Source organism: Pseudomonas sp. PvP001, assembly GCF_040546375.1.
In the GTDB taxonomy this organism is placed as follows: Bacteria; Pseudomonadota; Gammaproteobacteria; order Pseudomonadales; family Pseudomonadaceae; genus Aquipseudomonas; species Aquipseudomonas coleopterorum.
In genome coordinates, this window is the sequence record NZ_JBEPNQ010000001.1 from 3519200 (window position 1) to 3575445 (window position 56246).

General features: G+C 63.5%; 50 protein-coding genes and 4 pseudogenes (2 of these 54 running past the window's edge). 23 read left to right on the top strand and 31 right to left on the bottom strand.

The features are described 5' to 3' along the window. Positions 1 to 320, bottom strand: partial view of a pilin assembly protein gene (locus ABMD26_RS16115; RefSeq protein WP_122742466.1) — the 5' portion only. It extends 31 nt beyond the left edge of the window; the window shows 320 of its 351 coding nt (coding positions 1-320); it begins with the start codon at positions 318 to 320; the stop codon falls past the left edge of the window. Between the two features lie 213 nt (positions 321 to 533). Here ABMD26_RS16115 and ppc point away from each other — a divergent pair. The 6 genes and pseudogenes from ppc (at position 534) to ABMD26_RS16145 (ending at position 6941) form a co-directional block, all read left to right on the top strand. Then, a pseudogene (ppc, locus tag ABMD26_RS16120) lies at positions 534 to 3180 on the top strand (phosphoenolpyruvate carboxylase). Positions 3181 to 3455: 275 nt separating this feature from the next. Beyond that, entirely contained in the window at positions 3456 to 4103 is a 648-nt protein-coding gene (gene adk / locus ABMD26_RS16125; RefSeq protein ID WP_354310671.1) for an adenylate kinase, read from the top strand. A 112-nt stretch (positions 4104 to 4215) separates the two neighbouring features. Next, positions 4216 to 4896: a tRNA (adenosine(37)-N6)-threonylcarbamoyltransferase complex dimerization subunit type 1 TsaB gene (gene tsaB / locus ABMD26_RS16130; protein WP_134723613.1), complete on the top strand. Its 681-nt coding sequence runs from the start codon at positions 4216 to 4218 to the stop codon at positions 4894 to 4896. A gap of 148 nt (positions 4897 to 5044) precedes the next feature. Beyond that, positions 5045 to 5338, top strand: coding sequence for a hypothetical protein (locus ABMD26_RS16135; RefSeq protein ID WP_192001114.1), 294 nt, complete (start codon positions 5045 to 5047; stop codon positions 5336 to 5338). Beyond that, positions 5335 to 6204 carry a DUF72 domain-containing protein gene (locus tag ABMD26_RS16140; RefSeq protein WP_354311836.1) on the top strand — a complete coding sequence of 290 codons (870 nt, stop codon included), beginning with the start codon at positions 5335 to 5337 and terminating at the stop codon, positions 6202 to 6204. The genes ABMD26_RS16135 and ABMD26_RS16140 overlap by 4 nt, the downstream gene beginning before the upstream one ends. A gap of 47 nt (positions 6205 to 6251) precedes the next feature. Further along, positions 6252 to 6941 carry an extensin-like domain-containing protein gene (locus ABMD26_RS16145; RefSeq protein ID WP_134723610.1) on the top strand — a complete coding sequence of 230 codons (690 nt, stop codon included), beginning with the start codon at positions 6252 to 6254 and terminating at the stop codon, positions 6939 to 6941. Positions 6942 to 7213: 272 nt separating this feature from the next. On the opposite strand, the gene ABMD26_RS16150 is transcribed toward ABMD26_RS16145, so the two are convergent. Next, entirely contained in the window at positions 7214 to 7828 is a 615-nt protein-coding gene (locus tag ABMD26_RS16150; RefSeq protein WP_320523033.1) for an energy transducer TonB, read from the bottom strand. Positions 7829 to 7923: 95 nt separating this feature from the next. On the opposite strand from ABMD26_RS16150, the gene ABMD26_RS16155 reads away from it, so the two are divergent. Then, entirely contained in the window at positions 7924 to 8706 is a 783-nt protein-coding gene (locus ABMD26_RS16155; RefSeq protein WP_354310675.1) for a class I SAM-dependent methyltransferase, read from the top strand. Positions 8707 to 8843: 137 nt separating this feature from the next. Beyond that, positions 8844 to 11034, top strand: a pseudogene (locus tag ABMD26_RS16160) (TonB-dependent receptor). Positions 11035 to 11052: 18 nt separating this feature from the next. On the opposite strand, the gene ABMD26_RS16165 reads toward ABMD26_RS16160, so the two are convergent. After that, entirely contained in the window at positions 11053 to 11454 is a 402-nt protein-coding gene (locus ABMD26_RS16165) for a YbaY family lipoprotein (protein WP_354310677.1), read from the bottom strand. Positions 11455 to 11775: 321 nt separating this feature from the next. Here ABMD26_RS16165 and ABMD26_RS16170 point away from each other — a divergent pair, with 321 nt between their 5' ends. Beyond that, the gene (locus ABMD26_RS16170) at positions 11776 to 13917 is read left to right on the top strand and encodes a hypothetical protein (RefSeq protein WP_134723605.1); all 2142 of its coding nucleotides are present in this window, start codon (positions 11776 to 11778) and stop codon (positions 13915 to 13917) included. Between the two features lie 21 nt (positions 13918 to 13938). Here the strand turns inward: ABMD26_RS16170 and plsB are convergent, their stop codons facing one another. From plsB to dapE, 4 genes are all read right to left on the bottom strand, one after another. Next, the gene (plsB, locus tag ABMD26_RS16175) at positions 13939 to 16422 is read right to left on the bottom strand and encodes a glycerol-3-phosphate 1-O-acyltransferase PlsB (RefSeq protein ID WP_354310680.1); all 2484 of its coding nucleotides are present in this window, start codon (positions 16420 to 16422) and stop codon (positions 13939 to 13941) included. A gap of 199 nt (positions 16423 to 16621) precedes the next feature. After that, positions 16622 to 16999, bottom strand: a complete 378-nt coding sequence (locus ABMD26_RS16180; protein ID WP_282349628.1) for a hypothetical protein — start codon at positions 16997 to 16999, stop codon at positions 16622 to 16624. A gap of 12 nt (positions 17000 to 17011) precedes the next feature. Beyond that, positions 17012 to 17824 (bottom strand): putative RNA methyltransferase, encoded by an 813-nt coding sequence (locus ABMD26_RS16185; RefSeq protein ID WP_090360019.1) that lies wholly within the window; start codon positions 17822 to 17824, stop codon positions 17012 to 17014. Beyond that, positions 17824 to 18975, bottom strand: coding sequence for a succinyl-diaminopimelate desuccinylase (dapE, locus tag ABMD26_RS16190; protein WP_134723602.1), 1152 nt, complete (start codon positions 18973 to 18975; stop codon positions 17824 to 17826). Before dapE ends, ABMD26_RS16185 begins: the two co-directional genes overlap by 1 nt. 226 nt (positions 18976 to 19201) lie before the next feature. On the opposite strand from dapE, the gene ABMD26_RS16195 reads away from it, so the two are divergent. Beyond that, positions 19202 to 19858, top strand: coding sequence for a DUF1120 domain-containing protein (locus ABMD26_RS16195; RefSeq protein WP_167649368.1), 657 nt, complete (start codon positions 19202 to 19204; stop codon positions 19856 to 19858). 149 nt (positions 19859 to 20007) lie between these two features. Continuing rightward, positions 20008 to 20658 (top strand): DUF1120 domain-containing protein, encoded by a 651-nt coding sequence (locus tag ABMD26_RS16200; RefSeq protein ID WP_134723600.1) that lies wholly within the window; start codon positions 20008 to 20010, stop codon positions 20656 to 20658. 7 nt (positions 20659 to 20665) lie between these two features. Here ABMD26_RS16200 and ABMD26_RS16205 read toward each other — a convergent pair whose 3' ends face one another. From ABMD26_RS16205 to ABMD26_RS16225, 5 genes are all read right to left on the bottom strand, one after another. Then, positions 20666 to 21790 (bottom strand): DUF1120 domain-containing protein, encoded by a 1125-nt coding sequence (locus ABMD26_RS16205; protein ID WP_134723599.1) that lies wholly within the window; start codon positions 21788 to 21790, stop codon positions 20666 to 20668. Beyond that, positions 21787 to 24159, bottom strand: a complete 2373-nt coding sequence (locus tag ABMD26_RS16210; protein ID WP_134723598.1) for a fimbria/pilus outer membrane usher protein — start codon at positions 24157 to 24159, stop codon at positions 21787 to 21789. Before ABMD26_RS16210 ends, ABMD26_RS16205 begins: the two co-directional genes overlap by 4 nt. Then, positions 24159 to 24881 (bottom strand): fimbria/pilus chaperone family protein, encoded by a 723-nt coding sequence (locus tag ABMD26_RS16215; RefSeq protein WP_134723597.1) that lies wholly within the window; start codon positions 24879 to 24881, stop codon positions 24159 to 24161. The genes ABMD26_RS16210 and ABMD26_RS16215 overlap by 1 nt, the downstream gene beginning before the upstream one ends. A gap of 230 nt (positions 24882 to 25111) precedes the next feature. Continuing rightward, positions 25112 to 25768 (bottom strand): DUF1120 domain-containing protein, encoded by a 657-nt coding sequence (locus ABMD26_RS16220; protein WP_134723596.1) that lies wholly within the window; start codon positions 25766 to 25768, stop codon positions 25112 to 25114. A gap of 250 nt (positions 25769 to 26018) precedes the next feature. Further along, a complete protein-coding gene (locus ABMD26_RS16225; protein ID WP_354310686.1) occupies positions 26019 to 26723 on the bottom strand; it encodes a spermidine synthase in 705 nt (234 codons plus the stop codon). An 84-nt stretch (positions 26724 to 26807) separates the two neighbouring features. On the opposite strand from ABMD26_RS16225, the gene ABMD26_RS16230 reads away from it, so the two are divergent. Next, positions 26808 to 27086, top strand: a complete 279-nt coding sequence (locus tag ABMD26_RS16230) for a hypothetical protein (protein WP_240050160.1) — start codon at positions 26808 to 26810, stop codon at positions 27084 to 27086. 163 nt (positions 27087 to 27249) lie between these two features. On the opposite strand, the gene ABMD26_RS16235 is transcribed toward ABMD26_RS16230, so the two are convergent. Next, complete coding sequence (locus ABMD26_RS16235; protein ID WP_134723594.1) at positions 27250 to 29304, bottom strand: S9 family peptidase; 2055 nt, start codon at positions 29302 to 29304, stop codon at positions 27250 to 27252. Positions 29305 to 29423: 119 nt separating this feature from the next. Here ABMD26_RS16235 and ABMD26_RS16240 point away from each other — a divergent pair, with 119 nt between their 5' ends. The 3 genes from ABMD26_RS16240 (at position 29424) to ABMD26_RS16250 (ending at position 31331) form a co-directional block, all read left to right on the top strand. Continuing rightward, entirely contained in the window at positions 29424 to 29909 is a 486-nt protein-coding gene (locus ABMD26_RS16240; protein ID WP_240050175.1) for an MFS transporter, read from the top strand. A gap of 29 nt (positions 29910 to 29938) precedes the next feature. Beyond that, a complete protein-coding gene (locus tag ABMD26_RS16245; RefSeq protein WP_354310689.1) occupies positions 29939 to 30721 on the top strand; it encodes a class II glutamine amidotransferase in 783 nt (260 codons plus the stop codon). 70 nt (positions 30722 to 30791) lie between these two features. Beyond that, positions 30792 to 31331, top strand: coding sequence for a DUF2937 family protein (locus tag ABMD26_RS16250; protein ID WP_192068843.1), 540 nt, complete (start codon positions 30792 to 30794; stop codon positions 31329 to 31331). Between the two features lie 25 nt (positions 31332 to 31356). Here the strand turns inward: ABMD26_RS16250 and ABMD26_RS16255 are convergent, their stop codons facing one another. The 3 genes from ABMD26_RS16255 to ABMD26_RS16265 form a co-directional block, all read right to left on the bottom strand. After that, positions 31357 to 32535, bottom strand: a complete 1179-nt coding sequence (locus ABMD26_RS16255) for a vWA domain-containing protein (RefSeq protein WP_354310692.1) — start codon at positions 32533 to 32535, stop codon at positions 31357 to 31359. A 31-nt stretch (positions 32536 to 32566) separates the two neighbouring features. Next, a complete protein-coding gene (locus ABMD26_RS16260) occupies positions 32567 to 33412 on the bottom strand; it encodes an AAA family ATPase (RefSeq protein WP_043193133.1) in 846 nt (281 codons plus the stop codon). Between the two features lie 327 nt (positions 33413 to 33739). Next, positions 33740 to 34816, bottom strand: a complete 1077-nt coding sequence (locus ABMD26_RS16265) for a DUF748 domain-containing protein (protein ID WP_122742441.1) — start codon at positions 34814 to 34816, stop codon at positions 33740 to 33742. Between the two features lie 123 nt (positions 34817 to 34939). Between ABMD26_RS16265 and cysK the strand changes: the two genes are divergently transcribed. The 3 genes and pseudogenes from cysK to ABMD26_RS16280 all read left to right on the top strand — a co-directional run bounded on the left by cysK (position 34940) and on the right by ABMD26_RS16280 (position 39234). Continuing rightward, positions 34940 to 35914, top strand: coding sequence for a cysteine synthase A (gene cysK, locus ABMD26_RS16270; protein ID WP_049862474.1), 975 nt, complete (start codon positions 34940 to 34942; stop codon positions 35912 to 35914). 209 nt (positions 35915 to 36123) lie between these two features. Further along, positions 36124 to 37062: an aspartyl/asparaginyl beta-hydroxylase domain-containing protein gene (locus ABMD26_RS16275; protein ID WP_320523022.1), complete on the top strand. Its 939-nt coding sequence runs from the start codon at positions 36124 to 36126 to the stop codon at positions 37060 to 37062. 218 nt (positions 37063 to 37280) lie between these two features. Then, positions 37281 to 39234, top strand: a pseudogene (locus ABMD26_RS16280) (TonB-dependent receptor domain-containing protein). Positions 39235 to 39258: 24 nt separating this feature from the next. On the opposite strand, the gene ABMD26_RS16285 reads toward ABMD26_RS16280, so the two are convergent. The 7 genes from ABMD26_RS16285 to glcD form a co-directional block, all read right to left on the bottom strand. Continuing rightward, on the bottom strand, positions 39259 to 40587 hold the full coding sequence (locus ABMD26_RS16285; protein WP_354311837.1) for an ATP-binding protein: 1329 nt from the start codon (positions 40585 to 40587) through the stop codon (positions 39259 to 39261). Between the two features lie 29 nt (positions 40588 to 40616). Beyond that, entirely contained in the window at positions 40617 to 41351 is a 735-nt protein-coding gene (locus tag ABMD26_RS16290; protein ID WP_354310695.1) for a response regulator transcription factor, read from the bottom strand. A gap of 112 nt (positions 41352 to 41463) precedes the next feature. Next, the gene (locus ABMD26_RS16295; RefSeq protein ID WP_354310697.1) at positions 41464 to 43644 is read right to left on the bottom strand and encodes a malate synthase G; all 2181 of its coding nucleotides are present in this window, start codon (positions 43642 to 43644) and stop codon (positions 41464 to 41466) included. Between the two features lie 29 nt (positions 43645 to 43673). Further along, entirely contained in the window at positions 43674 to 44075 is a 402-nt protein-coding gene (locus ABMD26_RS16300) for a heme-binding protein (protein ID WP_049862480.1), read from the bottom strand. 57 nt (positions 44076 to 44132) lie between these two features. Next, positions 44133 to 45353 (bottom strand): glycolate oxidase subunit GlcF, encoded by a 1221-nt coding sequence (gene glcF, locus ABMD26_RS16305; RefSeq protein ID WP_354310700.1) that lies wholly within the window; start codon positions 45351 to 45353, stop codon positions 44133 to 44135. 17 nt (positions 45354 to 45370) lie between these two features. Further along, positions 45371 to 46432: a glycolate oxidase subunit GlcE gene (gene glcE / locus ABMD26_RS16310; RefSeq protein ID WP_354310702.1), complete on the bottom strand. Its 1062-nt coding sequence runs from the start codon at positions 46430 to 46432 to the stop codon at positions 45371 to 45373. After that, positions 46432 to 47931, bottom strand: coding sequence for a glycolate oxidase subunit GlcD (glcD, locus tag ABMD26_RS16315; protein WP_134723584.1), 1500 nt, complete (start codon positions 47929 to 47931; stop codon positions 46432 to 46434). Before glcD ends, glcE begins: the two co-directional genes overlap by 1 nt. A gap of 198 nt (positions 47932 to 48129) precedes the next feature. Between glcD and glcC the strand changes: the two genes are divergently transcribed. Further along, positions 48130 to 48882 (top strand): transcriptional regulator GlcC, encoded by a 753-nt coding sequence (glcC, locus tag ABMD26_RS16320; protein WP_134723583.1) that lies wholly within the window; start codon positions 48130 to 48132, stop codon positions 48880 to 48882. Positions 48883 to 48891: 9 nt separating this feature from the next. On the opposite strand, the gene ABMD26_RS16325 is transcribed toward glcC, so the two are convergent. The 3 genes from ABMD26_RS16325 to ABMD26_RS16335 all read right to left on the bottom strand — a co-directional run bounded on the left by ABMD26_RS16325 (position 48892) and on the right by ABMD26_RS16335 (position 50915). Then, positions 48892 to 49761, bottom strand: a complete 870-nt coding sequence (locus ABMD26_RS16325) for a DUF6279 family lipoprotein (RefSeq protein WP_420875776.1) — start codon at positions 49759 to 49761, stop codon at positions 48892 to 48894. An 84-nt stretch (positions 49762 to 49845) separates the two neighbouring features. Beyond that, complete coding sequence (locus ABMD26_RS16330) at positions 49846 to 50565, bottom strand: TorF family putative porin (protein WP_049862486.1); 720 nt, start codon at positions 50563 to 50565, stop codon at positions 49846 to 49848. 161 nt (positions 50566 to 50726) lie between these two features. Then, positions 50727 to 50915, bottom strand: a complete 189-nt coding sequence (locus ABMD26_RS16335; protein ID WP_177327984.1) for a PFL_1563 family small protein — start codon at positions 50913 to 50915, stop codon at positions 50727 to 50729. A gap of 220 nt (positions 50916 to 51135) precedes the next feature. Between ABMD26_RS16335 and ABMD26_RS16340 the strand changes: the two genes are divergently transcribed. Next, positions 51136 to 51972, top strand: a complete 837-nt coding sequence (locus tag ABMD26_RS16340) for a CvfB family protein (protein WP_049862487.1) — start codon at positions 51136 to 51138, stop codon at positions 51970 to 51972. Between the two features lie 21 nt (positions 51973 to 51993). Here the strand turns inward: ABMD26_RS16340 and ABMD26_RS16345 are convergent, their stop codons facing one another. Further along, on the bottom strand, positions 51994 to 52374 hold the full coding sequence (locus ABMD26_RS16345; RefSeq protein ID WP_090359966.1) for a hypothetical protein: 381 nt from the start codon (positions 52372 to 52374) through the stop codon (positions 51994 to 51996). Between the two features lie 217 nt (positions 52375 to 52591). Here ABMD26_RS16345 and ABMD26_RS16350 point away from each other — a divergent pair, with 217 nt between their 5' ends. Together ABMD26_RS16350 and ABMD26_RS16355 are read left to right on the top strand one after the other, a co-directional pair. Continuing rightward, positions 52592 to 52783: a CsbD family protein gene (locus ABMD26_RS16350; RefSeq protein ID WP_049862489.1), complete on the top strand. Its 192-nt coding sequence runs from the start codon at positions 52592 to 52594 to the stop codon at positions 52781 to 52783. A gap of 237 nt (positions 52784 to 53020) precedes the next feature. After that, positions 53021 to 53999, top strand: a pseudogene (locus ABMD26_RS16355) (YihY/virulence factor BrkB family protein). Positions 54000 to 54009: 10 nt separating this feature from the next. Here the strand turns inward: ABMD26_RS16355 and ABMD26_RS16360 are convergent. After that, positions 54010 to 54423: a GNAT family N-acetyltransferase gene (locus tag ABMD26_RS16360; RefSeq protein ID WP_354310707.1), complete on the bottom strand. Its 414-nt coding sequence runs from the start codon at positions 54421 to 54423 to the stop codon at positions 54010 to 54012. Positions 54424 to 54541: 118 nt separating this feature from the next. On the opposite strand from ABMD26_RS16360, the gene ABMD26_RS16365 reads away from it, so the two are divergent. Next, positions 54542 to 55177, top strand: a complete 636-nt coding sequence (locus tag ABMD26_RS16365; RefSeq protein WP_134723581.1) for a DUF998 domain-containing protein — start codon at positions 54542 to 54544, stop codon at positions 55175 to 55177. 5 nt (positions 55178 to 55182) lie between these two features. On the opposite strand, the gene ABMD26_RS16370 is transcribed toward ABMD26_RS16365, so the two are convergent. The 3 genes from ABMD26_RS16370 to ABMD26_RS16380 all read right to left on the bottom strand — a co-directional run. Continuing rightward, on the bottom strand, positions 55183 to 55512 hold the full coding sequence (locus ABMD26_RS16370) for a DUF202 domain-containing protein (protein ID WP_354310710.1): 330 nt from the start codon (positions 55510 to 55512) through the stop codon (positions 55183 to 55185). After that, positions 55509 to 55910 (bottom strand): YidH family protein, encoded by a 402-nt coding sequence (locus ABMD26_RS16375; protein WP_049862492.1) that lies wholly within the window; start codon positions 55908 to 55910, stop codon positions 55509 to 55511. The genes ABMD26_RS16370 and ABMD26_RS16375 overlap by 4 nt, the downstream gene beginning before the upstream one ends. A 97-nt stretch (positions 55911 to 56007) precedes the next feature. Then, on the bottom strand, positions 56008 to 56246 hold the end of the coding sequence (locus ABMD26_RS16380) for a GAF domain-containing sensor histidine kinase (RefSeq protein ID WP_320523012.1). It continues 949 nt past the right edge of the window; the window shows 239 of its 1188 coding nt (coding positions 950-1188); its start codon lies beyond the right edge, outside the window — the gene reads right to left on this strand; it ends in the stop codon at positions 56008 to 56010.

Genomic DNA, 56246 nt, shown 5'->3' on the forward strand with positions numbered 1-56246 from the left:
CTTTTCAGGCGTTGCAGGTGTTCACGTGACAGCGCCAGGAATCGCGGTGTCGCGCCGACATCCTCATACAGGGGATCACCCTCCTCGTCGGTGGCGATGACCTTGGTCCCCTTGACGTAGGGAAAGCTGCCCTCGAGCTCTTCGAGTGCCGCCCCGATCAGCTCGCCGAGCAGTTCCTGAGCGTGGTGCTTGGGGTACATCTGGGTCAGCGCCGCCAGGCGCGCTGCCGACTCCATGTCCAGGTGAATGTTGATACCGGTGTCGGTCAGGCGACCCTTGGCGTTCTGTTCCCAATGCTCGGCCAGTTCGTGAATCTTCATAAACACCTCGTGTGCCGGTTATTCACGCCCCTGTCTGTCGCGCTTGTCAGCCTCGTCCAGGCTGGGGCACTCTTTGCGCTATAGAACATTTGTTGCGTAGACCAGTTGTAGAGCCATTTTTCCCGTGCTTGTTCAGTGGCCCAGGCGATCCAATCACACGCCGCGCCGGGCTGGCTGGACGGGCAAACCGTTTCCAAGCCACGGAGAATGCCGATGTCCGATATCGATCTGCGCCTGCGCGAAGACGTGCACCTGCTCGGCGAATTGCTGGGCAATACCATTCGCGAGCAGTACGGCGATGCCTTTCTGGAAAAGATCGAGCGCATTCGTCGTGGCGCCAAGGCGGACCGTCGACGCGATCCGACCGGTGATGCGGTCAGTGCCGAACTGAGGTCCAGTCTGGACGACCTCGGTGAAGAAGAATTGCTACCCGTGGCCCGAGCGTTCAACCAGTTCCTCAACCTGGCCAATATCTGCGAGCAATACCAGCTCATCCGCCGCCGCGACGAGGGCCAGCCCGAACCCTTCGAAAACCTCGCGCTGGGCGAGCTGCTGGAGCGGCTCACGGCCGCCGGCCACCGTCCTGAAGCGCTGGCTCGACAACTGGTGACGCTGGATATCGAACTGGTGTTGACCGCACACCCGACCGAAGTCGCGCGTCGCACCCTGATCCAGAAATACGACGCGATCGCCGCACAACTGGCCTTGCACGACCACCGGGACCTGACCACTGTCGAGCGCAAGGCGGTGCGCGAGCGCCTGCAACGTTTGATCGCCGAGGCCTGGCATACGGAGGAAATCCGCCGCACCCGGCCGACGCCGGTGGATGAGGCCAAGTGGGGCTTTGCGGTCATCGAGAACTCGCTCTGGCAAGCGGTGCCCAATCATCTGCGCCGGGTCGACGCGGCGTTGCACGCCGCCACCGGGCAGCGTCTGCCCCTTGAGGCCGCGCCGATCCGTTTCGCTTCGTGGATGGGCGGCGACCGCGATGGCAATCCCAATGTGACGGCCAAGGTCACCCGCGAAGTGTTGTTGCTGGCGCGCTGGATGGCGGCCGATCTGTTTCTGCGCGATGTCGACCAGCTGGCCGCCGATCTGTCCATGCAGCAGGCCAGTGCGCCGCTCATGGCACAGGCGCCCGACAGCAGCGAGCCTTATCGCGCGGTGCTCAAGCAACTGCGCGAGCGGCTGCGCACTACCCGCAACTGGGCTCAGGCTTCGCTGCCCGGCAATCAGCCGGTCGACGACCAGGTGTTGCAGGACAACCGCGAGCTGATCGAGCCGTTGCAGCTGTGTTTCGACTCGCTGCATGCCTGCGGCATGGGCGTGATCGCCGACGGGCCATTGCTCGATTGCCTGCGCCGCGCCGTGACCTTCGGCCTGTTTCTGGTGCGCCTCGATGTGCGTCAGGATTCGACTCGTCATCGCGGTGCCTTGAGCGAAATCACCGAATACTTCGGGCTGGGTCGCTATGACGACTGGGACGAGGACGCGCGAATCGAATTCCTCGTGCGTGAGCTGGCCAATCGCAGACCGCTGCTGCCCACCTGTTTCGAACCCAGCGAGGACACTGCCGAAGTGCTGGCCACGTGCCGCGAAGTGGCGGCAGCGCCGGCCGCATCGCTGGGCTCCTACGTGATTTCCATGGCCGGCGCCGCTTCCGACGTGCTCGCGGTGCAGCTTCTGCTCAAGGAGTCCGGGCTGCGCCGGGCTATGCGCGTGGTGCCGCTGTTCGAAACCCTGGCCGACCTCGACAATGCCGGGCCGGTGCTCGAACGCTTGCTGCAGCTGCCGGACTACCGCAACCGTCTGCAAGGCCCGCAGGAGGTGATGATCGGCTACTCCGATTCGGCCAAGGACGCCGGGACCACGGCGGCCGCCTGGGCGCAGTACCGGGCGCAGGAAACCCTGGTGAATATCTGCCAGGCCCATGGTGTCGAGCTGTTGCTGTTCCACGGTCGCGGCGGCACCGTGGGCCGGGGCGGCGGCCCGGCGCATGCGGCCATTCTGTCGCAGCCGCCGGGTTCGGTGGCGGGGCGCTTCCGCACCACTGAACAAGGTGAAATGATCCGTTTCAAATTCGGCCTGCCGGACATCGCCGAGCAGAATCTCAACCTCTATGTCGCAGCGGTGCTGGAAGCCACTGTGCTGCCGCCGCCCTTGCCCGAACCTGCCTGGCGCACGGTCATGGACCAGTTGGCGGGGCAGGGCGTCAAGGCGTACCGGCAGGTGGTGCGCGAGCATCCGAATTTCGTCGAGTACTTCCGCCAGGCCACGCCCGAGCAGGAACTGGGCCGGTTGCCCTTGGGCAGCCGCCCGGCCAAGCGTCGGCAGGGCGGGATCGAGAGCCTGCGCGCCATCCCGTGGATCTTCGGCTGGACCCAGACACGGCTGATGCTGCCCGCCTGGCTGGGATGGGAGGCGGCCCTGGGCGCAGCCCTGGAACAGGGTGAAGGCGAACGACTGGCTTCGATGCGCGCGCAGTGGCCGTTCTTCCAGTACACGCATCGACATGCTGGAGATGGTGCTGGCCAAGGCTGACGCCGAAATTGCCGCGTTGTATGACCTGCGTCTGGTCGAGCCTGGCCTGCAGCCACTGGGTGCGGAGCTGCGCGACCTATTGTCGCAGTGTTGCGCGGCAGTACTGGCACTGACTGGCCAGACACACCTGCTCGCCCACAGCCCGATGACGCTGGAGTTCTTCCGTCTGCGCAACACCTATCTGGATCCGCTGCACCTGCTGCAGGCCGAATTGCTGGCGCGTTCGCGCACGCGGGAAGCGGCACTCGACAGCCCTCTGGAACAGGCATTGCTGGTGACCGTGGCCGGTATCGCCGCCGGGTTGCGCAATACCGGCTGAGCCCAGCCGTCGATGGCGTCGGGGTGTCAGGGCCGCGGCAGCTGTCAGCAGGGGTGCAACCGATTGCCGGTGGTACCCGGTGCAACCCCTGCCAGGCAGCGTCCGCAGGGGCGGGTGCCTGCGACTTTCGGTGGCTTGTGTGCCCCGTGCACGCTGTGTATCTTGATCAGCCTTTGGCCGTTCTGCGGCCATCATTTTTTTGGGAAGGGCTTCTGCCGTCAGCGCGGCGGAAGCAGATCTGACGACTATCTATAAAAATCGAGAGGAGCACATCGATGCGCGTGATTCTGCTGGGAGCTCCCGGGGCCGGTAAAGGTACTCAGGCAAAATTCATCACCGAAAAATTCGGTATCCCGCAAATTTCCACCGGCGACATGCTCCGCGCTGCCGTCAAGGCCGGTACCGAACTGGGCGTTCTGGCCAAGAGCGTCATGGACAGCGGCGGCTTGGTTTCCGACGACCTGATCATTGCCCTGGTGAAGGAGCGCATTGCCCAGCCCGATTGCGCCAACGGCTTCCTGTTCGATGGTTTCCCGCGCACCATTCCTCAGGCCGAAGCGCTGGTCACCAACGGTGTGGAGCTCGATCACGTGCTCGAGATCGCCGTCGATGACGAAGAGATCGTCCAGCGTATCGCCGGTCGTCGTGTCCATGAAGCCTCGGGCCGCGTCTACCACACCGTCTACAATCCGCCGCGCGAAGAAGGCAAGGATGACGTCACCGGTGACGCGCTGGTGCAGCGCAAGGACGACACCGAGGAAACCGTGCGCCATCGCCTTTCGGTCTACCACTCGCAGACCAAGCCATTGGTGGCCTTCTACCGCGATCTGTCGGCCGCGCAGGGCAAGCCCAAGTGCAGCCACGTCGAGGGCGTCGGCTCGGTGACCGACATCACCGCCAAGGTGCTTGCGGCACTGAGCTGAATGCTGGGTGTCGACACGACCTGTGTCGGCTACCGTGTTGCCATGAACGGCCCGCTCGCGGGCCGTAGTTGTCTATAATCGCCTCTTTCCTACATTGCCTGGACCCTTTTCGATGACCACCCTGCTGGCCCTGGACACTGCCACTGAAGCCTGCTCCGTCGCCTTGCTGCATGACGGCAAGGTGTCGAGCCACTATGAAGTGATCCCGCGCCTGCACGCGCAGAAGCTGCTGCCCATGATCAAGACCCTGCTGGCTGACGCAGGTGTAGCGCTGACGGCCGTCGATGCAATTGCCTTCGGCCGCGGGCCGGGCGCGTTCACCGGTGTGCGCATTGCGGTAGGGGTGGTCCAGGGCCTGGCGTTCGGCCTGGATCGGCCGGTCCTGCCGGTGTCCAACCTCGCCTTGCTGGCTCAACGCGCCTGGCGCGAGCACGGTGTGAATCAGGTTGCGGCTGCCATCGATGCGCGCATGGACGAGGTGTACTGGGGTTGCTATCAGGAGCACGCTGGGGAAATGCGCCTGCAGGGCGAGGAAGGGGTGTTTGCGCCCGAACGGGCCCAGCTACCGGCCCAGGCCACGGGAGAGTGGTTCGGTGCAGGCACCGGCTGGACCTATGCCGAACGGATCGCCGTTGCCACCGTGGGGCGCGACGCCGACCTGCTGCCCCATGCCCAGGATCTGCTGGAGCTGGCCCGCTTTGCCTGGGCGCGCGGCGAAGGACTGCCTGCCGATGGCGCCCAGCCGGTTTACCTGCGCGACAACGTCGCCACTCCGAAAAAATCGCTTTTGTAGTACGCTTCGTCGGCGTTCACGCCTGTAGTGCGCATTTCATCGGCAGAATCTGCCATAGAGATAAAACTTTGTCGCAATTTGTGGTCTAGTGATCACCTGAGTCGCAGCCTGGCCGGTGCCGGCTTCTTTCGAAGATCGAGTGAACCTGATGCGTATCGATGGTGTTTCCTCCCAGCCTTACCCGATCAAGCGCAAGCCGCTTGCGGATAAAGCGCGGGTGCAGGATGCCGTCGACGATATCGAAGGCGAATTCGAAGCCCCTGCGCAACCCACCCCCCAGCGCTCCCGCGCTCGAGGCGCCAGTGTTCCTGCACGCCAGCAGGACATGATCTTCCCCCGTTCGATGAGTCGCCGCGCCGCTGACGCCTTGGGCATGTACCTGAGCACCCAGGGCTTCGTCGAGTGGGACAATGAGGTGCTGGGTCTGGATGTGCATATCTGACTGTGCCCAGCCTGCCTTATTTCATCGGTTGTCCTTCGTGGAGTGAAAACGCCTGGCGCGGTGATTTCTACCCGCATGATGCGCGTCCGCCCGATTTCCTCTCCCTGTACGCCCAACTGTTCAATGCTGTGGAGGGCAACACCACTTTCTACGCACGCCCTGCGCCCAGTACCGTGGAACGCTGGGCCGCAAGCATGCCATCGGACTTCCGCTTCACCGCAAAACTGCCCCGCGACATCAGCCATGGCGGTGACCTGCGCGAGCAGTTGGGCGCTGCGGAGGATTTCTGCCGCTTGCTCGATCCACTGGGTGAACGAGTGGCGCCGCTGTGGTTGCAATTGCCGGCGTCATTCGCGCCTTGGCGACTGCCGGAGCTGATGGGCTTCATCGACATCCTGCAACGGCCGATTGCCGTGGAAGTGCGCCACGGTGCATTTTTCGCCCGTGGCCACGAGGAGCGTCTGCTCAACAATCTGCTGCGTGAACGCAATGTCGAGCGTATCTGCCTGGACCCGCGGGCCTTGTTCAGCTGCACCTCGGACGCACCCGCAGTGCTTCATGCCCAATCCAAGAAGCCCCGTGTGCCGCCACGTCCGACCGCTTTCAGCAACAGCCCGCAAGTACGCTTCATCGGTCATCCGCAGGTGCAGGCCAACGAGCCATTCCTGACGCCCTGGGTCGAGAAGATCGCCGGCTGGATCGAGGAGGGGCGCACCCCGTACATTTTTCTGCACACGGCCGACAATCTGTTCGCCCCAGCCCTGGCCCGGCGTTTCCACGAGCGTCTGATGGAACGTTTGCCGGGGCTGCCGGCCTTAAGGGAACTGCCTCGGGAGCCCCAGACGGCGCAGCTCGGCCTGCTCTGATCCGGTACTGCGGTGGTTTCCTTCAGCCATGCCGAACCGAGGCCGACGTGTCGAGATTGCTGATCATCCTGTTGCTACTGGCCGCAGCCCCGGTTGCCGTATGGCGAGGCTGGATAGAGGTGCCCGACCGGTGGAATCCGTGGGCGCCGTTGGACATCGCCGAGCCGGTGAATTTTCTGACGCGCTACAAGCTCAGCCGGTTGCAGAGTGATCCCAAGCTTTGTGTGCAGGCCCTGGCCACGTCTACCGTGCGCTACAGCGTGCAGGCCGACAGTCCGGCCGATGCCAGGTGTCCGTTGGTGAATGTGCTGCGCGTGCAGGGCAGCGAGGTCAGGTTGAGCAGCAGCTTTCTGGCGACCTGTCCGGTCGCCGTGGCGTTCGCGATGTTCGAGCGTCAGGCCTTGCAGCCGGCTGCGCAAGCCGCGTTCGGCCAAGCGGTGACCCAGGTGGATCATCTGGGCAGCTTCGCCTGCCGCAATGTCTACGGTCGTAGTGAAGGACGCCTCAGCCAGCATGCCAGCGCCAACGCGCTGGACATCGCCGGTTTTCGCCTGGCCGATGGCCGGCGCATAAACGTCCTCAAGGACTGGCCCGGCGACGACGCCAACGCGCGCTTCCTGCGCGACGTGCGCGATGGGGCCTGCAAGCATTTCAATACCGTCTTGGGTCCCGATTACAACGCCGCCCACCGCAACCATTTCCATTTGGACATGGGGCGCTGGAGCGTGTGTCGCTGATCTGTGTTCATTCCCCGCCACCGCGCTGATCCCGGACGCGGCTCGCGCCGCTGCTACAGGGGGGGGGGACCGCGGGGCGCTTGGACGCGGCAATTTCGGCGCTTTTGTAGCAGCGGCGCGAGCCGCGTCGGCGGTGCATGCGGTGTAACTGGATGAACCCGGCGTCGGTCAAACCGCTTGACGGGTATTGTTCAGCACAACAGTGCTTCTGTAGCAGCGGCGCGAGCCGCGTCGGCGGCGCATGCGGTGTAACTGGATGAACCCGGCGTCGGTCAAACGGCTTGACGCGTGTTGTTCAGCACAACAGGGCGCATCCAACTCAGGTCCAGCGCCAATGCATGGCATTGCTCGTCGAGGGTCGTCTGCGCAAGCGGCTCCGATGTCTGGGCCAACTGCCAATCCAGTTCGGCGATCGGCAGGTGCAGCGCACGTGGGGCGGGTGCCGGGCCTGGGTTGGATGCCTCGGTGCCATGACTCAACACCAGCGGCCGAACCCAACGGCTGTCGAACGCCAGGTGAGCCTGCTGCGCCAGCACGTCTTCTTCGGGCAATGGCTCGGCGGCCTTGTCCAGCAGGGTCAGATCCAGCTCGGCCTTGGGCAGGAACAGCGGCTCGGGCGGCTTGACTTCGGTCTCGCGGACATCGCACAAGCGTTGCATGAGAATGTGCGCCAGAATCTCGCTCCCGGCGCTGGGCTCAGTCGCCGATTCGCTGGCGCCCGCTGCAGGTTCCTGTCCCTGAGCTTGTCCTTCGCCATGCTCGGTCAATGCCTGGGCGAAGAAGTCCTGCCACAGCGCACTCGCAGCACCCAGGGTCTGGATGTTGTGCTGGCTGAAGTCGCCGCTGGGCGAAATGTAACCTGGCGCTGTGGAATTGATGACGGACATGGCACTCGGCACGCTTGGGCTCTGGCAAAATGCCTGGCAAAGTTCTTATCGGCGGCGTGCGCCGATCTTTTAGCCTTCGGATACAGGAATCTTCAGTGGAGCAGCAAGCAGGTGGTCGCATCCAGGTTCAGGCGCAGAACGACGCCTGCGAATCGCAAGCCGAACGATGGGCGCAACGCCTGGATCTGCCTCGCCAGTTGGCCGACGCCGACTTCACTCTGCTGGTCGGCGACAGCGGCCTGCAACTGCAGCAACTGGGTGCGGACGCACCGGGGCCTGTGCGCGTGGATTTCGTCGAAGGCGCCGTGGCCCATCGGCGACTGTACGGCGGCGGCAGTGGCCAGATGATCGCCAAGGCCGTGGGCGTGCAGCCCGGTGTGCGGCCGCGGGTACTGGATGCCACGGCAGGTCTGGGCAAGGATGCATTCGTGCTGGCCAGCCTGGGCTGCGACATGAGCCTGGTGGAGCGCCAGCCGATCATCGCCGCGTTGCTCGAAGACGGTTTGGACCGCGCCCAGAATGACCCGCAGGTGGGCGCCATCGTTGCACGGATGCGGCTGCTCAAGGGTAACTCGATCGAGGTCATGCAACAGTGGCAGGGCGAAGCGCCCCAGGTGATCTACCTGGATCCGATGTTTCCCCATCGGGAAAAAAGCGCGCTGGTAAAGAAGGAAATGCGTCTGTTCCGTCCGCTGGTGGGCGACGACATGGATGCACCGGCCCTGCTGGCCGCCGCCCTCGCGCTGGCCACCCACCGAGTGGTGGTCAAGCGACCGCGCAAGGCACCGTGCATCGAGGGCGTCAAACCCAGCCATGCCCTGGAAGGTAAATCCAGTCGCTACGATATCTACCCGAAGAAAGCCCTCAAGCCGGTGTGAGGAATAGCTCTGCGCTGTAGGCAGCGGCGACCTTCCGTACCCATGGATGCGTAGGAACGGTCCTGATTTTTTCCATGCCGGTTTTAGCCCGGCACGCTCAAATAGAATCAAGTCTCATTTGTAATGAGGCTGTATACATGTACCGTTCTACAGGAGTTTGCACGTTGCCCCGCCGTTCGGCGCTGGGCCTGGCGTTGATCGGTTGCGCTGCGAGCGTCAATGCCCATGAGGGGCATGAAGTGATGGAGCTGGACAAGCTGAGCGTGACGGGCAAGCAGGCCGCGCCGCCCTATCAGGTCCAGCGTTCGGCCTCGGCCAAGTACGCCGTGCCGTTGCTCGACGTGCCGCAAACGGTCACCGTGGTCCCGCGTCAGATCTTGCGCGAACAGAACGCCCTGGGTCTGCGCCGGGCGCTGTCCAACATCTCCGGGATTTCCTTCAACGCGGGCGAGGGCGGGGGTGGCTCGGGCGACAGCATCAATATTCGTGGCTTCAGTGCCAACGCCAATCTGCAGATCGACGGCCTGCGCGACTCTGCCCAGACCAGCCGCAGCGACCTGTTCAACCTGGAACAGGTCGAGGTCATCAAGGGGCCCAGCTCGGTGTTCGGCGGCGCGGGTGCTACCGGTGGCGCCATCAACCTGATCACCAAGCTGCCGCTCGACGACAGCTTCACCGAACTGGGCGCAGGGGTCGGCACCGATCGCTATCGCCGCCTGACTCTCGACACCAACCAGCCACTGCACGACCTCGGCGACGGCACCCTGTTTCGCCTGAACCTCATGGCCCACGAGAACCAGGTGCCGGGCCGCGACCGGATCGAACAGCAACGCTGGGGCCTGGCGCCTTCGCTGACGTTCGGGCACGGCAGCGATACACGCCTGACCCTCAGCTATTTCCACCAGAGCGATGACAACCTGCCCGACTACGGCGTGCCTGCCCGCGATGGCAAGCGCCTGCCCGGGGTCAAGACCAGCCACTACTACGGCTGGCGCAACCTGGATCAGGAACGTGCCGATACCGACAGCCTCACGGTCAAGTACGAACACGACCTGAATCCGGACTGGACCGTGCAGAACCTGGCGCGACTGAGCCAGGTCGACCGCGACACCACCGTATCCGCTTCCCACGTCAAGCAGGCCAAGCTTCCGGCGGGCCGTTATCTGCCGGCCGGCCCGCAGGCCTATCGGCGCGATGTTCACACCCGCCTGGCCATGAACCAGACCAGTCTCACCGGCCATTTCGATACCTTCGGCCTGGGCCATACCCTGGTGGTCGGTGCCGAGCTGTCACACGAAACCTACGACCGCAAGGCGTCGGGTTATGCCGTGGAGTCCTTCTATCCGGCCAACGGCTACGATCTGGCCAACCCGCCTGGCTACTGGAGCGGACCCAAGGTCAAGTCGCCGACCAGCGTGGCGCACAACAGCGTGGCGGATCGCGCCCTGTATGCGTTCGACACCCTGGCCCTGGACGACCAATGGGACCTCAGCCTCGGCCTGCGTTACGACCACATGCGCGCAGAAGCCAACAGCCGCTCGGCGAGCGGGGTCCGGAGCCGGGCAGGCGCTACCGATGGCGTCTTCAGCCAACGCGCCGGGCTGGTCTACAACGCCCACCGAGAACGGTCGCTTCTACGTGGCCTACGGCACTTCGTTCAACCCCTCGGCCGAGAACCTGCTGACCTACGGTGGAGGCCTGTCCGAAAGCACCCAGAGCCTGGAACCCGAGAAGGGCAAGACCTGGGAGCTGGGGACCAAGTGGCAACTGTTCGATGACCGTTTGCAACTCGAAGGCGCGTTGTTTCGGGTGGTCAAGGACAACGTTCGTGAGCGTCTGAGCGACGGTACCAGTCTGCTGGCAGGCAAACAGCGCGTGCAGGGCCTGGAGTTGGCCGCCACGGGCGAGCTGACCGAGCGGTGGCACGTATTTGCCAACTACACTCTGCAGAGCAGCGCGACGCTCGAGTCGGCAGCTTCGCCCAAGCGTGTCGGGCAGGCACTGAGCAACACTGCTCCGCGTTCCTTCAATCTGTGGACCGCTTACCAGCTTCCAGGCGACATCACCCTGGCCTATGGTGTACGCCATGTCGGCAAGCGCAACCTCACTTCTCAGGATCAAGCCAAGCTCGAGGCCTACTGGGTGCACGATGCGATGCTGGGCTACCGGGCCTCGGACAACCTCGAACTGCAGCTGAATCTGAGCAACCTGACCGACAAGAAGTACGTCGAGAGGGTGCGTACGGTTATCGGCAGCGACACCCGCTCTTCGGCCGTGGAGTACGGAGACGGTCGCGCGGCGGTGGTGAGCAGCGTCTATCGATTCTGACCACCGCCGCGTTCCGGATTACCGCGAAGCGGCGTCCATGCGGATGCGCAGCGGCTGTTCATCCTTGCCATCCAGCGTCACACCGTGGTGCTGGGTGCTGATGAACAACAGGTGCCCATCGGCTTCGACGCGGGCACTCACCGCATAACGATGACCCGGTTTGACTTGAGCCGGGTCGTATTCCAGCTTGAACGGCAGCGGCACCTGGCCGGTGATCGGGCCGCTTTGCCGGGCCAGGGCCACGGCAGGTGCATCGGCCAGCGACACATCCTGCAGGCTCACGGTCAAGACCGCCGAAGGCGGCAGGGCGATGCGCTGCAGATAGAACGCTTCCCCTTCGAGCGTGGCTTTGGTAGCAGGCTGCAGGCTGCTGCAGGCGCCGATGAGGGCACTGAGGACGATCAGTGAAAGGCGTTTCATGAGTTTCCATCCTTCTTCGAATACCAGTTTTTCTTAAACGCACATCCCTGGCTGATCGCATCATGCAGCGTTGCGAGGGGGCCGACGTCACCTTAATACTCACTATTCCGCAGGGTCAAGAATAAGGTGTGCGATGATTTGTCCGGGCCACTGGAAGTGTACGTTGCAGAGAATATAAGTTTTCAATTGACGTGTTGTTGAATGCTTTTGTTTTTATGGGTGTTGTTTTTGCGTTTCTTCTGTTGGCTGCTAGTTTGGAATTAGACCTGAAACGCATGGGTCTCTTTTTTGCTATCAGGTGAAGTGAACGAGGTGACGTATATGAACGCGCTTACCAGACTGCTTGAGGTCAACAGCCTTCCCGAACGACCCAAGGCGGTGGCAATTCATAATCCAGCAGCGGCTCAGGATGCGGTGTTAGATGTAGAGGGTGCCTATCATGGCCAAACATTTAGTTTCCGCTTTGGAGAAATCACTGCGAGTCATCTCAAAAGCGGGATCTCTATTATCGTGCCTTCATTGACGGGGCATCCCTCCCTGCCGAACGAGGGAAAGATATTGTTGGCCCTGACCTTTGAAAATGAACAATGGCAGTACTCCACCGATTTTGTGGAGGGTATTTATGAAGGCGAAACGCTATTCATTACTCCCCAGCAGCTTGCTTCTTTCGCAGGGCAGACCATGGCGGTCGACTTGATCGCTTGGCATCCGGATCTGAATGCTCCGGCTGTATGGCTGACCACATTCTTCGAGTTGGCATTTCCCAACCATATGGCCCAGGTGGCGGGCGCTAAAAATGGTGTCATTGACGCAGCGCTTGCTGCGCGTGGAAGCGAATTGCTCATTCCTCCTTATGACGGCATCGAGCACGGTGACGAAGTCGTGATTTATCTGTTGGGGCGACAGTCGGAGGGCAGCCGTATCTTTCGAGTCTCCATTGAAGAGAACGCTGTTGGCCAAGCCATCAGCGTACCTGTGTCTGCGACGCTTTTGCAGCCGAGCGGGAACAGTACCATCACGATCTTCTACAGGGTTGTTACGGGTGGGCAAACTATCAATGGTCCGCTTAGTACGTTTTTTGTAGAGAGCGATAGTGGTGTTCTGGTTGTTGCTGATGCAGTCTTTACTAACCGCCAGTTGCTCAGTGAATTGAGCGAAGAGAGCAAGGTGCTGTTCACAGTACCTCAGGCCGGAGGACAACTGAAGGGCGCCGATCAAACACTGTTTCTCTGGGATGAGTGGGAATCCACACGAAGAGAATACCTGCTGGACACCCGATCTCTCGATGGGCCTTGCAAGTGGAGCTCAACCTTTTTCCCTTCCCCTGTGGGCAGTATGGTGTACACCACAACGTGGATAAGCATGGGCACAGAGGCCGTCTGGGCTGCCGCGATCGAAAAAGTGCTTGTTGCAAGAGTAGCAAATTCGCTTCTGCGTGGATCAACGCCCTGTCCGTCCTCTGCCTCCGTGGAGACGGGTACTCTTGTAGCACCCATTGTGCTGGAAGCCATCGAGGGCGTGGTTTCCGAGGAGGCCATCCATGCAGGCCTCACCGTATCCGCTCCCCGGCCTGCACAAGTGCCGTATGGTAGCTATCTGTCCTTACGGCTGAAGGGCTACACAGCGGCAGCCTTGAGTGTGGGTGCATTGACGACTGACGACACGGTCAGTTGGAAGGTATCGGGAGATACCGCCAGTATGCTGATCAATCAGGTGGTCTCACTTCAGTACTTCGTCGAGGATGGCTCAGGCTTGAGATCCGAACCGACCGTACTTGAGTTCGCAGTTCAACGACCGCCCCTTCAGGTTCTGGAAGCCAGGCAAAACGGCCGTGATATTCCCGTCATTTCGGTAGAGGCGGCCGAGGTTGGCATTTCAGTTTTTCTTCCGCCTGCGCCTGGGCTACGTGCCGGCGACGTCGTCACGGTGTACTGGGGTGGCAGTGCAGGTAAAGGACATTATGTCACTTCCATTCCTTGGACATACGAGCACCAGCAGCATGGCTTGACCCTTCAAATAGCGCCTCAACACGTAAAAGCACACTTTGGGGGTCAAGTTTTCGCCAGTTATACGGTCCTTGCACTAGGTCGAGAAATAGATGGCCCAGTCAGTCGCTTCCAGGTTCAGCCCAAGGTCGAGGCTGTGGATGTGATACCACTGACCCATGTAGGTTCTGCCGTATGGTGGGTTAGAGATCAGGCATCGATCACGCTTTCAAAGCCGTTGGATCTAGGGATTGGCGACAGGGTAATCTGGTACGTCGATACTTCTCCTGAAACGGCTTTGAGCGTTGTGGCATGGCGTCTCGAACAAGTCGTATCCGACCCGTCCCTGCCAATCCGAGCGATGATTCCAGTCAGCTTGGTCAAGTACTGGTATCCGGTCGAGGTACGGGTCTTCGTCGTGAGGGCTGACAATGAAGTGGTCTCGTGTATGTCAACCCATTTGGTCAGACTGGGGTAATGCCAGGCAGGATGCCGCCGATCACAACCCATTGGCGGCTTCCTCGCTGCGATGCAGCGCGACTTGACGGATCGACAAGCGAATCTCCGCCGGCAGCACCCGTTTGGCGGCCCCCTCGGCCAATTCATCGAGCAGCGGGTGGTGGCTCAACTTGCCTTGGGCATCGCGGCGCAACACATCCTGATCGAGCAAGGTCTGGATGAAGTGGCGAAACAGACTCTTGTCGAAAAACTCCGGCGCGTTCAGGCCATGCAGGATCGACAGGCGCTGGGCCATGGTCGTGCACAGGTCTTCCAGCTCCTCGGCGCTGAGGGTGTTCTGGCCGGCGTTGAGCAACAGGGCGATCGCCATGTAGAAGCGTTGCAAGGTCTGGGCGATGGCGCGCGACAACAGGGTCAGCAGCACGAACTGCCGCGAGCTGGGCGCGGGGCGCAGGTACACGCCGTTCTCCAGGCGCAGCAAGCCTTGCTCGACCAGAGCCTGCAGCCATTGGTCGATCACCTCGTCGAGTTGCTCGTCGTTCCAGCGGATGAACAGTTCGGCCTGCAGATAGGGGTACAGCGCATGGGCGTAACGCAGGATCTGTTCGCGGGTCATGCGCGAGGTGCTCTGGAAGAAGCTGGCCAGCAGCGCGGGCAGGGCGAAGATATGCAGCACGTTGTTGCGGTAATAGGTCATCAGCACTGCGTGCTGTTCGTCCAGGTACAGGATCCTGCCCAGGGCATCGCGCTGTTCGGACAGCAGCTTCATGTCCTGGACATGGGCGATCAGGCTGCGGGCGTCGCCTTCGGGCACGGTGGTGTGAGGCGAGTAGGGCACTTTTCGCAGTAGCGTCAGGTACAGGTCGAGCACCCGTTCCATGGCGCCTTCGTCCAGCGCCAGTTTGCTGGTCGAGAGCAGTGCCAGCGCCACCAGGTTCACCGGGTTGATCGCCGCGGCCTCGTTCATGTGACGCGCTACACGGATGCCCAGGCGGTGTGTGGTTTCGTTCAGCCAGTCGGGCTTGAACTGCGGTGCCAGTTCCTGCTCGCGCCAGCCAGGCTGCTGCTCGTCGAGAAAGGCGTGGAGTTTGATCGGCTCGCCGAAGTTGACCGCCACCTGGCCAAAACGCTGCTTGAGCGCGCCGATGACCTTGAACACGTCCAGGATCGATTCTTTTTTCTTGGTCGCGCCACGCAGCTCGCCCAGATAGGTACGACCTTCCAGCACACGCTCGTAGCCGATGTAGACCGGCACGAAAACGATCGGCATGCGCGAGGAGCGCAAGTAGCTGCGCAGGGTGATGGCGAGCATGCCGGTCTTGGGCTGCAGCATGCGCCCGGTGCGCGAGCGGCCGCCCTCGACGAAATACTCCACCGGGAAACCCTTGGTGAACAGGGTGTGCAGGTATTCATTGAACACCGCGCTGTACAGCGGGTTGCCCTTGAAGGTACGGCGCATGAAAAAAGCGCCGCCACGGCGCAGCAGGCTGCCGATCACCGGCATGTTGAGGTTGATGCCGGCAGCGATGTGGGGCGGGGTCAGGCCGTTCTTGAACAGCAGGTAGGAGAGCAGCAGGTAGTCGATGTGGCTGCGGTGACAGGGTACATAGATGACCTCGTTGCCGCGGGCCACGTCCTTCACGCCATCGATGTTGTTGACCTTGATGCCGTCGTAGATCTTGTTCCAGAACCAGCTCAGGACCACTTCCAGAAAACGGATCGCGGTGTAGGTGTAGTCCGAGGCGATTTCATTGCCATAGTGCAGCGCGCGGGCCTCGGCCTTTTCCAGCGTGATGTGTTCGCGCTCGGCTTCCTCGGCGATGGCCTGGCGCACCAGGGGATCGCGTACCAGGCCTTTGACCAGATGACGGCGATGAGAAATGTCGGGACCGATGACGGAGGTCTTCACGTTGCGGAAGTGCACTCGCAGGATGCGCTGGGCCATGCGCACCGTCCGCTCGTGGCCCTTGTTCTGCTGCACCAGTTCGGCCAGATGGATCGGCTCGGAAAACTGCACGCGGGTCTTGCGCCCCAGAATCAGGATGCTGACCAGTTTGCGCAAGCGCCCGGTGACCGCCCAGCTGTCGGCGAACAGCAGCTTCCAGGGGCTGGACTCGCTGGCGGGCGATTGCCCCCAGAACACGCTGACCGGAATGATCTGCGCATCTTCGCCGGCGTTCTGTGCAAGCGCCGTGACCAGCCGGGCCAGGGTGGGCGGGGCGCCGCGTTTGTCCTGGCGACCCAGCCAGTCCGGGTCCGGGGTGAGATAGAACACTGCCGTGGGTTCCATGAGGTCGCCGATGGCCACGGGCAGTACCGGACGGGGCAGGCCGGCCTTGGTGCATTCGCGGTCGACCACGGCAAGGTCGGTCAGCGAGGGCGACTGCAAGGCGTACAGCACTGGCCGGCTGCGATCCAGGTTCAGGGTGAACGAAGACTGGTTGATGGTTTCGGAACGAACCCACAGGTACAGCAAGCGGCGCAAGGTGCCGAACACGAGGCGGTGCAGAGGTGAGCGGGTCATAGGCCAGGGCTTGGGGGAAAACGCTACTTTACCGGGTTTTGCTGAGGTAAGGGATGCAGGGTGGCAGCGAATATCTGCGTATGGCTACTGGCCCTTTCGCGGCCACTGGCCGCTCCTACAAGATTTTGCTTGGCATACCAGCAGCAATTTCGAATGGCTTCGTAGGAGCGGTCAGTGGCCGCGAAAAAGCCACATCGTGTCAGCCGGTACGCCAGGTAATCTCTTCTTCACCGTCTTCGCTGATACGGATCCAGCGGTCGGCGTGCTCTTCGCCTTCTTCTTCCACCCAGCTGCCCGGCGCACAGCGCACCTCGACATTGAGTGCCGCGAAGGCCGCGCGGGCGCAGGCGATGTCGTCGTCCCAAGGGGTCTTGTCGCTTTCCAGGTACAGGCTGTTCCACTTGCCGACCGCCTTGGGCAGCCAGGTCACCGGCACGTTGCCCGCACGGCATTTCCAGGTCTGGCCCTTCTGCTGCCAGTCGCTGCAAGGGCCCAGGGCTTCGCCGAGCCAGGCGGCGATGGCCTTGTGGTCGACGTCGGCGTCCTTGAGGTAAATCTCGATATCGGGTTGGCGCATGGGTAGGCTCGCTCAGTCTTGACGCACAAAATAATCGTAGCGCATGGATACCGTGACCACGAGCGGTCGCGGCTGTTCGATCACCGCCGCACGGCGCTCGGCGCTGGCGCGCCAGCCGTGGGGCGTCATCGCCAGCAGGTTGGCACGCGATTGCGCGTCGATCAGCTTGAGCTTGAAGGTCAGGGTTTCGTGGTGTGCGTGCTGCATGCCTTCGGGCACTTGCAACAGGTGCTTGTCGTCGACGTAGTCGCGTACCTCGTCGTAGAGCTGCTCGCGCAGTTCCATCAAGTGGCCGCTGGTGGGCCCCACACGCATCAGGCCGCCGCCGGTGGCCAGCAGGCGCTTGGCCTCGGTCCAGTCCAGCGGGCTGAATACGCTGGTCAGGAATTGGCAGCTGGCGTCGGCCAGCGGTACGCGCGCCATGCTGGCGACCAGCCAATGCACGGACGGCGCGCGCTTGCAGGCGCGCTTGACCGCCTCGCGGGAGATGTCCAGCGCATAGCCATCGGCGCGGGGCAGCGCCTGGGCGATCTGTTCGGTGTAGTAGCCTTCGCCGCAGCCGATGTCCAACCAGCGGCGAGGCCAGCGTTCGGCGGCAAGTTCGGCCAGGCGCTGGGCCACGGGCGCATAGTGCCCCTCGTTGAGGAAGTCGCGGCGAGCCTCGACCATGGCCTGGTTGTCGCCAGGATCGCGGCTGTTCTTGTGCTGCACCGGCAGCAGGTTCAGGTAGCCCTGGCGCGCGCGATCGAAGCGATGACCGCTGGGGCAGACCATGCCGTTGTCGGCGTTGGCCAGCATGGCAGTGCAGAGGGGGCAGGTGAGCATCAGGCGAGTAACTCGACGAGGGTCTGGTAGTAGATCTCGGTCAGCACATCGAGATCGCTGGCCAGGATGCGTTCGTTGACCTGGTGGATCGTGGCATTGACCGGGCCCAGCTCGACCACCTGGGTGCCCAGGGTGGCGATGAAGCGCCCGTCGGACGTGCCGCCGCTGGTCGAGGCCTTAGTCTCGCGGCCGGTGACGTTCTTGATGCTGGCCGCCACCGCATCCAGCAAGGCGCCGGGTTCGGTCAGGAACGGCAGGCCGGACAGCGCCCAGTCGATGTGCCAGTCCAGGCCGTGCTTGTCGAGAATCGCGGCCACACGTTGCTGCAGGCCTTCGACCGTGGACTCGGTGGAGAAGCGAAAATTGAACACCGCCGTCAGGTCACCCGGAATGACGTTGGTGGCGCCGGTGCCGCTGTTGAGGTTGGACACCTGAAAGCTGGTCGGCGGGAAGAAGGCGTTGCCGTCGTCCCAGTGCTCGGCGGCCAGTTCGGCCAAGGCTGGCGCGGCCAGGTGAATCGGGTTGCGGGCCAGGTGCGGATACGCCACATGGCCCTGCACGCCGCGAACGGTCAAGGTGGCGCCCAGTGAACCGCGACGACCGTTCTTCACCACATCGCCAACCAGCGTGGTGCTCGATGGCTCGCCGACGATGCACCAGTCCAGCCGTTCGTTGCGGGCGGCCAGGCGCTCGACCACCGCCTTGGTGCCGTGGTGGGCCGGGCCTTCTTCGTCGCTGGTGATCAGGAAGGCGACCGAACCCCGGTGATCCGGGTGATCGGCGACGAAACGTTCCGCCGCGACCAGCATGGCCGCCAGGCTGCCTTTCATGTCTGCGGCGCCGCGGCCGTGGAGCATGCCTTGCTCGTCGATGACCGCGTCGAACGGGGCGATCTGCCAGGCCTGCGTCGGTCCGGTCGGCACCACGTCGGTGTGGCCGGCGAAGCACAGGACCGGGCCGTCCTGCGTGCCATGGGTTGCCCAGAAGTTATCCACGTCCTCGATGCGCATCGGCTCCAGCTTGAAACCGGCCTGGCCCAGGCGCTGCATCATCAGTTTCTGGCAATCGGCATCCAGGGGCGTGACCGAAGGGCGGCGAATCAGGTCGCAGGCGAGCTGCAGCGTGGGCGAAAGGTCGGCGGCGGCCGTCATGGAAACTCCGGAAACAGGGGGGGCAAAGGGGCGATATGGTAAAGCAAAAACGCATGGGCCAACACCGCACGGCGGCTGGCGGCGCTTTTGCCTCCCGCGACCTACATCGCTGTGCGCGTGATCGTTGGGTGTGGCGGCCGATCTCTCATGTTGTAACAAACGCCTGGCCATCACCATGCCGCTCGCTCCACGTGCTTCACCCAAACGCACAGAACGAGATAACAAGATGAAGACCCGTACCCGCATCACCCTCCTCGCCACGCTGCTCACCTCTGTTGCCACGGCAGTCGCCGCGCCGTCGGTGGACATCACGGTCACCGGTTCGATTGTGCCGGGCGGTTGTACACCCACCCTGAGCAACGCGCTTTTCGATCACGGACGTCTGTATACCCGCGACCTGCTTGCCGCAGCGCCGACCGTCCTGCACGACCGTGCCCGCACCTCGACGTTGAACATAAATTGCGAGAGCGCTACCGCTTATGCGCTTCGTGCCGTGGACAACCGCGCCGATTCAGTGCTGGACAACAACGACGGCAGCCGTTTCGGCCTTGGCTTGACCACCAACAATGAAAAAATCGGCTCCTACAGGCTACGCGTCGAGCCCGAAGGGTCGACCCTGGATGGCGAGCCAGCCCTGCTGCTGCTCGGCAGCCCCTCGGGCAGAGCGTGGTCTCCCGCCGAACGCCGCGGGCGCAGCTTGCGCAACGACGGCCGGCTGATCGGCCTCACCAGCCGCAGCGTCGAAGGCGGCGGGCCCATGGCGGCTAAGAACGCCGCGCTGACCTTGACGTCCTACCTGACCATCGCGCCGACCGACAGTCTGACGCTGGACGACGAAGTGCCTTTGGCCGGGGTCGCTACCCTTGAGCTGTTCTACCTGTAGAAAGACCGACCTGCAGGACAACTTCTTTGCAGGAAAAGATTTGTCTTCCTTCAGAAATTTCCTCTTCCAAAGGGGAAAGTTCCCCTCCAGCCTGAAGAGCGTGACCGGTCCCGTACCGGTTCGCTCATCAGACAGCGAGGGAAAACGTCATGCAACCTACCTCTCGAATACTGGCTGCCGTCCTGGGGCTGGGCTTTGCTGCGCCTGCTTTCTGTGCTTCCACCGTGGATATCCAGGTCACCGGAACGCTGATTCCCAGCGCCTGTACGCCCATCCTGAGCGTCGGCACGCTGCACTTCGGCACCGTCAGCTCGGCCGACCTGCACCCCGAGCGGCACACTGCCCTGATCGAACACGCGCCGACCCTGACGATTCAGTGCGGCACACCGACGTTGTATGGCCTGCGCCTGGTGGACAACCGCGCCGGTTCAGCCTACGACTCGGGCCATGCCGGCCCACTGGGCATGGGGTACACGGCGGCCGATGAGCCGATCGGCGCGTATCACCTGGAAGTCGACCCGGCGCGTTCGACGATCGATGGTCGTCGCGCGTTTCTCAGTCTCGGTGATCGCACCGGCAGCCTGTGGAGCACCTCGACCGCCCAGCCCACGGCGCTGCCTACCGACGGCAGTCTGTTGGGGCTGGTCGACCGTGTCGGCGTGGACACCGGCGCCGTCGTGGCGCAGGTCGCCCAGCTGGGTATTCGGGCCCACGGCGTCATCGCTCCTGCGGGCACCCTGACCCTGACCGATGCCGTGCCGCTGGACGGCCATGTCACTATGGAACTGGTCTACCTGTAGGCCTGCGCTACAGGTAGATGATCTCCAGAGTGGCCGAGCCGTCGATCGGCGTTTCCTGACGCAGGTCCAGCCCCCGCGCAGGGGCCAGGTGCAGTTCGACGGTCAGCGGCAGTGACAGGCCCGACCAGGCACCCGGGGCGGCAGCCGATGTCGATTGCCGCCCGAGCGAGGTGGGTTGGCCGTCGTTGCGCAGCAAGCCTGCGGGGTCCGGTCGCCAGGTCTGGGCAGAGGCGTCTCCGAGCAAGGGGTATGCGCTGCTGCCGTCACGACCGATGCCTGCGCCCAGCCGAGCGGTGAACCCGCCCAGGGCCTGACCCGCCGCCGTGCGGCCGATGCCGAACAAGGTCGGGGCGGCCGCCGAGAGCTGATCGCTGACCGAGCCGGCCCGGTTGTCCACGGCGCGGATGGCGAAGCGGGTTGGTGCATCGCAGTCCACTTCCAGCACCGTCTGCCGACTGAACGTCGTGACCGATTCGCGTTGCAGCTCGCCCACGCCAATGCGGCCGAAGTTCACGTTCGCGTTGCCCGCCAGGGTGGGGCGGCACGCCGCCGGGGCGAACCCGGCCCGCACCCGCAATGGCTGGTGCTGACCGACGATGTCGAAGCTGCCGCTGGCCGACAGCTCATGTGCGTCGCCGGCGCTCAGTACGGTGGGCGCAAGCGTGGCCTGCAGTTCGATCTGCGCGTGCAGGCGTTTGCCCTTGACTGCGCGGCCGCCCCGCATGGGTTGCAGGGGCTGGTCACCTTCCAGCGCCGCAACCCCGTTGCTGGTTGAAACCTGCGGTACAGTGCCGGTTACCTGGCCCCACTCTACGGGCTGATCGTCGACCGATGCCTGCAGCACGCTCAGACGGTAGGTGCCCTGGGCACCCAAGGCAAAACCCTGGGGCAAGCGCGGGCCCGCCCGATAGGCAAGTGTCAGATCCTGTTCCGTTTCGCACACCAGGCTCAGGCTGAGTCGACGCGGCGGCAACGGTACTGAGTCGGACACCACCTGCACCGTCGTGCGATTGAACTGACCCAAGTCGATGTCGGCGGGGCTCAGGGACAGGCTGCATCCCTGCGCCAGTGCCGGCAATGGCGCAGCCAAGGCTGTGGCCAGCAGCGCTGCCGGGAGGGTGCAACGACTCATGATTCGCTCTCCTGAACGCGGCACTGCGCCACGGCCTGCTCGTAATAGGCGTCCGCATCGGCGCTGGCGGGTAGTTCGAAATGCAACCGGCAGGGCTGCTCGTCCACCGTGCGGCTCCACAGTTGCGGGCTCGCATGGACATTGGGCACGAAGACCGCGCCGTCTGCCTGTACCAGCGTGACCAGTTGGCCCTGTGCATCGGTGACGCCCGTACCGCGGTTGAGGCGCCGCCCGACCTCGTCCTGCACCTCAAGGAGCAGGCGTCGGGTGACCTCCACGCCAAACGTGATCCGCGGCACGGCGCCCCGCGCGGCCTGGAGGGTGGCGGCGCCTTGATGGACGTCGACGTTGCGCGGTAACGAGGCGGTGGCCACCTGTACGTTGCTGCGGCCGAACGGGGCCAGTTGCGGCAACACGGCACGGCCGTTGCGGTCGGTCCAGACGCTGCCGCCGGGAGTATCGATCTGCACATCCGCGACATTTTCCAGGGTCAGCAGGCCGAAGGTGTCCTGCAGTGGGTAGGGCGACAGGGTCACGCCATCTTCGTGCAGCACCACCGCACCGCGTGCAGCGCCGCTGTAGCCCTGTCGGCCGCGGCCGTAGCTGGCATAGCCGACGTCCAGCTGACTGGCCTGGGTCAGCCGCGATACGCCACCGTTATAGCTCACCTCGCCGGTGCGGCTGGCACGTTCGGCGGCGAATCGGTACTGGGTGCGCTCATCCCAGCGGCCTTGCACACCGCTGCCCAAGCGGATGCCGGTGCTGTCGTTGCGGGCGGTCGAGCGCCAGTTCAAACCGTCGCTCAAGGGCAGGCTGGCGCTCACATACAGGGCATTGCCCAAACCACCGTCACCGGCGAGCTGCCATTGTCCGGTAGCGGTCAGCGACACGGGGCCCAGCCGTCGTCCCCAATTGACCTGGGCCCGGCTGGAGCGTTGCCCGTCGAAAGCCGTGGTGGTGGACCAGGTGCCGCTCAGACTGCCTGTCCAGGGATGGGTCCAGGCCAGGCCGAAGGCGTACTGGTCACGCTGGCGGCTGCTCTGGTCAGCAGGCTGGTCCCAGGCACTGTCGATCAATTCCCGATAGCCGACCGTCTGCCGATTGGCACTGAGCAGGGCCGACCAGCGATCGCTGAGCTGCTGATTGAGGCTGATGCTGCCCTGCAGTCCGCGCTCGTCGGACTCGCTGGCGTGGGCGGCCTGCACCACGCCCTGCACTCGGGAGCCGGACCAGGGCTCCAGGTTTAATCCTGCGCCGCCGGCGTTGTAGCCTTGGGCGATCAGGGCGCCGCCACTGAGACTGGCGACGGGGGCCAGCGGATAGCTGCCGCTCGCGCTCAATACCCAAGGCTCCTGGGTGCTGCGACCGCTGTCGCGCAGCTGTCCGATGCCCAGGGCGAAGCCCCGTGAAGGCAGGTCCAGGCCCAAGGTGGCGGCCAGAACGGTAAAGGTACGCCGTTCGCCATCGGCCTCGATCACCGTGACATCCAGGTCTCTGCGCCGATCCAGCTGGGGAATGTCGCTCAACTCGAAGGGACCGGCCGCCACCACGGTGGAATAGATCAATACGCCGCCCTGGCGGACGTCCACCCGCGCCTGGGTAGCCGCGATGCCCTGCACCCGAGCACCACTGCCCCGGCCGCTGAGCGCAGGTTCGCTCATCCACTGCGCCCCGGTGACGCGTGCGCCGGCGAGCACCGGATTGCTCAGGTTGATCTGGCCCAGCTGCAGCATCGCCTGCTGTTCGCTGAAGGTGCGCTGGGCATAGGCTTCCATGTGTTGCAGGTTCGCCTTGCCCTGCACCGAGCTGTAGAACTGACGGCTGCGCAGGATCCAGTCACCGGCGTTGATTCCAGCCTCGGTGTTGGCCGACAGAAATCGGCTGCGTTGGCCGTCGAACTGGTTGTACAGGCCCTGCACGTCATAGTTGAGCAGGCCGGCAACGCCACCCTGGGTGAAGGCCGAGAGGTCGGCGGCTGCGGTGCGTAGCGCTGGAGCGGGCACCAGCAGCCTGACTTCGCCGGCTTGTGGCAGAAGCTCGATCAGGCTCTGCGGAAATTGCTCGACGAATGCGCCACAACCGGGCCCGACGTCGACCAGTTCGCCGGCATTGCGCACGGCTTGGTCGATACACAGGGTGCCTGCAGCGTCGAACCGGGCCTGGACAATGCCCTTGGGTTGGCCGTTGACCGACAGTCGCACGGCATGCACGCCTTCGGTGAACCGCGCGGTCTGGCTGAGGTAGGCGGCCAGGCTGGGGTCGATGCCGCGCAGGCGCAGGGTTTCGCTGTCGAACGGCGTTGCGGTTGCAGCCTGGGTGTACAGCACCAGTGTGAGGGCGGAGAGGGTGCTACGCAGGGCCGCCTTCATCAAGGCGCGCCCTGGTTCAGGGTCGCCTCATGGGTGCCCACGGCGAAACCGTACACAGTGGCGGGGGTGAAAAGGATCTGCCCATCGGCAGCGGCCGACGCATTGCCAGGCAGGGTCAGCGTATCGCCGGGCAATACGTAGCTGCGTGGCAGTTGCCAAGGGGTCTGGCTCGGCAGGCTGTGCAGTTCCTGAGCCAGGCGCACCACATAGGGGGTGGGGTTGGAAACCGCCAGCCGACCTTCATGCAGCGACCAGCGCAGGCCTTTCCAGGGTTCGGCATTCTTTGCCAGGCCTTTGGGGTGGAGGATCACCGGCAGGTTCTGCCGTACGTTCACCGAAACCCGGGCTTCACCCGGTTTGCCTGGCTCGTTGTTCTGCTCCAGGCCCTCGAAGATGACCCTTTTCAAGCGTTGGGTGGTCAGCGGTTCGGGGTTGGACAGGATGAAGCGCACCAGTTGTGATGCGCCGGCCTCGACTCTCGACAAGGGCGGGGTGACGAACAGCAGCGATGCGCTGTCCTCGGGGATGTTTTCCAGGGTGACGTGCAGCAACGCAGGGTTCGGGTCGCTGTTGGTGACCTTGATGGCTGCTTCGGCCTCACCCTCGTAGACGATGACCACCGAGGTTTCGGGGATCATCCCGTCGGCGTGAAGGCTTGTGCTGCAGGCCAGCAGGGCAGCGATGCCAAGGGACGGAAACAGGACGGGGGTGCGGCGGTTCATCGGGTTCTCCAGGCAAGGAACGCAATGGGTCGAGTGCGGCCACGCCTTCCTCGACACCGGGGTGCCGGGAAGATCGTGTGGGGGCTTGGGAGGGCAGCGGTACTCTAAAAGCAATCCGTCCGTTCACGACGCCGACCTTTCAGCAAGAGTGGGAAGAAAGGGTTGCAGGCGTCGTAGGACGGATTCGCGCGAGGCCGTGCAGATAGGGAAACTGCCGCAACGCCGAGGATTTACAGGTACACGACTTCGATCGTAGCGGCACCGTCGAGGGCGACTTCGTCGGTCAGGGTCAGCCCTTTTGCCGGAGCCATCACCAACGTTGAAAGCAGACTGAAGGTCGCGTCCTTGATAGCCAAAGGTTGGGTGATCGGGCCTGCAGTGTCATGGAAGCCTAGCAACTCGCCGTTGTTGCGAATGGCCCTGTTACCGCTTGCAGCGTTGCTCCATCTGGAGCCGGCCGCATCGCCGACGGAAACAAATGACGGTTTGCCGTCGATAAGCGATTTGGTGGGATGAACATCCAGGTAATGCGCACCGAGTTTTTCACCTGCCGGGGTGAGCCCCAGGCCGTAGGGACCTACGTACACGTTGTAATGGGCAACGGTGTCGGCACGGTTATCGGTACCGCGAATGGCGTAGACCGTGGGGGCGGTGCAGCTCACGCTCAACGTGCCCCATTTCCCGTTAGGGATAATCGTCGGCTTGTCGGTATTCAAGTCGGCTTTCGAGATCTTGCCATGATTGAAATCGGCGATGCTCAAGGTCGGCGTACAGGCCGCTGGCACAATGGAGCCGGTGACGGTCATGTCCACGGTGGACGCTGCCATGGCGGCAGGCAACGCGACCAGCAGCGCGGCGCCGGTCAGCAGGCGAGATGATAGGTTCATGAAACACTCCCAGGTTGGCTAAGAAACGTTGCACATCGCAACGTCGCCAACTCTAGGGTCGGTCGAGCAGCCGGTAAGTGAGCCGATTCAGAAGTTTTCGGTGAAACTTCCTAGCTGATTTCCACCGTCAGACACGAATTTGCCTCTCACCGTAGGAGCGGTCATTGGCCGCGAAGCAGGCGCCGCGGTACGTCTGGCGGACCGCAATGCGTCCTTCGCGGCCACGGACCGCTCCTACGGCGCAGTTGGGTCAGATTTTCTGCGCGATCCAGATAGTGTGGCGGGTGCCTTTGTTGCCGTGGGCGAACACTTGCACTTCTTCGGCCTTGAAGCCGGCCTTGCGCAGTTTGTCGCTGAACTGCCGGTCGGCGCTGGCGGACCATACGGCGAGCACGCCCTTGGGCCGCAGTGCCTTGGCGCAGGCATTGAGGCCGCCGGCCGAGTACAGCCAGCTGTTGGCCTTCTGGGTCAGGCCTTCAGGGCCGTTGTCGACGTCCAGCATGATGGCATCGAAGCCGGCCGGCTCTGCCTGCAGGACCTTGGCCACGTCCTCCATGCGGATGACGGTGCGCGGATCGGCCAGCGGGTTGCCGGCCTTCTCACCCAGCGGGTTGCCGGCCTTCTCACCCAGCGGGCCGCGGTTCCATTCGACCACGCCCGGGACCAGCTCGGCGACCACCACCTCGGCGCTCTTGCCCAGGTGCTTGAGTGCCGACGCCAACGTGAAGCCCATGCCCAGCCCGCCGATCAGCACCCGTGAGTTCGGCCGTCCGGCCACCTTGCGGCAGGGGATTTCGGCCAGGGCGTCTTCGGAACCGTGCATGCGGGTGTTCATCAGTTGGCCGCCGTCACCGCCCTGGATCTTGATGACGAAGTCTTCGCCGTACTCGAACAGGCAGAGCGCACCGCCGTTGTCGGGGATCGGTGTGGTGTCGAGCAGTACGAAGCGTTTCATCGGTCAATCTCGGAGGGAGGACAAGGGGGTGCCATGGTAGTAGCCTGTGTCATCGGAACAGGCAGTCTGGCCTTGGGGTGTTCAATGAAGTTGCGCAGTGTATCGGTCTTTGCATGTGTTGCCCTGTGTGCCGGTGTGGTATCGGCCTCGTCGCTGCCGCCCGGTTCGCCGGGTACACCCACGCCAACGCCCTACCCACAGGTCACCGTGCCGCCCACCCACGGCGGCGAGGGCATGAACGGATCGCCGCCATTGCTGCCGCCCATTCCGTTGCCCGCACCACCCAGGGCCGACAACGTGCCCGAACCTGTCCGCCAGGATACCCCGCCCACCCCGGTCAAACCCAAACCTCCCGGCGGTTGATCGCGTTTTCACCGGCATACCGCATTCACCGCCGACGCGGCTCGCGCCGCTGCTACAGGGGTTCGCGCACGCTGCATGAACCGCAGCGTCCCGCATACCACGGTCCCTGTAGCAGCGGCGCGAGCCGCGTCCGGGGTCACCGCGTTTCCTCAGGCACACCGCATCAAGATTGCTTGGCTGTCCCCAGGGCCTTGAGAACGAAGGCGTATTCAAGGGCCACATCGCGCAGCCCCTGATAACGACCGCTCATGCCGCCATGCCCGGCGCCCAGTTCGGTCTTGAGCAGCAGCAGGTTCTTGTCGGTCTTGCACGCCCGCAGGCGCGCCACCCACTTCGCGGCTTCCCAATACTGCACACGGCTGTCGTTGTACCCGGCGATCACCAGCAGGTGCGGATACGCCTGCGCGGTGACGTTCTCATACGGCGCATACGCCTTGATCCGCGCATGCACCTCGGGCTCCTGCGGGTTGCCCCACTCGTCGTACTCGGTCACCGTCAACGGCAGGTCGGGGTCGAGCATGGTGTTGAGCACATCGACGAACGGCACCTCGGCCACCGCCGCCTGGAACAGCTCCGGCCGCTGGTTCAACACGGCGCCGATCAACAGCCCACCCGCGCTGCCACCGCTGATCACCAACTGCTCGGCGCGGGTCAAACCCTGTTCGATCACGTGTTCGGCACAGGCGATGAAATCGCTGAAGGTATTGCCCTTGTGCTCCTGCTTGCCAGCGCGATACCACGCCTCGCCCAGTTCGCCGCCGCCGCGCACATGGGCGATGGCGAAGGCGATGCCACGGTCCAGCAGGCTCAACCGTGCGTGGGAAAACCACGGGTCCAGGCTCTCGCCATAGGCACCGTAGCCGTACAGGTACAGCGGCGTAGGCTGCCCGGCGAAGGCCTTCTTCACCACCAGGCTGATCGGCACCTGGGTGCCGTCCGCGGCGGTGGCCCAGAGCCGTTGGCTGACATAGTCGTCGGCATCGAACGCGCCCAGCACCGGGGTCTGCTTGAGCACCACCTGCGCGCCGTCGCGCAGGCTCAACTGGCGCACCTGCCCAGGCCGATTGAGCGCCTCGTAGCGCAGGCGAATCTGCTCGCTGGCGAACTCCAGGCTGTCGGAAACGTACAGGCTGTACGCGGCATCGGGCAGTTGCACCGGATACGGCGCCTGTCCCTGGGCATGCACTTCGATGATCGGCAGGCCGCGCGCACGCAGGCTCAAGGTAAAGGCTGCGGCATTGAGGGTCACGCCTTCGAGCATCACCTCGTCACGGTGCGCGATCAGCGTTTGCCACTGCTCGCGGGTCGGCGCCGTGCCGTTGTCGGCTGCCTGGTACAGGGCGAAATTGATGCCTTCCTGGTTGCTGCGGATGAACCAGGTCCAGGCACCGTCGAACTGGCCGTGATCGGGGTAGTACTCATGGTGCTCGACCCGTGGCGCCAGGCAGGCGAAGTCACCGCTGGGCTGCTCGGCATCCAGCACCCAGGCCTCGCTGGTGGTCTTGCTGTTGAGCAGCAGGATCAACTGGCGCTCGGAACTGGCGCGGTAGCAATGCAGGAAGAAACGCCCGTCGAGCTCCTCGAAGACCTGCTCGGCACCCTCGCTGCCTAAGGTATGGCGGTGCAGCCGATAGGGGCGGTGGGTCTCGTCCAGTTCGCCGAAGAACAGCGTCTGGCTGTCGTTGGCCCAGGTCATGCTGCCGTCGCAGTCATCGAAGGGCAACTCGGCCACGGCCCCGGTGGCCAGCTCCTTGACGAACAGCCGGTAGACCTCGTCGCCACTGGTGTCCAGGCTGTAGGCCAGACGCTGGTGGTCGGGGCTGACGTTGAACGCACCCATGGACAGGAAGCCGCCGTCTGCCAGCACGTTGGGGTCCAGCAACAATTGCTCGGAGTGCTCGTCGACCTGGCTCGAGCCATCGGCCGGACGCGCGCAGCGATAGTGCCGCGGGTACTCGTCACCCGCCGTGGTGCGGGTGTAGTACAACCAGGGTCCCCAAGGGGAGGCGAGGGACAGGTCGGTTTCGCGAATGCGCCCCTTGATCTCCTCGAACAACTGCTCGCGCAGTTCGGCCTGGTCGGCGAGCTGCGCTTGCTGCCAGGCATTCTCGGCCTTGAGGTGGTCGAGCACGTCGGCGCGGTCGCGTACCTGCAGCCAGGCGTAGGGATCGGCGCCGGGAGCGACGTGGGCGATAGGGGCGGCGGTTGGCTGGGACATGAGCGGCTCTCTTGGCGCAGGCGTTGACGGCACGTGCCGGTGGGCACGACAACAGCAGCGCCTGGCAGGCGAAAAGCCGTTATCATAAGCGCCTATTTGCCTGCCATGCCACGGACACCATGACCGAGAACGACTATTTCCTCGCCTGGGGTATCTACGCCTTCGCCGCCTTGGGCTGCATTCTTGTGTGGTTTCGCATCACCCGCTGGATGTGGCGCTACCTGCGCGAGCCACTTCGCCTGCTGGGCGTGGTGCTGTTGCTGACGCCCACGGTGGTCGACCCGGCCCGCGACCTGCTGGCCCCGGCCGTCGCCATCAGCACGCTGGAACTGCTGTTCAAGATGGGCGGCAGTGCCTGGGGCGCGATTTCCGATCTGACCATGGCGGCGGTGATCGCCCTCGGTGTGTACGTGATCTTCGCCCTGGTGCGCCTGCCGTTCCTGCGCAAGGCCGAGGCGCGCCGTCGGGCGCAAGCCCAGGCTCAGGCGGACGCTGCCGCGCAACGCGATGACGATGGCGAAGCGCTCGCGCAGCGCGTCGACGATCGCGAACAGCGCCACGTCCCGCCACCGCGGGAAAACCTGCGTGTCGAACCGCGCATCTGAATCCACGCCCATCGTCTCGAGTACCGTGCATGTGTGAACTTCTGGGCATGAGTGCCAACGTACCGACCGATATCGTTTTCAGCTTCACCGGCCTGATGCAGCGCGGCGGCCGTACCGGGCCGCACCGCGACGGCTGGGGCATCGCCTTCTATGAAGGCCGCGGCCTGCGCCTGTTCCAGGACCCGACCGCCAGCAGCGAATCGGAAGTGGCGCAGTTGGTGCAGCGCTATCCGATCAAGAGCGAAGTGGTCATCGGCCACATTCGTCAGGCCAACGTCGGCAAGGTCTGCCTGGCCAATACTCACCCGTTCGTGCGTGAGCTGTGGGGGCGCAACTGGTGCTTCGCCCACAACGGCCAACTGGCCGGTTTCGATCCGCGTGCCGATTTCTACCGCCCGGTGGGCGACACCGACAGCGAAGCGGCTTTCTGCGATCTGCTCAACCGCGTGCGTGACGCCTTTCCCGAGCCGGTCGAGTTCGAACGGCTGCTGCCCATCCTCGTGCAGGCGTGCGAGCAGTACCGTGGGCAAGGCGTGTTCAACTGCCTGCTCAGCGACGGTGACTGGCTGTTCTGCTTCTGTTCGACCAAGCTGGTGCAAATTACCCGGCGGGCACCTTTCGGCCCGGCACGGCTCAAAGACGTGGACGTGATCGTGGATTTCCAGGCCGAAACCACGCCTGACGATGTGGTGACGGTGATCGCCACCGAACCTCTCACCGAGAACGAAACCTGGAACCGTTACGAGCCCGGCAATTGGGGCCTGTGGCGACAGGGCGAATGCGTGGCCACCGGACAGGCGCAGCCGGCCTAGCCTGCCTGATCGCCTGGAACGACCGACAAGAAGCACCGTGGCGTTGCCACCCTAGACCGAGAGAACCTTCATGCTGCGAAGCTACCTGCGACTTGTGCTGTTTGCCGTCGGCCTGCTGGTGGGTGTGCAAGTGCCCGGCGTGATCAACGACTACGCCCAGCGGGTCGAAGCCCATCGCCTCGAGGCGCAACAGAGCCTGCGTGGTTTCAGCGAAACCGCGCAGCGTTTCTTCAATGGTGACCTGCAGGCACTGGTGGCCCATTACCGCGCCAGCGAGGATCCGGTGTTCCGCAGCGACGCTGCCAGCATTGGCGCGTTGCTGGCCCGCAACCAGTTGCTGGAGCGTGAGTGGCAGGCGTTGCAGGGACCCTGGTATGAAAAAGCCTGGCATGTGCTGGCCAAGGCCGATCCGCAACTGCGCCAGGAAACCCTGAACGGCTACAGCTACCAGGTGCTGCTGGCGCCGGAAGCGATTGCCTGGGGCATCGCCTGCGCGCTGCTGCTGGCCTGGGTCGTGGAAAGCATCATCCTGTTCATCGGCTGGACCCTGTGGTTCGGCCGTCGCCGCGCCAAACCCGTGGCCGAACCCCTGGTACGTCGCGAACGCTAGACCGCGACCCGGCGCGCATCAGCCGTCACTTGGCCAGGTAGCGCATCCCGTCTTCCAACCCGCTCAGGGTCAGCGGGTACATGCGCTCTTCCACCAGCTCTCGAATCAGGTGGGTGGAGGCCGTGTAACCCCAGGTGTCCTGCGGATAGGGATTGATCCAGATGAGTTTCCTGTAGGTCTGCACGAAGCGCTGCAACCACACCAACCCCGGCTCCTCGTTCCAGTGCTCGACACTGCCGCCCGGGTGAGTGATTTCATAGGGCGCCATGGCCGCGTCGCCGATGAACACCACCTTGTAGTCCGGGCCGTATTTGTGCAGCAGGTCGTGGGTGCTGATGCGCTCGGCGTTGCGCCGGTGGTTGTCCTTCCAGACCGTTTCGTAGACGCAGTTGTGAAAGTAGAAATACTCCAGGTGTTTGAACTCGGTGCGACAGGCCGAGAACAACTCCTCGCAGACCTTCACATGGGCGTCCATCGAACCGCCGATGTCGAACAGCAGCAACAGTTTGACGTTGTTGCGCCGCTCGGGGCGCAGCTGGATGTTGAGCAAGCCGCCATCGCGTGCGGTGTGGTCGATGGTGCCGTCGATGTCCAGCTCGTCGGCCGCACCCTGCCGGGCGAACTGGCGCAGTCGGCGCAGTGCCACCTTGATGTTGCGCGTGCCCAGCTCGACGCTGTCATCCAGGTTGCGGTATTCGCGCTGGTCCCACACCTTCACGGCCTTGCCCTGGCGTTCGCCGGCATCGCCCACGCGGATGCCCTCAGGGTTGTAGCCACCCGAACCGAACGGGCTGGTGCCACCGGTGCCGATCCACTTGCTGCCGCCGGCGTGCCGACCTTTCTGCTCTTCCAGGCGCTGCTTGAAGGCTTCGATCAGCTTGTCCAGCCCGCCCAGGGACTGGATCTGCGCGCGCTCCTCGGCACTCAGCGAGCGCTCGAACTCCTTGCGCAACCATTCTTCCGGAATCAGTGCTTCAAGGTGTTGATCGAGGTTCTGCAGGCCATTGAAGTAGGCCGAAAACGCCCGGTCGAATTTGTCGAAGTGGCGTTCATCCTTGACCAGGATCGCCCGCGCCAGGAAGTAGAACTCGTCCATGTCGGCGAACGTCACCCGTTGCTCCAGGGCGTTGATCAGGTCAAGCAACTCGCGCACCGACACCGGCACCTTGGCCGCGCGCATTTCATTGAACAGGTTGAGCAGCATGGCGGACGCCCTCGCAGTCGGAAAGAGGGAGTCAGCGGTTGCCGCGCCGGCTCATGAAGGCCAGGCGTTCGAGAAGCTGCACGTCCTGTTCGTTCTTGACCAGGGCACCGGCCAGCGGTGGAATCGCCTTGGTCGGATCGCGTTCGCGCAGCACGGCTTCACCGATGTTGTCGGCCATCAACAGCTTGAGCCAGTCGACCAGCTCGGAGGTGGAGGGCTTCTTTTTCAGGCCCGGCACCTTGCGCACATCGAAGAAGACGTCCAGGGCCTCGGCCACCAGGGTTTTCTTGATGTCGGGGTAGTGTACGTCGACGATGCGTTGCAGGGTCGCGCGGTCGGGAAAGGCGATGTAGTGGAAGAAGCACCGACGCAGGAACGCATCGGGCAGCTCTTTTTCGTTGTTGGAGGTAATGATGATGATCGGGCGATGGCGAGCCTTGATGGTTTCGTCGGTCTCGTAGACGTAGAACTCCATCTTGTCGAGTTCCTGCAGCAGGTCGTTGGGGAACTCGATGTCGGCCTTGTCGATTTCATCGATCAGCAGGATGACCCGTTCATCGGCTTCGAAGGCCTCCCACAGCTTGCCTTTCTTGAGGTAGTTGCGCACGTCGTGGACCTTGTCCACACCCAGCTGCGAATCGCGCAGACGGCTGACCGCGTCGTACTCGTACAGGCCCTGGTGGGCCTTGGTGGTGGACTTGATGTGCCAGGTGATCAGCCGCGCACCGAAGGACTCGGCCAGTTGCTCGGCCAGCATAGTCTTGCCGGTGCCTGGTTCGCCCTTGACCAGCAGGGGCCGCTGCAGGGTGATCGCGGCATTGACCGCCAGCTTGAGGTCGTCGGTGGCAACGTAGGCGGGGGTGCCTTCGAACTTCATGGGGCTGTCCTCGGAAATCAGGTGTTGGGGGTCGACTATAGCGCGGTGTGTCAATTAAGGCCCCTTCGCGGGCAGAGCCCGCTCCCACAAGGTTGACTCGGACCCTGTAGGAGCGGGCTCTGCCCGCGAAGAGGCCAGTCCAGCCACAGCATTTTCATCTGACCTTGTGGGAGCGGGCTCTGCCCGCGAAGAGGCCAGTCCAACCACAGCATTTGCATCTGACCTTGTGGGAGCGGGCTCTGCCCGCGAAGAGGCCAGTCCAGCCACAGCATTTGCATCTGACCTTGTGGGAGCGGGCTTGCCCGCAAAGAGGCCAAGCCACCCACCTCATTCCTGCTTGGGTGGCGCCTGTTCATAGCGCGCATTGAAAGCCTGCACGAAGCCGTTGCGCAGGATCTGCCAGAACGCCTGCAGCGGGCTGATGTCCTGGCGATGCACGTTACCGCTGAGTTCGACCCGGGTCGCGAACTGGTTCTGCGATTGGTTCTTGAGCACCGTCTCGGTCCCACCGACCACTGCCTCCCAGATCGAACGGAAGAAACCCTTGTCCTTGTTTTCCACGTCCTGCTGCCAGTTGAACACATCGACGTTGTGCAGCAGCGGCTTGATGTAGCCACTCAGGCGGGCATTGTCGGCATCCGCCTCGATCACGATATCCCCGCTACCGGCGTTGAAATCGAACTTGCCATAGGCACCGGAGAAGTCATTGAGCCGACGCAACTCGATCCCGGTGGCACGCAGGCGGAATTCGAAATCTTCGAAGTTGCTGAACGGATCGAACGTGGCGGTGCTTTCCACCGGGGCCTGGCCGAACAGCTTGGCATGGCCTTCGAAACGCGCATCGCGCTTGCCTTCCAGGTCTTCCACATTGGTCAGGTTGTAGAGGCTGGCGTTGACCTGGTTGGCGCTGATGTTGACTTGGGGTTTGGACGAGAAATTGCGGAAGCTGATCTTGCCGTCGTTGACCCGCACCTCGTTCAAGGTGATCGGCAGTAGCTTGTTCATCTGGTCGCGCCAGTCGGTGCCGGCACCGGTCTGGGTGGCCTGTTTGTTGGCGCCACCGTCGACGAAGTTAAGCTCCGGGCGCAGGAATTCCACCCGTGCCACCACCGCGTGGTCGTACCACAGGGCGTGCCAGCTCACGGCGATGTCGATCACCGGCGCATCGAGCAACGGTACCGGCACCTTGCCGCTGGTCTTGATGATCTGCAGGCCATTGATCTGATAGGCGCCGCGCCACCAGGCCAGGTCGACGTCGCTGACGCGGCCCTTGTATTCGCCCATGTCGGCGAGCTTGTCGTTGAGGTAGTCGCGCACCAGGTAGGGCAGGGCGATGTGCAGGGCGAGCACCAGTACAACCAGGCCGGTGAAGGTCCAGAGCGGCCAGCTGTAGCGACGTTTCATGGCAGAATCTCCCGAACGATGGTTAGCCATTGACTGTCCACAGTCTCATCCGTTCGCTGGACTCGCCCCCATCACGGGCTTAACCTTGGATTTTTCCTGCTGCAGCACAAGGACCTTTTCGCCATGAGCCGCATTTACGCCGACAACGCCCACTCCATCGGCAACACGCCGCTGGTGCAGATCAACCGCATCGGCCCGCGCGGGGTGACCCTGCTGGCCAAGATCGAGGGGCGCAACCCCGGCTACTCGGTCAAGTGCCGCATCGGCGCGAACATGATCTGGGACGCGGAAAGCTCGGGCAAGCTCAAGCCGGGCATGACCATCGTCGAGCCCACCTCGGGCAATACCGGCATCGGCCTGGCTTTCGTGGCCGCCGCGCGCGGCTACAAGCTGATGCTGACCATGCCCGCGTCCATGAGCCTGGAGCGGCGCAAGGTGCTCAAGGCGCTGGGAGCCGAACTGGTCCTGACCGAGCCGGCCAAGGGCATGAAGGGTGCCATCGAAAAGGCCGGCGAGATCGTCGCCAGCAACCCCGAGCTGTATTTCATGCCGCAGCAGTTCGACAACCCGGCCAACCCGGCCATCCATGAGAAGACCACCGGCCCGGAAATCTGGAACGACACCGACGGCGCCGTCGATGTTCTGGTGGCCGGCGTGGGGACCGGCGGGACCATCACCGGCATCTCGCGCTACATCAAGCAGGTTCAGGGCAAGTCGATCCTCAGCGTTGCGGTCGAGCCGCTGACCTCGCCGATCATCACCCAGGCCATGGCCGGCCAGGACATCACTCCCGCGCCACACAAGATCCAGGGCATCGGCGCCGGGTTCATTCCGAAGAACCTCGACCTGTCGCTGGTGGATCGTGTCGAGCTGGTCAGCGACGACGAAGCCAAGGCCATGGCGCGGCGCTTGATGCAGGAGGAGGGCATTCTCTGCGGCATTTCCTGTGGCGCCGCCATGGCAGCCGCCGCCAAGCTGGCGGAGAAGCCGGAAATGCAAGGCAAGACCATCGTGGTCATCCTGCCCGATTCGGGTGAGCGCTACCTGTCGAGCATGCTCTTCAGCGACCTGTTCACCGAGACCGAACTGCAAGCCTGACGGCAGCGGTATGTCTCACCATAGGAGCGGTCTGCGGCCGCGAAAATCACGCCGCGATGCACCTGACCCACCGCGCCGATCTTTTCGCGGCCGATGACCGCTCCTACGGGCCCGCAACGGCTGCATGCCGACCGTTGCCCCGCGCCTTTCATTTCCAGCCGGGCCCCCAGGGTTTATCATGGCGCACTGCCCATTCGAGGATCCGCTCCATGACCCTTTCCTTCGCCGCCAAGGCTGCCGTGCTGTTGCTGTTCATCGGCAGCACGCTCTACGTGCACCTGCGGGGCAAGGCGCGTCTGCCGGTGCTGCGCCAGTTCGTCAACCATTCCGCTCTGTTCGCGCCCTATAACGCCTTGATGTACCTGTTTTCCAGCGTGCCGTCCAAACCCTATCTGGACCGCAGCAAATTCCCCGAGCTGGATGTGCTCAAGGACAACTGGCAGGTCATCCGCGACGAAGCCATGCACCTGTTCGACGAGGGCTATATCCGCGCCGCCGAGAAGAACAACGACGCCGGCTTCGGCTCGTTCTTCAAGAAAGGCTGGAAGCGTTTCTACCTCAAGTGGTACGACAAATCCCTGCCATCGGCCAACGCGCTGTGCCCCCGCACCGTGGAGTTGGTCAACAGCATTCCCAACGTCAAGGGCGCCATGTTCGCGCTGCTGCCCGGCGGCAGTCACCTGAACCCGCACCGCGACCCGTTCGCCGGTTCGCTGCGCTACCACTTGGGCCTGTCGACGCCCAACTCCGACGCCTGCCGTATTTTCGTCGACGGCCAGGAATACGCCTGGCGCGATGGTGACGATGTGATGTTCGACGAGACCTACGTGCATTGGGTCAAGAACGAGACCGAGCACACTCGGGTCATCCTGTTCTGTGACATCGAGCGGCCGCTGAGCAATCGCTTCATGGCGAGCCTCAACAAGCGCGTCAGCGCGTTCCTGGGTCGCGCCACTGCGCCGCAGAACCTGGACGACGAACGCGTCGGCGGCATCAACCAGGCCTACGCCTGGAGCAAGACCTTCAGCGATCGCTTCAGCGGCAAGGTCAAGCAGTTCAAGCGCGCCAACCCCAAAGCCTACCGCGTGCTGCGCCCGGTGCTGGCGGTAATTGTGCTGACCGCGTTGGGGTACTGGTTGTTTGGTTGATCCTTAAGGCCTTTTCACCGCCTTCGCCGCCCTACGCGCAAGCCCGCTCCCACAGGATTCTCGCTATTCGACAACCCTTTGTGGGAGCGGGCTTGCGCGTAGGGCGGCGAAGGCGTCAGTACAGGCAATACACCTCCCTCCCTTGTCACACCTTGTCCAACCTCCCCACCTGAGGATGCATACGATTCGCTTTTACAACCGAATCGTAAGGAAGTTCCATGCATCCTCCACTTTCTTTGCGGCCCCTGGCCGTGATGATCGCCCTGGCCACTGCTGGGGTGGCTCGAGCCGAGCCGATCGAATTGACCGCCCCGACCGTCCTCGATGAGGTCGTGGTCACAGCGTCGGGCTTCGAGCAAAGCGTGGAGGATGCACCGGCCTCCGTCACCATCATCACCGGCGACGAACTGCGCAAGAAATCCTACAACGACCTCGGTGATGCCGTACGCAACATCGAGGGTGTGATCGTCAACGGCAGCGCCAACGAGACCGACATCTCCATCCGTGGCATGCCACCTGACTACACCCTGATTCTGGTCGACGGCAAACGCCAGAGCAGCCGCGAAACCCGGGTCAACGGCAACCGCGGCTACGAGCAGAGTTTCGTGCCACCGGCCGAAGCCATCGAACGCATCGAAGTGGTTCGCGGCCCGATGTCTTCGCTGTACGGCTCGGACGCCATCGGCGGCGTGATCAACATCATCACTCGCAAGGTCTCTCCCCAGTGGGGCGGCTCGGTATCCTACGATTACGCGGCGGCGCCAGCACAGCGATCAGGGCAACGCTCGTCAGACCCAGTTCTACCTCAACGGTCCGCTGGTGGAGAAGTACCTGGGCGTACAGGTCTGGGGCCGCTACCTCGACCGCCAGGCCGACGATGACGTGGAAGTCACCAACGGCTTCACCAAGGCCGATCACAAGGACCTCACCGCGCGCCTGGCCTTCACCCCCAACGAAGACCACGACATCCTTCTGGAAGGCGGCGCCACGCGCCTGAAGAACGGCGACGGCACCAGCGTCAACTGGGCCACCCGCGAGCAGGAAAACAACCGCGACCACTACTCGCTCTCGCACCAGGGGCGCTGGGGCTGGGCGACGTCGGACGTGTCCCTGGCCTATGAAAAAGCCAGCCGCGAGGGCAAGGCCGCAGCCAATCAGCCGGAAATTCTGGGGCGCAAACCGGTGGTGGAGAACACCGTGTTCGATGCCAAGCTGGTCATCCCCACGGCCTACAACATCACCACCACCGGCCTGCAATGGAACCGGGCGCAACTGAGCGACTGGAACCAGGGCCTGATGGACCGCCGCAACTACGAGTTCTCGGTGACCCAGAAAGCCCTGTTCGCCGAAAACGAATGGTCGGTGACCGACGATTTCGCCTTGACCACCGGCGCCCGCGTCGACGAGCACGAGCAATACGGCACCCACGTCAGCCCGCGTCTCTATGGTGTCTGGCGTGCCACTCCGGACTGGACCTTCAAGGGCGGCGTGGCGCGCGGCTTCAAGGCTCCCGAGATTCGCGCCGTGGTGCCCGGTTACGCCACCATCCGCCGCAACACCTACGTAAACCTGGGCAACCCGGACCTGAAACCGGAAACCAGTACCAACTACGAACTGTCGGCACTGTGGTCCAACCGCAATAACCTGTCGGCCGGTGCGACCGTGTTCCACAACGTGTTCAAGGACAAACTGTCCACGGAAAACACCGCGCGCCGCTGGAACGGCTACATCGTCCAGGACCGCATCAACGTCGATGAAGCAACGATCACCGGTGCCGAGGTCAACGGCCGCTGGGACATCACCCGTGCCTTTGCCGTGAAGGGCAACTACACCTACACCGATTCGGAGCAGAAGAGCGGCAGCAACGCAGGCGCACCGCTGTCGCTGACACCCGAGCACAAGGCGAACGTCAGTGCCGACTGGACCCTGTCCGACCGCGCCCAGGCGTGGGCCTCGGTCAACTACTATGGCCAGGAATACGGCACCACCCTGAGTGGCGAACCGGCCCCGGCCTACACCACGGCCGACATCGGTGGCTCGTACGAGCTGACTCGCGACATCACCCTCAAGGCGGCGGTGTACAACCTGGCCGACAAACGTCTGGATGACGACACCTACGGCACGGTCAACTACGGTCGCACGTTCTGGATGGGCACCACGCTGCGCTTCTGACACGCCAAGGCTCTACCGGAAGGATCAGCCCGGCAGCCGCACCAGGGCCGCCAGCCCCGGTGTCCGGTTTTCCAGCACCAGAACGCCGCCATGGGCCTGCACGCAGGCGCGGGCGATCGCCAGCCCCATGCCCAGGCCGCCACCGTGGCTGGGGTCGGCGCCGCCCTTGCCCAGCTGCACGAAGGGCTCGAACACCTGTTGCAGCCAGGCGGCGTCGATCCCCGGTCCGTGATCGCGAATCTCGATGCACAGCCCGCCTGACGCTTCCCGGTACAGGCGTACCTGCGCATCACCGCCATGGCGCAAGGCATTGTCGATCAGGTTGGTCAGCGCCCGCTTGAGGGCCAGCGGTCGACAACGGCACGCCACCGGCGCTGAGCCTGGCCAGTCGATGGGCGTGCCCAGGGTCTGGTAGCGTCGGGCGAGGTCGCTGAGCACCTCACTCAGTGAAACCTCGACGGTGGCCTCCTGCACCGCATCGCCGCGCACGAAGTCCAGGGTTTCGCTGACCATGGCGCGCAACTCGTCGAGGCTGTCGAGCATGTGCTGGCGCAGTTCGGGGTCTTCGAGCAACTCCACCTGCAAACGCAGCTCGGTGATGGGCGTATTGAGGTCGTGGCTCAGCGCGGCCAGCATGCGCGTGCGGCCCTCGACATGGCGGGCGATACGCTCCTGCATCACATTGAACGCCAGGGTCAGTTCCTGTGCTTCCCGCGGGCCCGACAACGGCAGCGGTGCGATCCATTCGCCCCGGCTGACGCGCTCGGTGGCCAAGGCCAGACGTTTGACCGGCGCGACGACGCGGCGCATGAAGAAAATCACGATCAGCAGCACCGGGATGGTACTGACCGGCACGCTGTAGGCCAGCAGCCGGCCCCATTCATAGGCACCGGCAGGTGCCTGCTCGGCGTTGAGCTGGGTGCCGTCGGGCAGGCTCATCGAGCTACGCAGGCGCAGGGCCTGCCAACCGGCACGCTTGAACAGATGCTCGCGGGCCGGGCCGCCGCTGCTGCGCTCCAACTGCAGGACAACCACCGCTTGGTCGGCAAGCCCCAGGCGCTGACGCACGGCCGTGGCCAGGCGTCGTTCTTCGGTGTGCATGGCAAAAGGCTGGACCTGGGCTGCGGAAGCCACCCAGAAGCGCGCGTCGGCAGTGCCCATGGCGTCGAGCAGGCGCCGGGCGTCGGCCGCCGGCAGATCGCGCGCCGCTTGATAGGCCGTGGCCAGACGCTCGACCACCAAGGTGCGTGACAGCGGGTGTACCAGCGATCCGGTGCGCTGCAGCAACAGCATCGCGATGAGGTTGGACGCCAGCAGCGCCAACAGCAACAGCACACCCAATTGCCGGGTCATGGCCCGTGGCCAGGCCCGGCGCAGCCCCTTCATGCCGGGTACTGAACGACGTTCGCTGCCAGGCGGTAGCCACCACCCCACACGGTCTGCAACAGCATCGGCTGCAAGGCGCTGTCGGCCAGCTTGCGGCGCAGACGGCTGATCTGCCGATCGATGGCGCGATCGAACAGATCGCTGCCCGGCCGCGAGGTCAGCTCGATCAAGCGCTCGCGGCCTAGCACGGTATTGGGGTGCTCGAGAAACACTTCCAGCAAGCGGCCTTCCACGGTGCTCAAACGTACCTGGCTCTGGTCGGAACGGGTCAGCGTGTTGCAGCCGCTGCGAAAGCTCAGGTCGGCGAACTCGAAACGACGCAAGGGGGCGGGCATCACTGACGTGGCTTCGCCGGGCGTGCCGCGCCTGCGCAGTACGCTGTGGATGCGCGCCACCAGTTCACGCGGTTCGAACGGCTTGACCACGTAGTCGTCGGCACCGGCGTCCAGCCCCTGGACACGGTCGGCGCAGGCATCGCGTGCGGTCAGCAGAATCACCGCGGCCGCCGACTTGTGCGCCAGCGCGCGACACAGCTCGAATCCATCGCCATCGGGCAGCATGACGTCGAGAATCAACACGTCGAACACGTCCTGCTTGAGCAGCGCCCACATGCCCGCCGCATCCTCTGTGGTGCGGACGTCGAAACCGAAACGGCGCAGGTAGATGGCCAGCGGCTCACGGATCTTGCGGTGGTCATCGACCACCAGCAGACGAGGAGGGGAAGGATTCATGATGGCTGCGTTCGCGGATGATTCTCATTCGGAACGCGATCTTACAGCAAGCTCGATGCCCGTGCAGCAGCGCCGGACGGGGGCGGCAGACGCCAACCCCGTCCGGCCGGTGTCACGCCTGAGCGTTCTTGAACGCCAGGCGGAACCGGTGCAGCAACGGCTCGGTGTAGCCGCTGGGTTGCTCACAGCCCTGGAAGACCAGCGCACTGGCGGCCGTGAACGCCACCGAGTTCTGGAAGTCGGCCGCCATCGGGCGGTACGACGGATCCCCGGCATTCTGCTGGTCGACCACGCGGGCCATGCGCTCCAGGGTTTCGACGATCTGCTCGCGGCTGACCACGCCGTGGTTCAGCCAGTTGGCCATGTGCTGGCTGGAGATGCGCAGGGTCGCGCGGTCTTCCATCAGCCCGACGTCGTGGATGTCCGGCACCTTGGAGCAACCGATGCCCTGTTCCACCCAGCGCACTACGTAGCCCAGCAAGCCCTGGGCATTGTTGTCCAGTTCCTGACGGATCTCCTCGGCGCTCCACTGCGCATTGGCCACCACCGGGATGGTCAGCAGGTTGTCCAGCAACGCATCGTGCTCGGCCTTGGCGTCGATCTGCTCCAAGGTCTGCTGCACTTCGCTGACGTTGACCTGATGATAGTGCAGCGCATGCAAGGTGGCCGCGGTGGGCGAGGGTACCCAGGCGGTATTGGCACCGGCCTTGGGATGACCGATCTTCTGCACCAGCATGTCGGCCATCAGGTCGGGCATGGCCCACATGCCCTTGCCGATCTGCGCTTTGCCGCGCAGGCCGCAGGCCAGACCGGTGAGCATGTTGTTGCGCTCGTATGCCGCAATCCAGGCGCTGCCTTTCATGTCGCCCTTGCGCATCATCGGGCCGGCTTGCATGGCGCTGTGGATCTCATCGCCGGTGCGGTCGAGGAAGCCGGTGTTGATGAACGCCACGCGGGTCGATGCGGCGCCGATACAGGCCGCAAGGTTCACCGAAGTGCGGCGTTCCTCGTCCATGATGCCGATTTTCAAGGTGTTGCGCGGAAGGTTGAGCAGGTTCTCGATGGCAGCGAACAGTCTGTCCGCGAAGTCCACCTCGGCCGGGCCGTGCATCTTCGGCTTGACGATGTACAGGCTGCCGGTGCGCGAGTTGCCTCGACGTTCCAGGTCATACAGCCCGATCAGGCTGGTGATCACACCGTCGAGAATGCCCTCGGGGATCTCCCGGCCTTCATCGTCGAGGATCGCCGGATTGGTCATCAGGTGGCCGACGTTGCGGATCAACAGCAGCGAACGGCCATGCAGGGTCAACTCGCCGCCTGTTGGCGTGTGGTACTGACGATCCGGATTGAGGCGGCGGGTGATGCGCTGGCCGCCTTTCTCCAATTCCTCGGTGAGATCGCCACGCATCAGGCCCAGCCAATTGCGGTAGATCGCCACCTTGTCACTGGCATCCACCGCCGCTACCGAGTCTTCGCAGTCGATGATGGTCGATAGGGCAGCCTCGAGCAGCAGGTCCTTCACACCTGCGGCATCAGTACGGCCGATGGGCGAGGTGGGGTCGATCTGAATCTCGATGTGCAGGCCGTGGTGCTTGAGCAGCACGGCAACCGGCTGCTGGGCGTCGCCCTGGAAGCCGACGAATTGGCTCGGATCGGCCAGCCCGCTGACGCTGCCATCGGCCAGGCTCACCTGCAATTGGCCGCCCTCGATGCGATAGCCGTTGGCATCGCGGTGCGAGCCGTTGGCCAGTGGGGTGCTCTGGTCGAGCAGGTCGCGGGCGAAGGCGATCACGCGATCGCCGCGAACCTGATTGTAGCCCTGGCCCTTGGCCGCGCCGTCGCTTTCCGGAATGGCATCGGTGCCGTACAGCGCGTCGTACAAGGAGCCCCAGCGGGCATTGGCGGCGTTCAGGGCGTAGCGGGCATTGGTCGACGGCACCACCAACTGCGGACCGGCCACCAGGGCGATCTCGTCATCGACATCGCGGGTGCTGATTTCCACGCGGTCGGGCTGGGGCTGCAGATAGCCGATGGCGTGCAGGAAGCTGCGGTAGGCGGCCGGATCCTGAATCGGACCGGGATGGGCACGGTGCCAGTTGTCCAGTTCGGTCTGCAAGCGGTCGCGTTCGGCCAGCAACAAGCGGTTCTGCGGTGCGAACTCGTGAACCAGGGCGTCGAAACCGGTCCAGAACGCTTCGGATTCCAACCCGCTGTCAGGCAGCACTTCGTTCTCGATGAAATCGTACAGGGTGGCGTCGACTTGCAGACGCTGGGCTCTCATGCGGTGCTTCATTGCGGTCTCCTTGGATACGGGGGAGGAAGTCAGGCCAGGGCGGCAGCGCCGGCCTTGGCGATCTGGGCATCTTCAGCGGGCTTGACCCCGGACACGCCGACCGCGCCGATGACCTGGCCTTCGTGGATCAGCGGCACGGCGCCTTCCAGGCACGTCATCAGATTACCGGACAGGAACGCGGTCCGCCCATTGTTGACCATCTCTTCGAACACCACCGATTCCTTGCGCCCCAACGCCGAAGTGCGTGCCTTGCCCGGTGCGATGTACGCCGTGCTGGCGGCGGCGCCGTCCAGCCGTTCGAACGCCAGCAGGTGACCGCCGTCGTCGACCACGGCAATGCCCACCGCCCAGTTGTTCTTCTGCGCTTCGGCGCGGGCAGCGGCGAGGATGCGGGTGACGTCTTCCTGGCCAAGAATCGCTTTGCTTTGCATGTGCTTCTCCAGTGCTGTTGTCGAGGGGTTCAAATAGCAGTGTGTCAAAGGTGCGTGTCAATCGGCCATGGCCTGTTCCACCAGTTCGATCCAGTGCCGCACCGGGGTGCGTGCGGCACCGTCCAGATGGTTCTGGCAACCGATGTTGGCGGTGGCGATCACTTGCGGCGCACCGCTTTCCAAGGCGTTCAGGCGGTTGTCGCGTAGTTGCCGGGACAACACCGGCTGGGTCACCGAATAGGTGCCGGCCGAACCGCAGCACAGGTGGCCGTCCGGCACATCGGTCAAATGAAAGCCCAGGCGTCGCAGGAGCTGTTCGGTCACGCCACCCAGCTTCTGCGCGTGCTGCAAGGTGCATGGGCAGTGGAAGGCCATGCGCAGGTCGGTGTGGACGGCCAATTGCTCCACAGGCTCGTCGCGCAACACCTCGACCAGGTCCTTGGCCAGCCGGCTGACTGTCCGGGCCTTGGCCGCGTAGGCCGGATCCTGTTCCAGCAGGTGCCCGTAATCCTTGATGAAAGCGCCGCAACCGCTGGCGGTCTGCACGATGGCTTCGGCGCCTGCTTCGATCGCCGGCCACCAGGCGTCGATGTTGTGCCGCGCCCGCTGCAGGCCGCGCGCCTGATCGTCCAGGTGATAGTCCACCGCACCGCAGCAGCCGGCCTGACGAACCGCCGTGACGCTGATGCCCAGGCGGTCCAGCACCCGCGCGGCGGCGGCATTGGTATTGGGAGACAGCCCCGGCTGCACGCAACCTTCGAGCATCAGCACGCGACGTGCGTGTTGCACGGCAGGGCGGGCCACGGCTGCGTGGACCTGGCGCGGCAGTTTGTCCTTGAGGCGTTGCGGCAGCAGTGGGCGAAAGGTCTGGCCCAGCTGGATCAACGCCTTGAATGCGCTCGGGTGCGGGGCCAGTGCACGCAGGCCGCCACGCAGCCAGCGTTGCTCTACGGGCCGCGGCACCGCCTGGTCCACCACTGCGCGGCCGATGTCCAGTAGGTTGTGGTAGTCCACGCCCGAGGGGCAGGTGGATTCGCAGTTGCGGCAGCTCAGGCAGCGATCCAGATGCTGCTGCGTGTGCGCCGTCACTTCGTGGCCTTCGAGCACTTGCTTGATCAGATAGATGCGCCCGCGCGGCCCGTCCAGCTCGTCACCCAGCAATTGATAGGTGGGGCAGGTGGCATTGCAGAAGCCACAGTGCACGCAACTGCGCAGAATGCGTTCGGCTTCCTCGGCACGTGGCAGCAAACGGGCCTGATCACTCAATTGGGTCTGCATGGTTCAGGACTCCTGGTTCACAGCTGCGCGTAGAGGCGGCCGGGGTTGAAGATGCCTTGCGGGTCCAGCTGCGTCTTGAGCTGGCGGTGATAGCGCAGCAGCAAGTCGGGCAGGGGCTGGAACGGTTCGGGGGTGATCCCGGCGGTGTAGCAGGTGACATGCCCCCCGACCGCCTCGACCACCTGCCGGATCGACGCGGCGCTGGCGCTGGATTTCAGCCAGCGCTGAGCACCGCCCCAGTCGATCAATTGCTCGCCGGGCAGGTCGAGGATGCCGGTATTGTTGGGCAACGACAGACGCCAGAGCGGTTCAGGCTGCGCGAAGAAAGGCAGGCGATGCTCGTTCAGGTCATCCCAGAACGCCGAGTCGATGGGCTCGCCGCCGATGCGTTCATGGGCAGCAGCCACCGATCCCTCGCCGCCTTCCAGGCGCAGGTAAAGCGCCTCATCGCTGTGGCACGCGGCACTGATCGGCATCGGCTGCTGACCCCACTCGGCGAGCTTGAGCAAGGCGCGCTCCGCATTGCAGTCCAACTTGATGCTGAAACAGGCGCGCGGCTTGGGCAGCACTTTGAGCGACACTTCAGTCAGCACACCCAGGGTGCCGAAACTGCCGGTCAACAATCGCGACAGGTCGTAACCAGCGACGTTCTTCATCACCTCACCGCCAAAACGCAAGTGCTTGCCTTGCCCGGTGATCACCCGCGTGCCCAGCACATAGTCGCGGGCCGAACCGGCCCAGGGCCGTCGCGGTCCGGACAGTCCGGCAGCGACCGTGCCGCCCAGGGTGGCCTGCTCGCCATAGGCCGGTGGCTCGAACGGCAGCATCTGTCCCGCCTGCTCGACGGCGGCCCGCAGGGTCTGCAAAGGCGTACCGGCGCGCGCGGTGATCACCAGCTCAGTGGGGTCGTAGCTGACGATGCCGCAATGCACACGGGTATCGAGCCGCTCACCGGCACCGATGCGGCCCAGGAAGGCCTTGCTGTCACTGCCCTGGATGCACAGCGGACGGTCGTCGGCCAGGGCCTGTCGCACCTGATCCAGCAGTTGCTCGCTGGCGTCGAAATCGCGGTCGGCCATCAGAAGCGCTCCAGCTCGGGGAATGGCAGTTGCCCATGGTGGATATGCATGGCGCCGAATTCGGCGCAGCGCTGCAGGGTCGGAATGTTCTTGCCGGGGTTGAGCAGGCGATCGGGGTCGAACGCGGCTTTCACGGCATGGAACAGAGTCAGCTCGTCACTGTTGAACTGCGCGCACATCTGGTTGATCTTCTCGCGGCCCACGCCGTGTTCGCCGGTGATGCTGCCACCCACCGCCACGCACAACTCCAGAATCTTCCCACCCAGGGCCTCGGCGCGTTCGAGCTCGCCCGGCTGGTTGGCATCGAACAGGATCAGCGGATGCATGTTGCCGTCCCCGGCATGAAACACGTTGGCCACGCGCAAATCGTACTGCTCGGACAGTTCGGTGATGCCCTTGAGCACCCCCGGCAGGGCGCGGCGCGGAATGGTGCCGTCCATGCAGTAGTAGTCGGGCGAGAGCCGGCCGACCGCCGGGAAGGCGTTCTTGCGGCCAGCCCAGAAGCGCAGCCGTTCGGCTTCGTCCCGGGCCTGGCGCACCTCGGTCGCACCGGCCTCGGTCAACACCTGGTAGACGCGCTGGCAATCGTCATGCACATCGGCTTCCACGCCATCTAGCTCGCACAGCAGAATCGCCTCGGCGTCCACCGGGTAGCCCGCGTGAATGAAGTCCTCGGCGGCGCGAATGGCCAGGTTGTCCATCATTTCCAAGCCACCGGGAATGATCCCTGCCGCGATGATATCGGCGACCGCCGCGCCGGCCTTTTCCACCGAGTCGAAACTGGCCAGCAGCACCTTGGCCACCTGCGGCTTGGGCAACAGCTTGACGGTGACCTCGGTGATGATGCCCAGCATGCCCTCGGAACCGGTGAACAGCGCCAGCAGGTCGAAGCCAGGCGAGTCGAGGGCATCGCTGCCCAAGGTCAGGTGCTCACCCTCGATGGTGAGCATCTGCACCTTGAGCAGGTTGTGCACGGTCAAGCCGTATTTGAGGCAGTGCACACCACCGGCGTTTTCCGCGACGTTGCCGCCGATCGAACAGGCGATCTGTGATGAAGGATCAGGAGCGTAATACAGGCCGTAGGGTGCCGCCGCCTGCGAGATCGCCAGGTTGCGCACGCCCGGCTGTACACGCGCCCAGCGCCCGGCGGGGTCGATCTCGAGAATCTGCTTGAACCGAGCCATGACCAGCAGCACACCTTGTTCCAGCGGCAACGCACCCCCGGACAGCCCGGTGCCCGCACCGCGTGCAACCACCGGTACCTTTCGCTCGTGACACAGCTTGAGCAACACCTCGACCTGTTCGAGCCGCTCGGGCAATACCACCAGCAGCGGTACGCTGCGATAGGCGCTGAGGCCGTCGCACTCGTAGGGGCGCAGGTCTTCGGCACGGTGCAGCACGGTCAGGTCGGGGAGTTGTGCGTGCAATGCCTGCACCAGAGCGGTTTTGTCCACCTTGGGCAGGACGCCGTCGATGCGTTCGTCGTAGAGGATGTTCATGGGCGCAGGTCACCGGCTTGTCGTTCTTATGCGCTCAACAGTGGTCGCAAACCACATGCCTGTCTACGTCCGGAACCACTGGTAGGACCAGTTCTTTTCGCCGCAGGGCTTCTCTCGGTGCCTCTACTGGCTTATTTTCGGGTTCTCGCCGACGGCTCCGGGCGAATCCTGGGCAATGGTCCTACCAGCAGGCATCCCATGCACAACAAACCTCAGATTGCCGATGTCGTGTGCGAGCGCATCGAGCGTCTTATCGTCGACGGCATTCTCAAGACCGGCCAGCCTTTGCCATCGGAGCGACGCCTGGTGGAAAAACTAGGGGTGTCGCGCAATGCACTGCGCGAAGGCCTCAAGCTGTTGCGCGCCCGCGGCATCATCGCCACCGAGCAGGGTCGTGGTTCGTTCGTGGCGTCCCTGTCGCCAGCCAACGATGCCACGCCCTTGATGCACCTGTTCAGTTCCCAGCCGCGAACCCTCTACGATCTGTTTGAGGTGCGTTCGCTGCTCGAAGGCGAGTCGGCCCGTCTGGCTGCGCTGCGCGGTACCCAGGCCGATTTCGTGCTGATCGAGCGCAGCTATCAGGCGCTGTTGGCGGCCCACGACCAGCCGCTGGACGCTACCCGGCACGCCCACCTGGACCATGCCTTTCACCTGGCCATCTGCGATGCCTCGCACAATCCGGTGCTGGTGCAGACCCTGCGCTCGCTGACCGACCTGCTGCTCAACTCGGTATTCGCCTGCGTGAACAACCTGTACCACCGCCAGCCGCAGAAACAACAGATCGACAAGCAGCATGCCAAGCTCTACACCGCCGTGATCAACCGCCAGCCCGAGCAGGCGCGCAAGGCCGCCGTCGCGCACATCGAGAGCATCTGCGCCAATCTGCGCGAGATCGAAGGGGAGGAGCAGCGTCTGGTCAGGGCGACGATGCGCCTGGAGGGGTGGACCTGAAACGCTTGGCTAGGCGTTCTTCAGGCACTTGAGGTTGGCGAAGTCCTCGCGCAATTCACCCAGCTTGCGCTCGATGCGCGTGCGCTGTTCCGGTGTACTGTCGGCGGCCAGCCCCACCATCAGGTCAATGGCAGCCTGCTCGGTGCGCGCATAGGCGACCTTGTATTGCGGGGTCCATACCGTTTCACGCTGCTGCAGCAATTGCGCGATCCGTGCCGGGAATTCGGCGGATTGACGTTGCTGCAGGGCGGCCAGCAACTGGTTCTGCCAATGCTCGCGGTTGTCGATCCATTCCCGGTTCTGCGCGCCCAAGCTTTGCGACCAGGCCTGCACCCGTTGCTGCTGCGCATCGGTGAGGTTGCCGAACCACGGGGTGAGACGCTTGTTCATGCGTTTGGCGCGCTCGTCGATCTGCGTCTGCAGCGGCGGCTCCACGTATTCCTTGCGGCGCTTGGCCAGGTCGTCGCTCAACGACTGCTGCAACGCGCGGACCTGATTGTCGTCCAGGCCCTGCAGCAGTTCCACCGCCGACGGCGTCACCTGCACGGCAATCGCCGAGATCGCCTGCTTCGCCTCGGCCGTGCGTTCGCGCAACGCCGGCGCCGTCACCTGTTGCTCGGCGACCATGCGCTGGACCTTGTCCAGCCACTGCAGGTTGTCGGCCAGTTGCGTAGTGCAGTGCCAGCGCAGGTGCTCCTTGAGGCGCTCGTCGAACCAGCTCTTCTGCTCGCGATTCATGTCCAGGTAGTCGTTCATCGACCAGGGAATGATCACATCCAGATTGCGGTAGGCCAGATCCACCCGCGTGCAGCCACCGAACAGCAGACACAGGCCCAGCAGCATCCAGCAGTGCAACAGGCGACGAGACAGAAGATTCATGGCGGCGGTCCGTGCGATGGCGTTGTTGTGGTTATAGAGCCATGCCGGTGCGTGCGGTTCAGCACGATGTGGAAAAACCCGAGGTCAGAAAAACGCGTGCTGGGCCTTGAGCATGAACATGCTGTCGCACTGGCCATTCTGACCGGAGTAAGCGGCGCAATTGGCCCCGCTCAGGTCCGAACCGCTGTAGATGAAATCCAGATCGAAACTGCCGATGGGCCGTGACATCTGCAGCGACCAGTCATTGAACGCGCGCACTTCCTGCCCTTCGCCGATGGTGAAGGGAGTCGAGAGCTGATGGTTGCTGACTTTCATGGTAAAGCCCACATCCAGCAGCGGCAGACCGCCAAGGTCCGCGAACAGCGTGCTGTTCTGGCCGTCGGGCGTATTGTTGAAGGCGGCACCGAAGCGCCGGTCCAGCACCCGCAGACCGGCATAGAGCGCATGGGTCGAGGGCGCATCCACTTCCGGATAGCTGTACTGGATCACGCCGACTTCATAACCCAGGGAGTTGTCGAACGGATGCTTGTAGCCCAGGTAGGAGTCGACCTCCAGATTGCTGGAAGAGGCCAATCCCATGTTGGGCGACCACTGGCCGAAATACACCCCACTGTCGTGGGTCAGATCCAGTCCGCCGTGGAACGAACTGCCGGTACTGGGCTGGACCAGGCCCGCAGCCATGCTGCGCGACGGTGTGGTGCCGAGCTTGAGGTTGAAATCGCCGATGTCACGCTGGATGACCTGGGCGTAGAGAGAAGGGTGGACCGCAAGTCCGGCTATCAATAACCAGCTGGGTCTGAGCATGCCTACCTCCAGTAAGCCTGGACGGCCCGATCTAGAAGGCTGCAAGCATACCGCTCAGGGGCGATGCGAAGCTGCCATTCGTCGATTCGAGGGGGATAAGGGTGATGCGGGGAGTCACACAACGCGGAAGTTTTGCCCGGCGCAATGGCCGGGCTGCAAACTTACTTTTTGCCCAGGCTGATGTGCTTGGACGGGGTGAAGGTCTGGCCGCTCACGCCTTTGGCAATCTGCTGGATCTCGCCACCGGACTTGAGAAACGCGGCAATCTGTTCGTTGATCGATTCGCTGGTTTCAACGGCGGGGGCGGGCTTGACTTTGCTGTTGGATGCTTTAACGCGCATGGCTGCCATTAACCTGTCAAAAATTAATATGGCCAGGCATTGTACATGATTTATCCATTCCCGGCTGACCGCACGGACCAGTGGTGCCGATCGATGCCGCTACAGCCCTTTGAAATCAAGGATCTGGCGCGCCAACTACCTGGGCGCCAACGGCGCATCGGGCGCCTTGCGCAGCGAGCCGAAGGGTTCTCGGGTAGAATGCCCAGCCAGGTGACGAGGAATATTCGAAATGGCTTTAGTCGGGCGCTACAACGCATTGCAAGTGGTTAAACACACGGACTTCGGTCTGTATCTGGATGGCGGCGCGGACGGCGAGATCCTGCTGCCCAACCGCTACATCCCCAAGGATATTCCCAGCGAAGACGAAGACTGGCTGAACGTCTTCGTGTACCTGGACAGCGAAGACAAGCTGCTGGCCACCACCGAAAAGCCCAAGGTGCAGGTCGGCGAGTTCGCCAGCCTCAAGGTCGTTGAAATCAACAGCATCGGAGTCTTCCTCGACTGGGGCCTGCCCAAGGACCTGCTCCTGCCGTTTTCCGAAGAAAAGCGCCAGATGAAAGCCGGCGAGTACTGCGTCGTGCACGTGTACCTGGACAAGCGCACCCGCCGCATCACTGCCACCGCGCGCCTGGACCGCTATCTGGACAAAGTGCCGCCGGCCTATCAGGTGGGTCAGGAAGTCGATCTGCTGGTGGTCGAAGAAACCGACATGGGCTTCAAGGCCATCATCAACAACGCCCACTGGGGCTTGATCCACAAGAACGAAGTGTTCAAGTTCCTGCGCTCGGGCAAGCAGGAGAAGGGCTACATCAAGGAACTGCGCAGCGACGGCAAGATCGCCCTGAGCCTGCAGCCTGTCGGTGCCCAGCTGGCCAGCAGCCTGAACGCCCAGATCCTCGACAAGCTGCGCGCCAACCAGGGCACGTTGCCGGTCAGCGACAAGAGCGATCCGCAACTGATCAGCGACCTGTTCGGCGTGAGCAAGGGCAACTTCAAGAAAGCCATCGGCGCCCTGTACAAGGACGGCCAGATCGTCATCCACGCCGACCGCATCGAACTGGTCTGATGCCCGTTGCGCAGCCCGCTGTCAGGGCTGCAGGAACGGCGCGAAGCCGACGCCGCTGCCGGCGGGGCGTACGTCCTTGAGAAACGAATCCTTGTCGGCGCTCAGTTCCAGGCTGACCGTCGACTTGCGCTTGCCGGCGTTGCGCACCACCAGGCCTTCGATGTGCTCGCGCAGGAAGGCGGTCGTCACTTTCACGTGCAGCAATTGATCGCTAGAAGGGGTGTGCAGCAGCAGGTGAATCCATTCGTACTGGCCGATCTGCAGGCGGGCCACCGGAATGTCGAACCACCAGATGTTGCGCTTGGGGTCCAGCAAGGCGAAATGGCAGTTGTTGACGCCGAGCACCGCGCCACCCAGTTCCTTGTTGCGACGGGCGATGGCTTGGGGTTTGTCGAGTTTCATGAAAATTCCTACTGGTATGACGCTTCGGCGCACTGACCGAATCCGACCGGCATTCTGCGGGCAAATCGCTGGAACATAAAGCACCGGCCTACCATCGACGCCTGCCAGATGACCGCGGCGTCTTTTGCCGCGCAAAATAATTTGAAACTCTGGCGACCCGCCGTCGGTCAATTCCTGTGTCGAGACAAGACATTCCTAAATGACCAGGAGACTTATCATGAGCGGCACTTCAGACAAGATCAAAGGCGTGGCCAACGAAGCCGTTGGTAACATCAAGCAAGGCGTCGGCAAGGTCACCGGTAACGAAGAACTGCAGGTCAAAGGTGCAGTTCAAGAGAAGAAAGGCGAAGCACAGCAAGTCGAAGGCGACGTGAAAAATGCCGTCAAAGACACTGTGAAAAAACCCTGAGGTAGAGTGTTCTCTGCCTGAATGAGGTTTACCAACGGTCATCTATCGATGGCCGTTGTGCTATTAGGCAGACACGGACGTACATACTCTGCCTGTCGTTTTTCCTGCGGCTTTGCGGTAGAAAGCCGGCTCCGAGCTGCCGGGCCGCAACACGCCTTGCTGCGGTTGCCTGATCCAATCATGTTCTGCACCCACCCAGGCGGCGTATTCGAAGGTTGAGTGGCGCAAGGAGACGCTATGCTATTTCCCCACATGCATAACCTGCCTTTCATGAAGGTCATGGTTCGTACGGTCAAGGAATTCGTCGACGACGAAATGCCGACCTATGCTTCGGCACTGGCTTACCAGATGCTGTTTTCGCTGTTCCCCTTTCTGCTCTTCCTGATCGCCCTGATCGGTTTCCTGCATTTACCCGATTTCTTTACCTGGATGCGCCTGCAAGCCGATCTGGTCCTGCCTCCCCAGGCGCTGGAGCAAGTCAATCCGGTCATCGACCAGTTGCAGCAGTCCAAGGGCGGCTTGCTTTCCATCGGTATCGTGGTTGCGCTGTGGACCGCCTCGGCAGGCGTGCGCCTGACCATGAGCGCGATGAACGCCGCCTACGATGTGGTCGAGGAGCGTCCGGCCTGGAAACGCATTCCGCTGTCGATTTTCTACACCATCGGTTTGGCCGGCATGCTGTTGTGCGTGGCGGCCCTGATGGTCACCGGCCCGCAGGTCATGCAATGGCTGGCCGGGCAGATCGGCATGGAAGACTTCATCGTCACCCTGTGGACCATCCTGCGCTGGCCGCTGATCGTCATCCTGCTGATGATTGCCGTGGCAGTGATCTACTACGTGATGCCGGACGTGAAGCAGGAATTCCGCTTCATCACGCCCGGCTCCATGCTCGCGGTGGTGGTCTGGATCGTAGCCTCCCTAGGCTTTGCCTATTACGTGAAAACCTTTGCCGACTACAACGCCATGTACGGCAGCATCGGCGCGATCATCGTGTTGCTCCTGTATTTCTATATCTCTTCGGCCGTGCTGTTGTCTGGGCGCCGAGATGAATGCGGTGATCGAACACATGTCGGCCGAGGGCAAGGACAAGGGCGCCAAGGACCCGGACGAACAGGCTCCGGCGGTGGACCAGACGGCAACCGAGCCCAGTGGTGAAAAGGATTTGCGCCCGGAACCTGCCACACCGTCCACAGTGGTTCCTCGCCCGCAACCCTGAGTCGATGCTGTCAGGCGGTAGCCGCCTCGGCCCTTACCAGGGCCAGCAAGTCCTTGCTGGCCCTGTAGCGTTCGAGGCGTTGAGCCAACTCGGATGGCGGCGCGACAGCCTCATCGAAGCCAGCTCGTCGATAGTAATCGCGCAGCTCAGGTGCGCAGAACAACCATACCGGTCCACCCAGTGCGGCCTGAGCCGCATTGAACAGACCTTGGCCGTAGCCTTTGTTGCGATGCTCGATTGCCACATGAAGCCCGGTCAGCCAATGACCGCCGGATACCGGCAGAAAACTCGCCCCTGCGATGATCTCGCCATCCTTTGCCACCCACCAGCGCGCATTGCCGACACTGCGCATTCGGCTTCTTTGCAACTTGTAGAACTTGTCCAGCAGCGGTCGTGCCTGGGGCGGAAGCTCGATGAATTCCACGCAAATGTGTCCTGCTATTACCAAAGCGTCCGGTTTACCCGATCGCGGGAAAAATTGCTTCGTGACGGCACCGACGCTGTAGTAAGGTCCGGGCCTCTTTTTATGACGGAGATGCGCTGTGCAGCAGCCGATTCGCAATCCACTCTATCTGGCCGGCCTGATCACGCCCCTCTGGCTGGCCGCCGTGCTCATCGTGGCCGGCAGCCTCTACCCCGGCTACAGCCATATCGATCAGGCCATGGGCCTGCTGGGCGCCGTCGATGCGCCCACCCATACGCTGTGGTCCTGGCTCGGTCACTTCCCGCTGGGCGTGCTGCTGATTGCGTTCGGCATCGGCCTTTACGCTCGCCATGCCCATCTGCGCCTGGCGCGGCTGAGCGCTTCGCTGATCATCGTGCACGGTCTTGCCAGCCTGGCCGCTGGCTATTTTTCCTGTGATAGCGGTTGTTCGCTGCAGTACCCGTCGATGCAGCAGAACCTGCACACCATCGCCAGCGTGATCATGTCCGCAAGCCTGTTGCTGGCCAGTGCGTTGTGGATTTTCGTGGCACGCCGCGAAGGCCGCAAGGGGCTTGTCTGGCTGTCCCTGGTGTGCAGCCTGTTCGCTTTGGGCTGCCTGCCGTGGATGGCAGCTGCCATGGACGTGGGCCGTGGTTTCGGGCTGTTCCAGCGGGTCAATTACTTCGCCTCGCTGTTGTGGGTCGCCGGGCTGGCCTGGGCACTGTTCAAGGACGACCGCAGCGGGCAGCTCTGAATGGCTCAGGTCATCAAGGTGATCCAGATGGCCGCACCGCCGATCAGTGTGACCATGCTGCCCAGGCCGAGCACCCCGGTCACGTCGGCCGGAAAGCATGCACGACTGATCCCTTCGACACGGCAGCGGTAACGGCGGCGCTGGCTCATCCAGATCGCCAGCGCCACCATCAGCGTCAGGGCAATCAGGGCCCCGGCAAAACGGCCGTGGTGGGGCATCCAGCGCAGAAAGAACAGGCTCGCCACCAGCATCGCCAGCAGCGTCCTTCCCCAGGCCAGCAAGGTGCGTTCGGGCTGCAGGCCTTCATCCTGATGGCCTGCCTGAGGCAGGCTCATCGCAATACTACAAAGGCAATCAAGGCTGCCGTGACCAGGGCACCGCCAATCGACAGCAACGGCACCAGCAGCGGAATGGGCAAGGGTTGCTTGTGCCGCATGGCCCGCTCCACGTTCAGCCAGCGCAGGCTGGCGCTGGCACTGAGCAGCATGCCCAGCAGCAACAGGATGACCGCCAGGGTCTTGCGAAACTCGGGCGCGAAGACGTCCGCGGTGAACGCCTCGACGGCGATGCCACCGGCCATCAGCGCCAATGCCGTACGGATCCAGGCCAGAAAGGTGCGCTCGTTGGCCAGGGTGAAGCGGGGGTCGGGCTCGCTGCCGCCTTTGAGCAGGCGCAGCTGTCGCGCGCTTCGCTCGCCGTGCTGAGGGGGGATCCCGGGGTCAGGTCTCGCCATGTGGTTGCCAGGCAGGGTGTGGAAGTAGGGCGATGCTACCACCGTCGCCCGTCGGGCCGTGCACTTTCATCCGCGCAGGCGCTCGAACGGCAACGGCTCAGGCGGCGGTAACCACGGGCAGGTGGAAGACGAATTCGGTACCGTCTTCATCGCTGGAGCTCACCTCCAGTCGGCCGTCGTGGGCCAATGCAATCTGATAGGCGATGTACAAGCCCAGCCCAAGGCCGCCGCGCGGGCTGCGCACGCTGGGCCGAGCGAATGGCTTGAACAGTTGCGCCCGCACATTTTCGGCGATCGCAGGCCCCTGGTTATGCACCGCGAGCGTGAACTCCTGAT

Coding starts and splice junctions, on each gene's coding strand:
- adk (WP_354310671.1), top strand. CDS start 3,456: ATGCGCGTGATTCTGCTGGGAGCTCCCGGGGCCGGTAAAGGTACTCAG.
- tsaB (WP_134723613.1), top strand. CDS start 4,216: ATGACCACCCTGCTGGCCCTGGACACTGCCACTGAAGCCTGCTCCGTC.
- ABMD26_RS16135 (WP_192001114.1), top strand. CDS start 5,045: ATGCGTATCGATGGTGTTTCCTCCCAGCCTTACCCGATCAAGCGCAAG.
- ABMD26_RS16150 (WP_320523033.1), bottom strand. CDS start 7,828: ATGTCCGTCATCAATTCCACAGCGCCAGGTTACATTTCGCCCAGCGGC.
- ABMD26_RS16165 (WP_354310677.1), bottom strand. CDS start 11,454: ATGAAACGCCTTTCACTGATCGTCCTCAGTGCCCTCATCGGCGCCTGC.
- ABMD26_RS16170 (WP_134723605.1), top strand. CDS start 11,776: ATGAACGCGCTTACCAGACTGCTTGAGGTCAACAGCCTTCCCGAACGA.
- plsB (WP_354310680.1), bottom strand. CDS start 16,422: ATGACCCGCTCACCTCTGCACCGCCTCGTGTTCGGCACCTTGCGCCGC.
- ABMD26_RS16180 (WP_282349628.1), bottom strand. CDS start 16,999: ATGCGCCAACCCGATATCGAGATTTACCTCAAGGACGCCGACGTCGAC.
- ABMD26_RS16185 (WP_090360019.1), bottom strand. CDS start 17,824: ATGCTCACCTGCCCCCTCTGCACTGCCATGCTGGCCAACGCCGACAAC.
- dapE (WP_134723602.1), bottom strand. CDS start 18,975: ATGACGGCCGCCGCCGACCTTTCGCCCACGCTGCAGCTCGCCTGCGAC.
- ABMD26_RS16195 (WP_167649368.1), top strand. CDS start 19,202: ATGAAGACCCGTACCCGCATCACCCTCCTCGCCACGCTGCTCACCTCT.
- ABMD26_RS16200 (WP_134723600.1), top strand. CDS start 20,008: ATGCAACCTACCTCTCGAATACTGGCTGCCGTCCTGGGGCTGGGCTTT.
- ABMD26_RS16205 (WP_134723599.1), bottom strand. CDS start 21,790: ATGAGTCGTTGCACCCTCCCGGCAGCGCTGCTGGCCACAGCCTTGGCT.
- ABMD26_RS16210 (WP_134723598.1), bottom strand. CDS start 24,159: ATGAAGGCGGCCCTGCGTAGCACCCTCTCCGCCCTCACACTGGTGCTG.
- ABMD26_RS16215 (WP_134723597.1), bottom strand. CDS start 24,881: ATGAACCGCCGCACCCCCGTCCTGTTTCCGTCCCTTGGCATCGCTGCC.
- ABMD26_RS16220 (WP_134723596.1), bottom strand. CDS start 25,768: ATGAACCTATCATCTCGCCTGCTGACCGGCGCCGCGCTGCTGGTCGCG.
- ABMD26_RS16225 (WP_354310686.1), bottom strand. CDS start 26,723: ATGAAACGCTTCGTACTGCTCGACACCACACCGATCCCCGACAACGGC.
- ABMD26_RS16230 (WP_240050160.1), top strand. CDS start 26,808: ATGAAGTTGCGCAGTGTATCGGTCTTTGCATGTGTTGCCCTGTGTGCC.
- ABMD26_RS16235 (WP_134723594.1), bottom strand. CDS start 29,304: ATGTCCCAGCCAACCGCCGCCCCTATCGCCCACGTCGCTCCCGGCGCC.
- ABMD26_RS16240 (WP_240050175.1), top strand. CDS start 29,424: ATGACCGAGAACGACTATTTCCTCGCCTGGGGTATCTACGCCTTCGCC.
- ABMD26_RS16245 (WP_354310689.1), top strand. CDS start 29,939: ATGTGTGAACTTCTGGGCATGAGTGCCAACGTACCGACCGATATCGTT.
- ABMD26_RS16250 (WP_192068843.1), top strand. CDS start 30,792: ATGCTGCGAAGCTACCTGCGACTTGTGCTGTTTGCCGTCGGCCTGCTG.
- ABMD26_RS16255 (WP_354310692.1), bottom strand. CDS start 32,535: ATGCTGCTCAACCTGTTCAATGAAATGCGCGCGGCCAAGGTGCCGGTG.
- ABMD26_RS16260 (WP_043193133.1), bottom strand. CDS start 33,412: ATGAAGTTCGAAGGCACCCCCGCCTACGTTGCCACCGACGACCTCAAG.
- ABMD26_RS16265 (WP_122742441.1), bottom strand. CDS start 34,816: ATGAAACGTCGCTACAGCTGGCCGCTCTGGACCTTCACCGGCCTGGTT.
- cysK (WP_049862474.1), top strand. CDS start 34,940: ATGAGCCGCATTTACGCCGACAACGCCCACTCCATCGGCAACACGCCG.
- ABMD26_RS16275 (WP_320523022.1), top strand. CDS start 36,124: ATGACCCTTTCCTTCGCCGCCAAGGCTGCCGTGCTGTTGCTGTTCATC.
- ABMD26_RS16285 (WP_354311837.1), bottom strand. CDS start 40,587: ATGACCCGGCAATTGGGTGTGCTGTTGCTGTTGGCGCTGCTGGCGTCC.
- ABMD26_RS16290 (WP_354310695.1), bottom strand. CDS start 41,351: ATGAATCCTTCCCCTCCTCGTCTGCTGGTGGTCGATGACCACCGCAAG.
- ABMD26_RS16295 (WP_354310697.1), bottom strand. CDS start 43,644: ATGAAGCACCGCATGAGAGCCCAGCGTCTGCAAGTCGACGCCACCCTG.
- ABMD26_RS16300 (WP_049862480.1), bottom strand. CDS start 44,075: ATGCAAAGCAAAGCGATTCTTGGCCAGGAAGACGTCACCCGCATCCTC.
- glcF (WP_354310700.1), bottom strand. CDS start 45,353: ATGCAGACCCAATTGAGTGATCAGGCCCGTTTGCTGCCACGTGCCGAG.
- glcE (WP_354310702.1), bottom strand. CDS start 46,432: ATGGCCGACCGCGATTTCGACGCCAGCGAGCAACTGCTGGATCAGGTG.
- glcD (WP_134723584.1), bottom strand. CDS start 47,931: ATGAACATCCTCTACGACGAACGCATCGACGGCGTCCTGCCCAAGGTG.
- glcC (WP_134723583.1), top strand. CDS start 48,130: ATGCACAACAAACCTCAGATTGCCGATGTCGTGTGCGAGCGCATCGAG.
- ABMD26_RS16325 (WP_420875776.1), bottom strand. CDS start 49,761: ATGAATCTTCTGTCTCGTCGCCTGTTGCACTGCTGGATGCTGCTGGGC.
- ABMD26_RS16330 (WP_049862486.1), bottom strand. CDS start 50,565: ATGCTCAGACCCAGCTGGTTATTGATAGCCGGACTTGCGGTCCACCCT.
- ABMD26_RS16335 (WP_177327984.1), bottom strand. CDS start 50,915: ATGGCAGCCATGCGCGTTAAAGCATCCAACAGCAAAGTCAAGCCCGCC.
- ABMD26_RS16340 (WP_049862487.1), top strand. CDS start 51,136: ATGGCTTTAGTCGGGCGCTACAACGCATTGCAAGTGGTTAAACACACG.
- ABMD26_RS16345 (WP_090359966.1), bottom strand. CDS start 52,374: ATGAAACTCGACAAACCCCAAGCCATCGCCCGTCGCAACAAGGAACTG.
- ABMD26_RS16350 (WP_049862489.1), top strand. CDS start 52,592: ATGAGCGGCACTTCAGACAAGATCAAAGGCGTGGCCAACGAAGCCGTT.
- ABMD26_RS16370 (WP_354310710.1), bottom strand. CDS start 55,512: ATGAGCCTGCCTCAGGCAGGCCATCAGGATGAAGGCCTGCAGCCCGAA.
- ABMD26_RS16375 (WP_049862492.1), bottom strand. CDS start 55,910: ATGGCGAGACCTGACCCCGGGATCCCCCCTCAGCACGGCGAGCGAAGC.